Genomic DNA, 56760 nt, shown 5'->3' with positions numbered 1-56760 from the left:
GGCGGCTCCCGGTTCGGGGACGCGGGGGAGCAACGTGACATCGGCGACGGTGACGGCGGGCATGTGGGGCCTCCGGAAGTTGATTCTGCAACTACCGGTCCGAACGGTACCGGGGGTTGTTCTCTTCCCTGGTACGGGTGTCCGATTCGCGTGGCCCTACCGGGCCTGCTGCCCCTGCGTGGAGCGTGCCGCGGCTCAGGAAGCCGTCGGGTGCGGTTGCGTCACCCGCGGGAGCAACACCGGGCGGTCGCTGCCAGGCGCGGGCTCGATCTCGCCGCCGCGGTACTCCGCGACGGACCGCCGGACGTCCTCGGCGAGATCCTCGAGCCGCACGACGACGCGCTGCTGCTCAGGCGTGAGGCGATCGAGGTCTAGCTCGCTCACCAGCAGGTTCACCGCGTCGAGAATGCGGCTCAGCTGCAACCCGTAACTGCCGACGTTGCCGAGCACATGCTCTTCGAGCTCGGCGTCGTGGGAGTTGAGGTTGATCGTGAAGTTGTCGAACCAGCTGGTCACCGGCCGGTAGTCCCACGTGCGCAGGAAGTTCCCGAACGGGTTGACCAGCCAGCCGACGAGGCTGCGGGATGCGTCGACGGCCATGCGCCCCTCCCCGGTCGCGCGATCCGATCACCATCGACGCTACCCGCGGGTCGTGCCCCTTCCGGGTTACTGATGGCGAGCGTCACTGCCCGGGAGCGAGACCCACATCGTGGACGTTACGGCGCCGAGATGCTCGGGTCACTCGCCTCCCGCCGGGACCGCCGCGGTGCCCGCAACGCGGACGTCCGGCCCGGATCCGTCATCGGCCACCAGATGGCAGGCCACCTGGCCGACCGGGGTCTGCCGCAGCAGCGGTACCTCGGTGCGGCACCGGTCCTGCGCAACCGGGCATCGGGTGTGGAACCGGCAACCTGGGGGAGGAGCGGTCGGCGACGGGATGTCGCCGGTGAGCAGCACGCGTCGGCGCGCCCGCTGTTCGCGCGGGTTCGCCAGCGGTGCGGCCGAGAGCAGCGCCTGCGTGTAGGGGTGCGCGGGCGAGCCGAACACCGCGTCCCGCGACCCCTGCTCCACCAGCGTGCCCAGGTACATCACGGCCACCTCGTCGGCCAGGTACTCGACGGCCGAGAGGTCGTGCGTGATGAACAGGCAGGCGAACCCGAGGTCGCGCTGGAGGTCGGCGAGCAGGTTGAGCACCGACGCCTGCACCGAGACGTCGAGCGCGCTGGTGGGCTCGTCGGCCACCAGTAGCCGCGGCGAGGAGACCAGTGCCCGTGCGATGCTCACACGCTGCCGCTGGCCGCCGGACATCTCGTGGGGGTAGCGCTGCGCGACCTGGCGGCGCAGCCCCACCTGCTCCAGCACATCCCCGACGCGCTGTTCGCGGTCACGCCGGGACTGTGCCAGACCGAGCAGCCGCAGCGGCTCGCCCACGATCTCGCCGACCGGCAGCCGCGGATCCAGAGAGCTCGCGGGGTCCTGGAACACGATCGAGACCTCACGCCGGTGCGGCCGCAGCCGCCGCCTGCTGAGCGTCGTGACATCGGTGCCGGCGAGGCGCACCGTGCCGGACGTCGGCTGCAGCAGGCGCACCACACACCGGCCGACGGTCGACTTGCCCGATCCGCTCTCGCCGACGAGGGCGAGCACGCGGCCACGCTCGATCCGCAGGCTCACCCCGTCGACGGCCCGCACCGGGCCGAAATGCATCACGAGGTCGTCCAGCTCCAGGGCCGCCTGCGGGGCCGGGGAGGCGGACTCCTCCATGAGACCAGTGATCGTCCTACCGTCCCTTCACGAGGAGTGCTTCGGCCGGATGCCAGCAGGCGGCCCGGTGCAGGGACCGTTCGTCGTCGGGGTCGGCCGGGGAGTCGGGTTTCTGCACCACCAGCGCCGGGGCCGACGCGCGGCAGCGCTCGTCCGCGGCGGGGCAGCGCTCGGCGAACGTGCAGGAGTCGGGCTGTTCCTGCAGCACCGGCACCAGCCCGGGGATCTCCTGCAGCCGCCCGCCCGCCGCGCGCCTGCCCGCGGTCGGGACCGCGCCGAGCAGGCCCAGCGTGTAGTGGTGGCGGGGAGCGTCGAACAGCTCCTGCGTGGGAGCGGTCTCGACGACCCGGCCCGCGTACATGACGAGCACCCGGTCGGCGATGTCGGCCACCACGCCGAGGTCGTGCGTGATGAGCACGATCGCCGTGCCGAGCCGCTTGCCGAGGTCGCGCAGCAGGTCGAGCACAGCGGCCTGCACGGTGACGTCGAGAGCGGTGGTCGGCTCGTCGGCCACCAGCACCGCGGGGTCGCAGGCCAGCGCCATCGCGATCATGACGCGCTGGCGCATGCCGCCGGAGAACTGGTGTGGATAGGCCCCCACGCGGGCGGCAGGCGAGGGGATCCCGACCAGCCCGAGCAGCTCGACGGCCCGCGCGAGCGCCTGCTTGCGCGAGAGCCCCTGGTGGATGCGCAGCGTCTCGGCGATCTGGCTGCCCACGGTGAACACGGGATTCAGCGAGGTCATCGGCTCCTGGAAGATGTAGGCCACCTCCGCGCCGCGCACCGTGCGCAGCACGGGCTCGGGGGCCCCGACGAGCTCCCGGCCGCGGAGCTTGACCGAGCCGGTGACGGTCGCCGAGCCGGGCAGCAGCCCGGCGATGCTCATCGCGGTGACGCTCTTCCCGCACCCCGACTCACCGACCACCGCGAGCACCTCGCCCGGGCGGACGTCGAACGACACCCCGTCGACGGCGGACACCCGCCCGTCGTCGGTTCGGAACGTGACCCTCAGGTCGCGCACGTCGAGCACGGCGTCGCCGGCCTGGGCCGTCACCGGGAGCTCCTCGGGTCCAGGGCGTCGCGCAGCGCGTCGCCGAACAGGTTGAAGGCGAGCGCCACGAGCATGATCGCGAGGCCGGGGATCACCGCCGTCCACGGTGCTTTCGCGGCGTACTGCTGGGCCTCGGAGAGCATCGTGCCGAGGCTCGGGGAGGGCGGCTGGATGCCGAGCCCGAGGAACGACAGCACCGACTCGCCGATGATCACCTGCGGCATGGCCACCGTGGCCTGCACGATCACGGCGGAGAGCGCGTTGGGGAGCACGTGACGGCCGAGCACCCACGCGTCGCCCGCCCCGTCCACCAGCGACGCGGAGACGAAGTCGAGGTTCTTGAGCCGGAGTGTCTCCGACCGGACGACGCGGATCATGCTCGGGATCTGGGAGATGCCCAGCGCGAGTGCCGCGTTGCCGAGGCTCGGGCCGCGGATGGCGGCGAGCCCGACCGCCAGCAGCAGGAACGGGAAGGCGAGCATCAGGTCGGTGAAGCGGGAGATCACCGCGTCGAGCGCCCGGAAGTAGCCGGCCGCAAGACCCAGCGGCACCCCGACGGCCAGGATGAGCGCGACGGCGAGCACGCCCACCTCCAGCGAGGCCCGCAGCCCGTACAGGATCCGCGACAGGATGTCGCGGCCGAGGTCGTCGGTGCCGAGGGCGAACCCCACGGTGCCGGGGATCTGGAACGGGGCGTCGAAGTGGACCTGCGCGGGGGAGTAGGGCGCGAGCACGGGAGCCAGCACCGCGGCCACGACGGCCACAGCCAGTACGGCGAACCCCGCGATGCCCAGCGGACTCCGGCGGAGCCTGCGCAGGGCCGCGCGGCGCCGCGGCGGTTCGACGCCCGGCTCCGGTGCCGCAGGGGTGACGATCTCGGTGGCGGTCATGCCGGCTCTCCTGCCACGCGGATCCGCGGGTCGATCAGCGAGTACGCGAGGTCGACCAGGAAGTTGATAACGATGTAGGCCGTGGCCGTCACGAGCACCACCCCTTGCAGCACGGGATAGTCACGCTGGAACACCGCGTCGATCGTCATCTTCCCGAAGCCGGGCAGGCTGAAGATCCCCTCCGTGACGACGGCACCGGAGATGAGGATGCCCAACTGCAGCCCGACGATGGTGGTCACCACGACGAGGCTGTTGCGCAGCGCGTGCCGCCCGATCACCCCGCGCGGCGAGACCCCTTTGGCCCGCGCCGTGCGGATGTAGTCGGCCCCGAGCGAGTCGAGCATCGCCGAGCGGGTCTGACGCATCACGACCGCCGCGATGCCCGTGCCGAGTACGAGCGCGGGCAGCACGAGGTGGTGCAGGTTGTCGATCGGGTTCTGGGTGAGTGGCACGAAGCCGGAGGCGGGAAAGACTCCCAGGCCGACCGACAGGTAGAGGATCGCGATCAACCCGAGCCAGAAGTTCGGCACGGAGAGCCCGAGCAGCGCGAGCCCGTTGGCGAACCACTCCGCGGGACGGCCGCGCCGGACGGCCGCCACCACACCGGTGGAGACGCCCAGCACGACCGCCACCAGCATCGCCAGCAGCGACAGCTCGATCGTCACCGGCAGCGCGGTGGCGATCATCGTCGAGACCGGGATGCCGGTCCGCGTGGAGCTGCCGAAGTCACCCTGCAGTGCGCCGAGTACGAACTTCCCGTACTGCACGATGATCGAGTCGTCGAGCCCGAGCCGCTCGCGCAGTGCCGCGAGCGACGCAGGGTCGCGTTCTTCCCCGGCGAAAGCGAGCGCCGGGTCGCCCGGCAGGGCGCGGACGCCGAGGAACACCACGATCGTGGCGAGCACCAGCGTCAGCGCCGACTGCCAGAGCCGGTTCAACAGGTAGGACCGCATGCCTTCGGCGTCCCGTCAGACCCGGGTGAGTCCCGCGAAGGCGACCCGCACGATCCCGTCCGGGAAGACCTGCACGCCCGACACCGAGTCGGCGACGCCGGTCAGGTTGCGCTGGCGGTACAGGTAGACGATCGGGTCGGCCTCGTGGATCTTCGTGACGATCTCGCCGTAGAGCCGCACCCGCTCGGCCTGGTCCGTGCTGGTGCGGGCCTGGGTGAGCAATGCGTCGAGCGCCGGGTCGCTGTAACCGGCCACGTTCTGGCCGCCACCGGTGCTGAGGTAGTTGGCGATGTTGTTGTCCGGGTCGATCCGGCCCGACCAGCCCAGCTGCAGCATCTCGAAGTCACCGCGGTCCTGCTGGTCGAGCAGGGCCGAGTACTCCACCGGCTGGATCTCCAGGTCGAAACCGCCGGTGGCCACCGTGGCCTGCAGCGCCTGCGCCAGCCTCAGCGAGTCGGGGTTGTTCGACGTGATCATCGCGATCTTGTAGGGAATCGTGACGCCGGCCTCCTCCAGAAGCTTGCGAGCGGCGTCCGGATCGTGCGGCGTGCAGGCCTGCGCGGCCTCACTGGTGAAGGCGGTGTCCGGGCTGATCGGCGAGCACGCCGACGCGTAGAGCCCGCCGAACACAGCCTGTACGAGGCCCTGGCGGTCCACCGCGAGCTCGAACGCCCGGCGCACCCGGGGGTCGTTCGCCACCGGCGTGCCCTTGTCCCCGAGCGGGTTGTCGAGCCCGGCCACGTTGCCGATGTTGAAGGTGATGCCCTGGTAGCCCAGGGAGTTCGACTCCAGAACCTGGATGCCCGGCGTGGTGCGCAGGGCGGGGGTGTCCTGCGTCGAGAGTGTGTCGGCCACCTGGGCGTCACCGGAGCGCAGGTTCGCGGCCCGGATGCTGGCGTCGGAGATGATCCGGTAGGTGATCCGGTCGAGGTGCACCTTGCCGGCGTCGTAGTAGTTCGGGTCGCGCACCACGTCGATCGAGTTCTGTGCCACGCGCTTCTCGAACTTGAACGGCCCGACGCACACCGGCGCCGTCCCGAACTTGTCCCCGAGCTGCTGCAGAGCCGCGGGGCTCATGATCATTCCGGCTCGGTCGGCGAGCACCGACGTCAGCGGGGCAAACGGGGTCGACAGGTGGACGACCACGGTGCTCGCGTCGGTCGCCTCGACCGAGGTGACCGGTCCGAGCTCGCTCTTGCGCCCGGATCCCGCCATCGTGAGGTTGCGCTGGAACGTGGTGACCACCGACTGCGCGTCCATCGGGGTGCCGTCGGCGAACTTCACCCCCTGACGCAGCGGGATCGTGACGCTCAGGCCGTCAGCGGAGACCGTGGGGAGCGCGGTGGCCAGCTGCGGAACGATCTGCGTGTGCTCGTCGAGGTCGTAGAGCTTCTCGCACATCGTGTGGAACACGTAGCGCGAGTAGAGCGAGCGGGACTGCGTGGGGTCGAGCATGTCGGGCTCGGCCGACAGTGCCATGACGAGCGTGCCGCCCTGTTGCACCGCGGCGGGGTCGGCCGGGGTACCGAACGAGTCGGTGGCGGGTGCCGCGGCGGGCCCGTTGCTCTGCTGCACGGGTGCGCAGCCGACGGCGACCGCCGCTGCCAGTGCGATCGCGAGCGCTCCCGCGCCGCGCCCCCGGATCCGTCGTGATACCAGGCTGCGCTTCATCGTCTTGCGTTCTCCCTTGAGCCGTCATTCGGTCGGGTGAACGTAATGCGCTTCTAGAAGCCGAGGCCATGGTGTAAAGGCAGTCTTGATCTAGCTGAAACACGGGGTGCACATCGCGGGCCCGGCAGCACGGCCCGGCACACTGGGATGCATGACCCGCCGGCTCGGGGCGCCCTGAATGCCCGCGCTCGACGCGGCGCAACAGCGTGAGAGGTTCGCCGCCGCCAGGGTGGCCCGCCTCGCCACGCTGCGCGCCGACGGCACACCGCGCCTGGTGCCCATCACGTTCGCGCTCGTGGACGGGCTCGTGTGCTCCGCCGTCGACGAGGTCAAGCCCAAGCGGAGCACCCGCCTCGCGCGGCTCGACGACGTCCGGCGCGACCCGCGGGTGGGCGTGATCGTCGACCGCTACGACGACGACTGGTCCGCGCTGTGGTGGGTGCGCGTGGACGGCACCGCGGAGATCCACGAGGGCGGCTCGCTGCGGGAGCGGGCACTCGCCGACCTGCGGGTGAAGTACCCGCCCTACGCCGCCGAGCCGCCGTCGGGCGCGGTGCTCGTGATCACGCCGTCGCGCTGGAGCGGGTGGACCGCGACAGGCTAGTCGGTGAAGTAATGACCTTCTTCCAGGTCTGCGATGAGCGTGGTGTGCACCGGATGCCATCCGAGCTGCTTGCGGGTGAGTGTGCTCGAAGCCTGGACGTCCATCGACAAGAAGGCGCCCAGCCAGCCGAAATGGGCCTCGACCTTCTCCGGGGGAACGGCGGTCACCGGCAGCTTCAGGTGCCGGCCGATGACCTCGGCGATGTCACGAACCGGCACGCCCTCGTCGTCGACCCCGTGCAGCAGCGCGCCCGCGGGCGCTGTTTCCAGCGCCAGCCGGAACAGGTGCGCGGCGTCGAGCCGGTGCACGGCGGCCCAGTGGTGGGAACCATCGCCCGGGTAGGCCGAGACGCCGGTGGTCCGGGCGATGCTGATGAGGCGGGGGACGAACCCGTGATCGCCCTTGCCGTGAACCGACGGTGGGAGCCGCACCACCGAGGCACGCACGCCGCGCGCGGCCGTCGCGAGTGCTGCCAGTTCGGCGGGCATTCGGGGTGCGGCCGGCGACCCGGCATCAGGCATGTCCTCTTCGGTCACGACGCCGCCAGGCGTGAGCCCGGCGGTCCCGGAGGTGATGACGAAGGGGCGATCGGATCCCGTGAGCGCCTCGCCGAGGGTCTCGACGGCACGAAGATCCGTGCGCACGGCGCCCGGATGGTCGGAGAAGTCGTGGATGAACGCGGTGTGGATCACGCCGTCCGAGGCGGCCGCTCCTCTGCGCAGGCTGTCGAGGTCGTCGAGGGCGCCGCGGTGCACCTCGGCCCCGGCGGCCGCCAGTGACGTGGCGGCCTCATCCGAGCGGGCGAGCCCGAGGACCTCATGTCCGGCGCTCTGCAGTTCGCGGACGATGGCGCTACCGATGAATCCGGTCGCGCCGGTGACGAAAACGCGCATGGTGCATTCCTTCGACGAAGCAACGTGGTCGGTCCCGAGCGGCACCGGGCCGGTGCGGTGCTCGTGATTCGACCTTGCGGCCGGGGAGCGCTCCGGGTCCAAGGCCCGTTCCGTACCGGGCAATACACGTGAGGCATCACCGCAGGTCAGATGGGTTTGCGTCGACGGTATGCCCGGCGCGAGAGGTTACGATGCGGACATGCCAGAATCGGCGCCGGTGGACCTCGATCTGCGGCTGGTGCGGTACTTCACCGTCGTCGCCGACCACCGCCACTTCGGCCGCGCGGCCGCCGCGCTGCGCATCGCCCAGCCATCCCTGAGCCGGCAGATCCGCCGCCTCGAACAGGAGCTCGGCGCCCGTCTGCTCGACCGCACCCCCCAGGGCAGCAGGCTCACCGAGGCCGGGGAGGTCTTCCTCCCTCGTGCCAAGGCGCTGCTGCGCTCCGCCGCCCAGGCCGCGGCGCAGACCCGCGCTGCTGCCCAGCCCAGCCGCATCACCATCGGCTATACCACGAACCTGATCGTCACCCCAGCGGTGCGCGAGCTTCGGCGTCAACACCCCGATGCCGACGTGCGCAGCGTGCACCTGCCCTGGAACGAGCCGCGCGATGCCCTGCTCGACCACCGCGTGGACGTGGCGGTGACCAGGCTGCCGATCGGTACCGACCAGCTGCACGTCACGATCCTCTACGACGAGCCCCGGGTTCTGCTCGTACCTCTCGACCACCGCCTGGCCGGCAAGGAATCCGTCACCTTCGACGACATCGCCGGAGAACCCATGCCCCGGGTGTCGGACGACCTGACCTGGAACGCCTACTGGCGCATCGACCCCCGGCCCGACGGGAGCCGGGCGCCCGACGGTCCGGTCGTAGCGGACGTCGAGGACAAGTTCGAACTCATCGCCTCCGGGCAGGCCGTGGCCATCGTCCCCGCCGGGGAGCGTGTTCGCAGCATCCGTCCCGACCTCACCACGGTCGCCCTGGAGGGCGTCGAGCCGAGCCACGTCGTGCTGGCCACCCGCGCCGGCGACCGCAGTCGTCTCGTGGCGGCCTTTCGCAGATGCGCCGACGCCCTCCTTGCCGGTCCGAGGTCACCGATCGCCCCCAGCCGCTGACCCGGGGGTTCTCACCAGGCGCAAGACGGGGGCGATCCGTCGCGGACCGGGGGCGTACCTCCTGGAACGGCATGACCGGGGAACCGATCCTGAACCGGCCTGAACCAGTACACGTTTCCTGGCTATCGACAAGCACGAAGGAGCATCTCGATGTCCGCCGAACTCAGCTGGATCCTCGTCGTCGTCTTCATGCTCATCGGGGTCACCGCGATCCTGCGACGGCGACTCTCCGGGGGAACCGTGATGATGACCGCTGCCGTGCTGGTCATGGCAGGCCAACTGATCACGATGTCCGGCATCGTCACCTGAGCCGGCGGCGCCCGTCCGTCACGTGCTCACCTGGACGACGGCCTCGATCTCCACAGCGATGTCGAACGGCAGCTCGGCCATCCCCACCGCGGACCGGGCACCGCGCCCGGCGTCGCCCAGAACCTCGACCAGCAGGTCGGAGCAACCGTCGATCACCGCGGGCGTCCGGTTGAACCCGGGAGCGCAGTTGACCATGCCGAAGATCCGTGCCACCCGCCGGACCCGGCCGAGGTCGCCGATCTCGGCCCGCAGCGCCGCGAGGAGCTGCAGGCCGGTGAGCCGAGCGGCCTCCCGCGCGGCGTCGAGGTCCAGACCGCCGTCGCCGACCTTGCCGACGACCATGCTCCCGTCCGACCGCACCGGGCCCGACCCGGAGAGATACACCAGGTCACCCACCGTCGCAGCCGGCACGTAGTTCCCGGCCGGGCTCTTCGGGGTGGGGAGCTCGAGGCCCAGTTCTCGCAGTCGCGCGTCGACATCCACGCCCTGACCGTACGGTGCAGCGGCCCGTTGCGGATCTTCCCGTGCCGCGAGGACGAGGATCTCGATCGTCCGGGGGGCTGGTCCCTGCCCGGAAGCTCGGGCTCAATATCCACATGAGGTCAAGCGCGCCCGAGCCGGCGGCGACGATCGGTGACGTCGCCGTCCGCTTCGGACTGCCGCAGCACGTACTGAGGCACTGGGAGAGCGTCGGGCTCCTCACACCGGCCCGGGACTCCTCCGGGCACCGCCGGTACGGCCCGGCAGAGCTGGCGCGGATCGCGATGATCCTGATGGGCAAGGAGGCGGGGTTCGGTCTCGGCGAGCTGCAGGTGCTGCTCTCCGGGCCCGATCCGATGCGGCACGCCGACCGGCTCCGTCGCCACGTCGCGGTACTGGACCGGAGGATCGCCGAGGCCACGGCGGCGAAGGAGCTGATCGAGCACGCCCTCGCGTGTCCGCTGCCCTTCGCCGAGTGCCCGCACGCCCGCGAGCAGATCGACGCGCGCATTCCGGCCGAGCCCGCCTGACCGGCTACACCTGGTCCTGCGGGCCGAACACGGTGTCGAGCTGTGCGTCGAGCACGGCGAGGGCGTGCTCCGGGGAGTAGTGGCCGCCGAGCACGTGGACGCCGAGCCCGTCGACGAGTGCGAGCAGGGCCGTTGCTGCGACCTCCGGGTCACTCACCCGGCCGGCCGCTCGTATCTGGTCGGCGAAGAACGCCCTGAGGACCCCGGTGTTCTCGCGCAGCTCCGCGGCGACGTGCGGCCGGACGGCCGCGTGAGCGAAGAAGGCGAGGGCCACCCGGCCCTCCGCGGCACGCTCCTCGTCGAGCGGGAGCATCTGCACCAGTAGCGCCCGCACCAGCCCTCGTGGGCCCGGGACGTCATCCGGGGCGGCCGTGGCCAGGCGGGCCTGGACACTGCGGCCCACCATCTCCAGGGCGAAGACCATCATCTCGTCCTTGGTGTGGAAGTAGTGCTGCACCATGCCGGTCGAGACCCCGGCCTCGGCTGCCACATGGCGCAGGCTCACGGCCTCGAGACCCTGCTGGGCTGCCACCCGCATGAGGGCGTCGGCTATCCGGGCGCGCTGCGCCTGATGATCGACCCGCTTCGGCACCCGCACACCCTTTCACATTGCAGTCGTATTGACTCGTCTGCCGAGCGTCTTTACATTGCAGTCGTAATGCAAAATCACCCAGGGAGAGCCCGATGCCGACCACCACACGGACCCTGCCCTTCGAGCGCCCCGGCGTCCTCGAGCCGCCGCCGGCCTACGCCGAGCTGCGCCGTACCGAGCCCGTCGCCCGCGTGACCACGCCCGACGGCACGCAGGCGTGGCTCGTCACCTCCTACGACGCAGTCGCGACCGTGCTCGCGGACCCACGGTTCGGCGTGGCGCCACTCGGCGGCGGCGACCCGGGCAACCACACCCTGTTCCAGGACGGCGACGCCCACGCACGGCTCCGTCGCCTGGTGTCAACGGTCTTCACGCCGCGGCACGTGGAGTCGATGCGAGCCCGCATCGAGGAGCTGGCCGCCGATCACGTCGCCGCGATGGCTGCGGCGGGCCCGCCTGCCGACCTGGTCGACGCCCTCGCGGCCCCGTTGTCGATCACGACGATCGGTGAGCTGCTGGGCATCCCCGCCGACGACCGCGCTCAGCTGCGCCGCTGGGCCGACACCGTGCTCACGGTGGACATGTCGGTGCCCACCGGGGAGCTCGACGGAGCTGCGATGGAGCAGGCGTGGGAGTCACTGAGCGGTTATGCCGCCGAGCTGGTGGCGACCCGGCGGTCCGATCCCGGTGACGACCTCATGAGCGCACTGATCGGTGTGCACGACGCGCAGGACGGGCGGCTCAGCGGGGACGAGCTGACCGCGATGGTCACCACGCTCGTCAGCGCCGGCTACCTGAGCGCCTGCAACGTGATGTCCGTGGCGGTGATCCATCTCGTCGGCACCGGCCGGCTGGCACGCCTCGCCGGCGCCCCCGAGCAGCTGGACGCCACCGTCGAGGAGGTGTTGCGCCACCAGTCCGGTGTCACCGGCGAGGTACTGCCGCGGTGGGCCCACGAGGACGTCGAGCTGGGAGAGACGCGCATCGCGGCCGGCGACATGGTGCTCGCCCGGCTCGAGGCCGCCAACCGCGATCCCGACCGGTTCCCGGACCCCGACCGTTTCGTGCCCGAGCGGCCCAACCCGCACCTCGCGTTCGGCCGCGGCCCGCACCACTGCCTCGGCGCGGCCCTGGCCCGTACGGAGATCCGGGCGGCCCTGCACGCACTCGCGGTGCGGCTGCCCGGCCTGCGCCTGCGTGATCGGGTCGAGGACATTCCCTGGATCCACGGGTTCGTCGACTCCGGACCGGCCGCAGTGCACGTCACGTGGTGACGCGACCGGGACGCCTCACTACGGGAGCCGGTGCAGGAAGTCGGTGACCGCCCGGTGGGTGGCATCCGGTTGTTCCAGGTGGGGCGCGTGGCCGCAGTCGAGTACCAGCAGCTCGACCGGACCGGTAGCCGTGTCGCGCACCGCCTCGACGTGGGCCACGGTGCCGTAGGGGTCGGCCGTGCCCTGGATCGCGAGCACCGGACAGCTGATCGCGGACAGCTCGGGCCGGATGTCCCAGTCGCGGAACGCGTCATCGAGCCAGACGTCGTTCCAGTTCCAGAACGTGACGTCGGGGTCGCGGTGGTGGCGGGCCATGCGGGTGCGCAGGTCGCCCTCGGTGTAGTCGCGGCGGGCCTGCTCGATCCCGACGAGACCCACGTCCTCCACGAACGCATGGGGAGCCAGCACGACCACGCCGGTGGCGTCGCTCCCGGCCAGCAGCGCGATCGACGCACCGTCGCTGTGCCCGACCAGCACCGGGCGCTCCAGCCCGAGCGCGGAGCACAGCGCCGGGACGACGGTGGCGGCCTCGTCGTGCATGAACCGCGGCGTGCGTTTCTCCCGTGGCAGGTCAGAGTACCCGTGTCCGAAGCGGGAGTAGGCCAGCGCCCGGCGGCCGGTGGCGGCCGCGATGCGTTGGTGGAAACCGCGCCACAGCCCTACCGATCCGAGGCCCTCGTGGAGGAACAACAAGGGTGCGAGCTCGCCACCGGCGGTATCGGCCGGCACGTCGTCGTACTCGATCCGTCCACCGGGCAACTCGACGCTCGGGAGATCCGGCACCCGCTGACCCTAGTCGAGGAGCGCCGTGAGCTTCCGCGGGGCGATGACCCGGTAGGCGTCCAGGACGATCTCGCCGATCTCGTCCCAGTCCACGTCGTCGACGTCGAGGTAGACCCCCAGCCAGCCGCGGCCACCGACGTAGGGCGGCCGGAAGAACCGGGTGGGGGCCGTGGAGACGAGTTCCTCCTGCGCGCCCGCCGGCGCCGCGCACCAGAACGCGACCCGGTCGTCGTGGTGCCGGTCGGCATACATCACGAACGTCCTGCGGATGAACCAGGTGGGCTCGCCGTGCTGAGCGGAGCTTGCGGAGCGAACATCAGCGCTGACCTTCTCGGTCACCTCGGGCAGCGCCAGGCACAGGGCCCGCAGGGGCGGTGGAGCGGGTCGGTCATCCGCGCGCCGCCGGCTTGATCACGGGGCGGTAGCTGCCCATCGTCCAGACGTTGCCCTCCGGGTCGAGCACCGCGAACTCCCGGGAGCCGTAGGGCTGGTCGGTGAGCTGCAGCACCACCTCGGCCCCGGCGGCGACGGCCCGGTCGTGATGGGCGTCCACGGCGTCGGCGCCGTCGGCGACGAGGTAGATCACCGCGCGGCCGGTGTCGAACCGGTCGTCACCGCCCGCCCGCGTGCCGAGCATGACGACCCCGTCGCCGAAGCTCAGTTCCGCGTGCGCGACGGCGCCCTTGTCGTCGGTGTACACCTGCTGCTCGACGAGGCCGAGCGCGCGCGTCAGGAATGCGATCGCGGCACGCGGGTCGTCGTAACGAAGAGTGGGGTGAACGCTCATGAAGCGGACAGTAGGCCCGGTCCGCGGGGCGTGGCTTGAACGAATGGGAACTGTTTGCCCTGTTCGTGGCGGCGTGGAGCGGGGCAGGAGCGGGACCTACGCTGGAGAACCGTGCCGGACGACCTCCTCGCAGAGCTGGTCGGACTGCTCCCCGTCGGCGTCTTCGTTCTCGACGACGACGGCCGCGTGGCGCTGTGGAACCCGGCCGCGGAGCGCCTCACCGGCCGGCCCGCCGGCGAGATGGTGGGACGGTCCGTGATCTCCCACGGTCTCGCCGATCAGACCTCGATGATGTTCGACGCGTACACCGCCGCCCGGATCGTCGAGGAGATCCGATCCGGTGCCACCGTGAGCGGGAAGCTGACGGCCGGGGGCGGGAGTGGCGGCCGGCTCCACTTCCGTGTCGCGCCCGGTCCCGGATCCACCACGCTCGGCGTGCTGCACGACGTCGGCGACAAGGAGGCGTCGGACGAGGCGTTCGCGCTGCTCGACGCCCTCTGGGAGACCGCACCCGTCGGTCTCGCGTACTTCGACACCGAACTGCGGTACCGGCGCATGAACGGTGTGGTCTTCGAGACCGTCGGCGGCAGTGCCGAGGATCGGGTGGGCCGCACGCCGGCGGAGGTGCACGGGCCCGTCGGCGCCACGTTCGCGGAGGGGCTGCGGGCGGTGCTCGCCGACGGGCGGCCGCGGTCCGCCGTTCCCGTGGTGGGCCGGTTGTGGCACGGACGGGGGCCGTTCCAGGAGTGGCGGGTGCACTACTACCCGGTGCGGATAGCCGACGGAGCGGTCTGCGGGGTCGGTGTGGTGATGGAGGAGGTCACCGCAGCCGAACGCACCCGCCGCGCGTTGCAGGAGTCGGCCGCGGAGCGCGAGCATGCGCTCAACCGCTACCAGAGCCTCGTGGAGGCCACGAGCGCTGCGGTCTGGATCCGCGAGGCCGACGGCAGCGCCCGGCGTGACGCTCCCGGGCTGCGCACGATCACGGGCCAGACGGAGGCGGAGCACAGAGGGTGGGGGTTCCTCGACGCCGTCCACCGCAGGCACCGCCACGAGCTCGAAGCGGCGTGGCGGGCGGCCGCCGTGGCCGAACCCGCCATCGTCTTCATCCGCACCTATCGGCTGCGGACGGCCGGCGGTGGCTATCGCTGGTTCCGCATGCGCGCCGTCCCCGTGCACTCGGCGGGCCGGGTCGTCGAATGGGTGGGCACCGAGACCGATGTCGACGACCAGATGCGCATCCGCGAGCGGCTGTGCGTGCTGGCGGAGGCGACGCACGCGATGAACGCCGCACTCGATCCCGAGGGGGAGCTGGTGGCGCTGGCCGAAGCGACGGTCCCGCAGTTCGCCGATGTCTGCCGGGTGTTCCTGCTCGACCCCGACCCGTTGCCGCCCCAGGGGCAGGTCGCCGACGGGACGCCGGCCGAGGGGCCGCTCTCCGGGCGCAGGGCGGTCACCCGCATGGCCGCCGGGGTTCCCCCCATCCCGGCCAGCGCCGAACGCTTCACCTTCCCCCCGGAGCACCCGCTCGTCCGCTGCGTCCGTTCCGGTTCGCCCAGCTTGGCCACGGTGCCCGACACGTCGGGACAGTGGCGGGTCCCGCAGGAACAGCTCCAGTGGGGGAGCGACGTCGCGATCAACTCCCTGCTGATCGCGCCGGTGTTCTCCGGCGGCGCCGTCGTGGCGGCTCTGATGTTCCTCGCAGGGGGCGACCGGTCGCCCTACACAGCGGACGACCTTGCACTCGTCCGGGAGCTCGCGTCGCGCGCGTCGGCCGCCGTGGAGAACGCGATGGCGTTCCAGCAGAGCCGCGAGGTGTCGCTGGCGCTGCAGAAGGCGATGCTCACCGAGCCCCCGCGCTATCCCGGTGTCGAGATCGAGGCCCGCTACCGTCCCGCAGCGGCGCAGCTGCAGGTCGGTGGCGACTGGTACGACGCGTTCACGCTGCCGGGGGGCGACCTCGCGGTCGGTGTCGGCGACGTCGAGGGCCACGACCTGCCCGCCGCGGTCACGATGGGCCAGCTGCGCAGCATGCTCCGGGGACTCGCCCACGACAGCCATGCCGCGCCGTCCGTGGTGCTCGCCCGGCTCGACCGGGTGCTCTCCGGGCTGGAGGTCACCCGGTTCACCACGCTCGTCTACGGACGGCTCGGCATCTCCGGGGGGCGCGCCGTGTTCCGCTGGTCCAATGCGGGCCACCCCGCACCGATCCTCGTCGGCCCGGACGGGCAGGCGCGGCTGCTCACCAGCCGCGTCGACCTCGTGCTCGGGCTCTATCCCGGCACGCGCCGCCACGATGGCGTCGCCGAGATCCCGCCGGGGTCGACGCTGCTGCTCTACACCGACGGGCTGTTCGAGCGGCGTCGCGACCACGCCGACGCGGCGGGCAGCGCTCTGCTCGACCTCGTGCGCCGCGGCGTCCCCCTGCCGCTTCCGGAGTTCTGCGACCACCTCGTGCGGGGCACCATCGCCGACACCGGTGACGACATCGCGGTGCTCGCGCTGCGGGTGGCGGAGTCCGGATGATCCTCGACGACCTCGTCCGGCGGGCCGCCGCGCTCGCCGCCGGACCCCGGCGCGCGATCCTCGGCATCACCGGGAGCCCGGGTGCCGGCAAGTCCACCCTCGTGGCAGCGCTGCTGGCGCGATTGCCCGGTCACTCCGTGGACCACGTCCCGATGGACGGGTTCCACCTCGCCGACGTGGCGCTCGAGTCGATCGGGCGCCGCGACGCCAAAGGGGCACCCGACACCTTCGACGTCGGCGGCTACGTCGCGCTGCTGCGCAGGCTGCGCGCCCTGGACGAGACCGGCGCCCCCGCGGAGGACGTGATCTACGCGCCCGCGTTCGAGCGCGACCTCGAACAACCCCTCGCCGCCGCCATCGCCGTGCCCGGCACGGCACGGCTGGTGCTGACCGAGGGCAACTATCTGCTGCTCGATCAGGGGCAGTGGGCCCAGGTCCGTCCCGAGCTCGACGAGGTGTGGTTCTGCGACCCGCGCCCGGACGTCCGGCTCGCGCAGCTCACCGCCCGCCACGTCGCGTTCGGGAAGGAACCCGCCCGCGCCGCGGCGTGGGTGGCCGCCGTGGACGAGCCGAACGCCGTGCTCGTGGAGGCCACCAGGCACCGGGCCGACCTGATCGTGCCGGCCACGGTGCTGGAGTCGCTGCCCGCGGTCAGCTGAGCCGCTTGCCGGGGCCCGGCGCCTCCCTGTCGGCGGCCTCAGTGGTGGTGGGCCGATCGGTGCGCCGCGAGCACGTCGAGGCCGAAGTCGGACTCCGGGTCGCGCCACACCGAGTGGGCGTGGTTGACCTGGCGCTGCGTGTTGTCCCACTCCGTCAGCAGCCGCGGGCCCTGCAGCCGGTAGTAGTGCGGTTCGCCGTGATTCATGGAACCGGCCCAGGCGAGATGCACCTCGTCGAGCGCCGCGGCTTCGCGGTAGTTCGGGAGCGGGGAGATCTCGTCCGGTACGCGGCCGAGGTAGGTGCCGAGCAGCTGCAGCAGGAGCTCCCGCTGCCCGGCGTCGAGCTCGGAGGCGGGCACACCCTTCGGGGTGCTGGTCAGCGCCAGTGCCCGGTGGCCGTCGCGGTCGACGCCCGATTCGGTTTCGGACTGGGCGCTGCGTCGGCGCAGGTTCTCCTGCTGCTGCGGGTCGGGGAAGCGGCCCCGCCACACGTCGACGAGCGGCTTGGCCTCGTCGCCCTCGCCGATGCGGGACCGGTTGGCCCCGACGATGTCGGTGGGGGCGTGGGGGAGCAGCAGCGCGCGCTCGGCGAGCTCGGGCCGCAGTGAGCGCACGAGCTCGCGTGCGAGATCCTCCGGTGCCCCGAGAGGGCGCAGCGTCGCCCCGCCGAGCAGCGCCGATGTGGCAGGGTCGGCGCCCAGGAAGCACGGCGTGGTCGCCGCGACGCGCCCGTCGACGACCAGGTTGTTGAGCGACACGTGGTGGCCGCCGAACCGCCATCCCCACGGCGCCGCCCCGCCGGGCTCCCCGAACACCCGCAGGTAGTACATGCCCGGGTCGCGGCCACGCTCCCTGCCGAACGTCGCGGTGAAGCCCTCGACGTGGTCGAGCACGTTCTCCAGGCCCATCACCGTGGCCGCCGTGACGTAGCCGGCGGTGGACAGGCCCGTGGTGACCAGCCGCATCGCGAGCCGCTGCTGAGCGGGGCGTTGCTGGTGGAGCGTGAGACCGCCGTGGTCGGTCGGCGTGTAGAACCAGCGGAGCCGTTCGGCGTCGGACGGGTCGTCCGCGCCCGGCGTGGCGCCGCAACCCACCTCCCGCTGTTCCGCGTCGAGGGACTCCAGCCACTCGCCCGCCGCCTCGGCCATCCGGTCCGCGACGTCTCGGGTCGCGTCGGTCGCTGCCAGCACCATGCCGCGACAGTACGTCGTCAGGCGCCGTCGAACATCGTGATCGGGACGGGCAGTGGGCGGCTCAGCCGAACGACGCCGGGCCGCTGTACCCGCGGGGGCGCCCCGGTCGGATGTCGCACCGGATGGCGGACGGGTCGAGCCCGGTCAGGTCGGCGATGAGCGACCGGACGGCGACGTCGGCGTCGGGCATCGCGGGCACGGTCGTTGATGCCTCGATCTCAGGTACGTACAGCACCATGCCCCGCTCGGAGAGCCAGGTCAGCACCTCGAACGTGCGCTCGCCACCCCCCGCGGCCACAGCGTCAAGGTTAGGCCTAACGGCTGCTCTCGTCGCAGGCGGACGCCGAGCAGTCCTGGTCGGTACCGGACTCCGCGGGCGCCCGTTGCCACAACAAGCCCGCGCGCGGTGGCGGGCTCGTGGCGTCCGACGCGGCACGAGGATCGGGATCCGGCGCGGGGTCGGAACCGCCGAACAGACCCTCACCGGGAGAGTCGTCCTCCTCACCGGGCGGGACGGGGACGGTGCCCGACGGGGCGCCGGTGGGTGTCGGCGTCGCGCCGGCCTCCGGCGTCGGCTGCGTGGACGTCCCCGCGCCCGGTTCCGCGGTGGAGGGCGCCTCGCCGATGGGCCGGAACGGGGCGAACGGCTCCGCCGGTTCGTCGTCCAGCGCCTCCGCCATGAACTGGTGCCACACCTCGCCCGGCAGCGTCGCGCCCTCGATCGGCGTGCCCCGCGCGGTACGGATGGGGGAGTTCATGTCCGTGCCCATCCACACCGCCGCGGCGATCGACGGGGTGAAGCCCGCCATCCACGCATCGTTGTTCTGCCCCTCGAACCGGGACTGCACGGTGCCCGTCTTCGCCGCCACCGGTCGTCCGCCCGGGAGGGCCAGATCGTCGTGCGCTGCCACGTCCATCATCGACTCGGCGACGTTGCGGGCCACTCGCTCCGGGAACCGCCGCTCCCCGTCGGTGGCGGCCTGGTAGAGCACACGGTCATCGGCGGTGACGACCGACGTCACGAGGTGCGGCTGGCGCCAGACCCCGCCGGCCGCGACCGTCGCGTACGCCGAGGCCAGCTCGAGCGGGCTGACCTCCTTGTTGCCCAGCGCGATGCCCTCGGTCGGATCGTCGAGGGGCGCGGTGATGCCGGCAGAGCGGGCAGCGGCCGCAACCGCCTCGGGACCGACGCGCTTCGCCAGGGTCGTGAAGACGACGTTGTTCGACACCGTCATCGCCTGCTTGAGGTCGCACTGGTCGCAGTCGGCACCCTCGGCGTTGCGCAGCCCGGGCAGCTCCTTGCCGTCGAACTTCTCGCCCAGCCCGACCGGCGGGTCGCGCTGCAGGCCCGCGAGCACCACGAACGGTTTGAACGTCGACCCGGCGAGGCGACGGACCTTCGTGTAGTCCAGGCCGAGCCCGTTGTCGCCGCCGTAGTAGGCGAGCACCCCGCCGGTCTGCGGGTCGATCGCCACCATCGCGCTGCGCAGGTTGACGGGTTGGCCGCTGAGCACGTCGTGGGCGGCGGTGACGGCCTGCTCCTGGCGTCGTGCGTCGATCGTCGTCGTGATGCGCAGGCCCTCCTGGGCGAGGTCCTCGTCGGAGATCCCCAACGACTCGAGCTCCGCCTTCACCGCGGACACGATGTGCCCCCGGTTGTCGGACGGAACGCCGCCCGACGACGTCTTGCGGGGCACGGTGTGCGGGAACTGGGCGGCCTGCCGGTCGGGCGGTGCGAGCCAGCCCTCGGCGACCATGCCGTCGAGCACGAAGTTCCAGCGATCCACCGAGTGCTCGGGGTTGACCGCGGGATCCCAGCGCGACGGGGACTGGATCACCGCGGCGAGCAGCGCTCCCTCGCTGGGCGTCAGGTCCTGCACGTTCTTGCCGAAGTAGGACTGCGCCGCCGACTGGATGCCGTAGGCGCCGCGTCCGAAGTAGATCGTGTTGAGGTAGTCGGAGAGGATCTGGTCCTTGCTGCGCTCCTGGGAGATCTTGATCGCGAGGATCACCTCCTTGTACTTGCGCCAGAGCGTCTGCTCGTCTCCTACCAGCGCCTTCTTCACGAACTGCTGGGTGATGGTCGAGCCACCTCCGACGCCGCCGCGCAGCTGGTTCCACACCGCGCGCAGGATGCCGGTGACGTCGAAGCCCGGGTTGGAGTAGAAGGAGCGGTCCTCCGCGGAGAGCACCGCGTGTCGGACGTGCAGCGGTACCTGCTCGATCGGGACCTTCGTGCGGTTGCCCTCCTCCGGCACGAGGCGGGTGAGTTGCTCTCCGTCGACGAACGACACGGTGGCGACCTGGTTGTTCACCGCCTCGTCCGGGTTCGGCACCGAGAACACGATGAACCCGATCGCGAGCAGGAGCGCCGGGCCGAGCACCACGGCGGCGGCCGCGCCGATCAGCAGGTATCGCGGGCGGCGCCACCACGGCGTCGGCGTCCCTCCCCGCTCACCACGGGGTCTCCACGGGAGCGGCCACCGGATGCCGGGGCGTGCGCGGCCGGGAGCGCCGACGACGGGAATGACGTCCGTCGGCCCGGGGACGCGGTGGTCGGCGAATGCGTCGGGAAGTGGTGGCCTGCTGGGCGGGTGCTGCCGCGAGCCCACACCTGCGGGTTCTGTCGCTCGCCGGGACCGCTGCGGTGGCATCTCCGGCCGGCGCGCGGGGCGTCGCTCGGTGGGGCCTGTCGGACGGTGGGGTCGCGGGGTGCCTGCTCCGCCCAAACGTCCGACCGTCCTTCCGAGCCACCGCGCTCGTCTGCGGCGACCGAGCGGTCCAACGGAGGACGGCCGGGATGGATGTGCGGGGAGTACGGAGATCACCCGAACGAGTGACGCTCGAACCGGGCGACCAGCACGGCAATGCACACCGACCGTGACCGGATCACGGTCGCCGGGCCGCGACTCAGACCGTGGTCGGCATCACCGCCGCGGCGAGCAGCTCGTACGAGCGCAGCCGGTCGGCGCCGTCGTGTGTGCTGGTGACGACCATCAGCTCGTCCACACCGGTGCGCTCCACGAGTGCGTGCACGCCGTCGCGGACGGTGTCGGGGGAGCCGATGATCTGCCCGGCGAGCCGGTCCTCGACGAACGCCCGCTCCTGCTCGGAGTACGGGTAGGTGCTCGCCTCCTCCGGGGTCGGCACCGGCCCGGGCTGACCGAGCCGCAGCCGCAGGAACTGCAGCGCGCTCGGCAGGGCGAGCCGGCGGGCCTCCTCGTCCGTGCCCGCCGCCAGCACCGACGCGGCGATCATGGAGTAGGGCTGCGCGAGCATCGGTGACGGCCGGAACGTCTCGCGGTAGAGGGCCAGCGCGGGGAGCGTGTTCTCGGCACTGAAGTGGTGGGCGAACGCGAACGGCAGCCCCAGCAGCCCGGCCAGCTGGGCGCTGTAGCCGCTGGAGCCGAGCAGCCACATCGCGGGCTGCTGACCGTGCGCCGGCACGGCCACGACCGGTCCCTCGCCGCGGAAGTACGACGCCAGTTCCGTGAGCTCCTGGGGGAAGTCGTCGGCCCCCAGCGCTACCGCGCCCCGGCGCAGGGCGCGTGCGGTGCGCTGGTCGGTGCCGGGCGCGCGGCCGATGCCGAGGTCGATCCGGCCGGGGTGCAGGGCGTCGAGCGTGCCGAACTGCTCGGCGATGACCAGCGGCTGGTGGTTGGGCAGCATCACACCGCCGGAGCCGACGCGGATCCGCGAGGTGACACCGGCGAGGTGGGCGATCAGCACGGCGGGTGACGAGCTCGCGATCCCGGGCATCCCGTGGTGCTCGGCCACCCAGTACCGGTGAAAGCCCAGCTCCTCGACCCGACGGATCAGCGTGGTGCTGTGCGTCAGCGCCACGGTGGCCGTGGAGCCGGAGCCGATGGGCACGAGGTCGAGCACGGAGAGCAGCACGACACCGTGCAACCCCTCCGGACGATCTGTTCTTCCCCGTCGGTGGACACCGCCGAACGGCCCAGTCGGGGTGCCGCCAGGCGGGTGGAACGAAGCTGCTCCGGAGCGTCACGACAGGGTGAGGTATGCGTCCGCCCGCCGATCCGTACGACACGGGTCCGCTCGAGATCGACCCGCTTCGCGCCGTGCTCGCCGGTCTGCTCCGGACGCCGGGTGCCAGGGCGGCCCACGCGGTGGACAGCCGCCGAGGGATGATCGTCGCCGAGCTCGGGCTGACGGCGGAATCGGACGGCGCGGCCATCGTGCAGCTCGCGCGGGCCGCCGCTCCGGTCGCGTCCGGGGCGGACGGGCTCGACGACATGGTCGTCAGCACCCGCGGGTCGGTGCACCTGCTGCGGGAGTGCGACGAGCCGGGGACGTTCCTGCACGTCCGGCTGGACCGCGAGAAGGCGGACGTGGAAGCCGCCCGGCGAGCGCTGCGCGTGGCCGGTCTGCAGCAGGTGGTCCAGGCGGTCCGGATGCGCGTGGAGGCGGCGACGGCCGCACCGGTGGCGCCGCCCGCGCCGCCGGCGCTGCCCGCGCCGCCCGCACCGGCCGCGCCGCTCGCGCCGGTGGCGTCCCCCGCACCCCGGCCGTCGCCGTCTCCGCGCCCCGTGGGCAGCGGCAGGCCCGGGCCACCGCGGCCGGCGCCGGCTCCGATGCAGTTCCGCGTGCCCAACTACGTTCCCGCGCCTACTCCTGCTCCGGCCGCGCCGGCCGTGTCGACCGGCTCCGCGTGGCCACCCGCGCCGGCGCCGGTACACGCGCCCGGTGCGGTGCAGGCCTGGGCCCCCGTCACAGCTACTGCCGTGCAGTCCGGTGGGACGCCGCACCCGCTGACCGGCAGCGCACCGGTCCCGTTGGTCGTCGGCGCCCAGGCCCCGCTGCCTGGAGGTGCAAGTGGGCAGCCACTTGCCACGCAGGCCCCGACACCCGAGTGGTCGCCCGGTAGTCCGCCGGTGGCGCTGCCCGCTGGTGCATCGGCTCCGCAGCCCGGCCATGCGCCGGAGCCACCCCATCCACTGGCCCCTGCGCCCGGTCACGCGTCGGAGCAGCCGCCCAGTGCTGCGCGGGGATGGATGCCCGCCGGTGCGTCGGCTCTGCTGTCCAGCGCTGGGTTGGAGCCGGTGCCGCACGTGCAGGCGCCGGAACCGGGCGGTGTGCCGGAGCCGCAGCCCGCTGTCGCAGTGGTTGCGGGGCCATCGCCCGTGCCGCTGCCACGACGGGTGCCCGGACGCCCCCCGGCCGAGCAGCAGCCCGCGCTGGTGACGCTCACCGGCCTGCGGCCGGTCACCAGTACAGGGGCGCTCGCGGTGCTGGCGCTGCAGGAGGTCGAGCAGCGGGACGCCGAGGCACGAAACGCCGGGCCGCGCACGGAGCGACCACGCCGCGTCCCGTCGCCCCGTCCCCGCCCGCCGAACGTTGCTGCAGACGGTGTGTTGAAACAGGCATGGGCCGAGGACCTCGATGCGTTGAGGAGAGTGCTCGCCGGACTGCGCCGGCTCGCCTGACGAGCAGCCCGGCGACGCTGCCGAAAACCCCTGGCGGGCCACCTCTAGTGTCGCGGAAACGAGGTCCATTGCCCGGATCCGGTGGCCAGGCGGATGCATCGCAAGGCGGAGGAGGCGCCGATACCGCTGTTGTATCGGCGCCGACGACAACGCCGCGAGGCGCCGCCTGGGCGCCGGAGGCGGGTAAGAAGGCCTCGTTTCCTCGGCACTAGCATCGAATGCACACCAACCGACCGATGGAGGCCCCACGTGTCCGCGCCCGTATCCCCTGCCGCGTCCGCTCCCGTCCGGGTGCAGGCGGGGACGACGGCGGGTGCCGCCGTGCGTGAGGCGGGCCTGCCCACGAGCGGGCCGAGCACCGTGGTCGTCGTCCGCGATCCGGAGGGGCGCCTGCGCGACCTCGCCTGGGTGCCCGACGGTGACGTGGAGGTCGAGCCCGTCGGCGCCGACACCGAGGACGGCCGCAGCGTGATCCGGCACTCCGCCGCGCACGTGCTGGCCCAGGCGGTGCAGCAGCTGTACCCGGAGGCGAAGCTCGGGATCGGCCCGCCGATCACCGACGGCTTCTACTACGACTTCGACGTCGAGAAGCCCTTCACCCCCGACGACCTGACCAAGCTCGAGTCGGCGATGAAGAAGATCATCAAGGCCGGGCAGCGGTTCTCCCGGCGCCGCTTCGACTCGCTCGAGGACGCCCGCAAGGAGCTCGCCGACGAGCCGTACAAGCTGGAGCTGATCGAGCTCAAGGGCGGCCCGGAGTCCGAGGCGGCCGAGGACGGCGAGGTCATGGAGGTCGACGCCTCCGGCGAGCTCACCATCTACGACAACGTGCACGCCCACACCGGCGAGACGCTCTGGTCCGACCTGTGCCGTGGACCGCACATCCCGACCACGCGCTTCATCCCCGCCTTCAAACTCACCCGCACCGCGGCGGCGTACTGGCGGGGCAGCGAGAAGAACCCGCAGCTGCAGCGCATCTACGGCACCGCGTGGGAGAGCCAGGAGGCACTCGACGCCCACCTGGAACGGCTGGCCGAGGCCGAGCGCCGCGACCACCGCCGCCTCGGCGCGGAGCTCGACCTCTTCTCGTTTCCCGACGAGCTGGGCTCCGGGCTGCCGGTGTTCCACCCGAAGGGCGGGATCATCCGGCGCGAGATGGAGGACTACTCCCGCAGGCGGCACGAGGAGGCGGGCTACGAGTTCGTCTACACCCCGCACATCACCAAGGGCCGGCTCTACGAGATCTCCGGCCACCTCGACTGGTACGCCGACGGGATGTTCCCGGCGATGCACCTCGACGAGGAGCGCGGCTCGGACGGCGAGGTGCGCAAGCCGGGGCAGGACTACTACCTCAAGCCGATGAACTGCCCCATGCACATCCTGATCTTCGACTCGCGCGGCCGGTCGTACCGGGAGCTGCCGCTGCGCGAGTTCGAGTTCGGCTCCGTGTACCGCTACGAGAAGTCCGGCGTGATCCACGGGCTCACCCGCGTGCGGGGCATGACCCAGGACGACGCCCACATCTTCTGCACCCCCGAGCAGGTGCAGGACGAGCTCAAGTCGCTGCTGAAGTTCGTGCTCGACCTGCTGCGCGACTACGGCCTCGACGACTTCTACCTCGAGCTGTCCACGCGCAACCCCGACAAGTCGGTGGGCACCGACGAGATGTGGGAGCGGTCCACCGAGGCGCTGCGCGAGGCTGCGGAGCACTCCGGCCTCGATCTCGTGGACGACCCGGGCGGCGCGGCGTTCTACGGGCCGAAGATCTCGGTGCAGGCGCGCGACGCGATCGGTCGCACCTGGCAGATGTCGACCATCCAGCTCGACCTCAACCTGCCCGAGCGGTTCGGGCTGGAGTACACGGCGGCCGATGGTTCCCGCCAGCGGCCGGTGATGATCCACCGTGCCCTGTTCGGCTCCATCGAGCGGTTCTTCGGCGTGCTCACCGAGCACTACGCCGGCGCGTTCCCGGCGTGGCTCTCGCCGGTGCAGGTCGTGGCCATCCCGGTCACCGACGAGCAGGTCCCCTACACCGAGGACGTCGCGGCGCAGCTGCGCAAGCACGGCGTGCGCGTCGAGGTGGACGCGGGCGACGACCGGATGCAGAAGAAGATCCGCACTCACACGATGCAGAAGGTGCCGTTCATGCTGCTCGTGGGCGCCCGCGACGCCGAGGCGGGAGCGGTGAGCTTCCGGTTCCGCGACGGCTCCCAGCTCAACGGGATCCCGGTGGCCGACGCCGTCGCAACGGTGGTCGACTGGATCTCGATCCGGAACAACACGTCCCCGACGGCCGACGCCGTCGCACCCTCTTAGGGGTGGTGCGGGTCCCGCTCGGCGCCGTCGTCGCCGGTGCCGTCCGCGCGCCTAGGATCGCGACATGAGCGACGCGGCCCTGCCGGGGGCGACGGACGGCCCGGTCGAGCCGGTGGCCGAACTGCAGGACGGGGTGGGCACGCCCGACGGCTTCCGCAGGCTCTGGACGCCGCACCGGCTGGCCTACATCAAGGACGCCGGGGGCAACGGCTGCCCGTTCTGCCGCATCCCCGGTCTCTCCGACGAGGAGGGTCTCGTCGTCGCCCGCGGGCGCACGGTCTACGCAGTGCTCAACCTGCATCCGTACAACCCGGGACACCTCATGGTGCTGCCCTACCGGCACGTCGCCGAGCTCGAGGACCTCACGCCCGACGAGGCGGTCGAGCTCATGACCTTCACACAGGCGGCGGTCCAGGCGCTGAAGCAGGTGGCCGCGCCGCACGCGTTCAACGTCGGGATCAACCTCGGCACCGTGGCGGGTGGATCGCTCGCCGAGCACCTGCACCAGCACGTCGTGCCGCGGTGGGGCGGCGACGCCAACTTCATCGCGGTCGTCGGGCAGACCAAGGTGATCCCGCAACTGCTGTCGGAGACCAGGGCGTTACTCGCTGCGGCCTGGCCGTCGACCGGACAACCGCCGGGAGGCGCCGCGGGCGACCGGCGCTAGGCTGCCTCTGGTCCAGGCGGCGGCCGGCGCGCTGTGGCCGGTCACCATGGGCCCCGGCCGACCAAGCAGGAGTCCATGCTCAACGTCCTCGCCCGTGTGCGCGTCAACCGCGTGACCGATCCCATCGGTCGATGGCTCGTCGGGCACGGAGTCGCACCCGACGTCGTCACAGTGGTCGGCACCGTCGGCTCGGTCGCCGCGGCGCTCTGGTTCCTGCCCCGTGGCCAGCTCTTCGTCGGCACGCTCGTGATCACGCTGTTCGTGCTGTTCGACCTCATCGACGGCGCCATGGCACGGGCGAGGGGCAACGGCACACCGTTCGGCGCGGTGCTCGACTCCACGTGTGACCGGGTGGCGGACGGGGCGCTGTTCGCCGGGCTCACCTGGTGGTGCCTCGGGGTGGGGGATCAGCGGCTCCTGGGTGTCGCGGCACTGGTCTGCCTGGTCGCGGGCCAGCTCATCTCCTACATCAAGGCCCGGGCCGAAGGTGCCGGACTCTCCGCCGACGGCGGGCTCGTCGAGCGAGCCGAGCGGTTGATCGTCGCGCTGGTCGGCACGGGCCTGCACGGGCTGGGGGTGCCCTACGCGCTCCCGGTCGCGCTCTGGCTCCTGGCTGCGGCGTCGGTGTGGACCGTCGGGCAGCGCATCCTGCTCGTCCACCGCAGCGCGCAAGCGAGTGGTCCCGTGTCCACCACCGGCCCTTCCGGACCCACCGACTCGGCGCCGAGCCCGTGACCGCCCGGCTCGACCCGCCGCACGCGCCGGACAGATCCCGCGCCCAACCGGCAGGCGGCGCCCGGAGCGGACGGACGTCGCGCGCCGCGCGGCTCGCCGAGCTCGTCGCCGACGCCGAGTACGCGGCGGCCTGGCGGCTGGTGCGCGGGCTCCCGCCCGGCGCGGCCTTCGGGGCGTTCCGGATCGGCGCCGACCTCGCAACACGCCAGGACGGGGCGGGTGTGCGCCGGCTTCGGGCGAACCTGGCGCGGGTGGTGCCGTCGGCGTCCGCGGCGCAGCTCGACGTGCTCGTCCGCGACGGGATGCGCAGCTACGCCCGCTACTGGTGCGAGACGTTCCGGCTGCCGACGATGGACCTCGCCGAGGTCCACGCCAGGGTCGATCCGTTCCTCACCGGGCGCGACCCGTTCCTCGAGGCGCTGGAGGCCGGTCGCGGCGTGGTCTTCGCGGTGCCGCACAGCGGCAACTGGGACGTCGCAGGCGTGTGGCTGGTGGAGACGCTGCGCAGGCTCGGCAGGCCGCCCGCGTTCACCACGGTGGCGCAGCGGTTGCGCCCGGAGTCGCTCTACCGGCGGTTCGTGGCCTACCGCGAATCGCTCGGGTTCGAGGTCGTTGCCGCGGAGGACGGGTCGGCCGCGCACAGGGCGCTGATCCGGCGGCTGCGCGCGGGTGGGATCGTCTGCCTCGTGGCCGACCGGGACATTACTGGCACCGGCGTCGAGGTGCAGTTCCTCGGGGAGCAGGCGCGCTTCCCCGCCGGCCCGGCGCGGCTGGCCGCCCTGACGGGTGCGTTGCTGATGCCGGCCTACCCGCACTTCAGTCCCGACGGCTGGCAGGTGCCGATCGCGGAGCCGGTGACGGTCGGTGACGGTTCGCGGCTGCGCACGGGCGAGTCGCGTGCAGCCGTGGCCGAGGCGACGCAGGCGATCGCCGACGAGTTCGGCCGGTTGATCGCGCGCGCCCCGGCCGACTGGCACGCGTTGCAGCCGATCTGGACCGCGGACCACGTCCGCGGGGAAGTGGTGCGATGACCGACCCCGACGGTGCATCACCCGCCCGGAAACGGTTGCGGGTGGGCATCGTCTGCCCGTACTCGCTCGACGTCCCGGGCGGCGTGCAGGCACATGTCGTCGGCCTCGCCGGGGCGCTCGAAGATCTCGGGCACACCGTCAGCGTCCTGGCCCCGGCCGCCGAGCACACCCCCGTGCCCACGTTCGTCACGCCGGCCGGGCGCGCGTTGGGTGTGCCGTACAACGGCTCGGTGGCGCGTGTGACGTTCGGTCCGGTGACCTACGCCCGGGCCCGTCGCTGGCTCGCCGAGAACTCCTTCGACGTGCTGCATCTGCACGAGCCCACGACGTTCAGCCTGTCGGTGCTGGCCCTGCTCGCGGCGGAGGGCCCGATCGTCGCGACGTTCCACACCTCGACCGAGCGCTCCCGCGCGCTGAGCGCGTTCGGTGGCGTCCTGCGCCCGCTGATGGAGAAGGTCACGGCTCGGATCGCGGTGTCGCCGCTCGCCCGTCGCGTGCAGGTCGAGCATCTCGGCGGTGACGCCGTCGAGATCCCCAATGGGGTCGACATCCCCGCCTTCGCCGACGGGCCACTGCTGCCCGGCTATCCCCAGCCGGGAACCGTCGGCTTCCTGGGGCGGTTCGACGAGCCCCGCAAAGGCATGCCCGTGCTGCTCGACGCCCTGCGCGCACTGGCGCCGTCGCGGCCCGACCTGCGTCTGCTGGTGGTCGGGCGGGGCGATGTGGGCGCGCTGCGGCGTGCCGCCGGACCGGTGGCCGCCCGCCTCGATGTCCTCGGCCCCGTCGACGACGCCACGAAGGCCGCCGCGCTGCGGTCGGTCGACGTGTTCTGCGCGCCCAACCTCGGCGGCGAGAGCTTCGGCATCGTCCTGACGGAGGCGATGGCGGCGGGCGCGCCCGTGCTGGCGAGCGACCTCGACGCGTTCCGCGCCGTCGTGGGCGGCTCCGGGGCGGGTGTCCTGTTCCCGACGGGCGACGGAGGCGCGCTCGCCGGCGCGCTCGCCCCCCTGCTGGACGACCCGTCCGCGCGAGCCGCCATGTCCGCAGCGGGCCGGATGCGGGCGGCCGACTTCGGCTGGCCCGCCGTCGCGGCCTCCGTGGTGCGGGTCTACCGGGCCGCGGTGGCGGCCGACCCCCGTCGTGTTGTCGGTGCGTCGTGACCCCTGAGCTGTGGATGCTGGTCGTCGCCGTCGGCCTCGTGCTGGTCTGGGCCACCGTGCTGTGCTTCGCGCGGGTGCGCAGACTGGACCGCCTGCACGTCCGCACCGACGCCGCGCGCGCGGGGCTCGAGGCCGCGCTCGATCGGCGCGCCGCTGCGGCGCTGTCCGCGGCTGAGGTCGCGGAGGGTGACGGTGCGGACGGGTTGCGAGCCGCCGTCGCGGCCGCGCACTCCGCCCGCGCCTGCGCAGGCGACAGGGAGGCGGCCGAGAACGTGCTCGGGCGTGCGCTCGGGACGCTCGACCGGTCGGTGCTACCGCCGGCGTTGCTCGCGGAGCTCATCGACGCCGAGCAGCTGCTCATCCTGGCCCGCCGCGTGCACAACGACGCCGTGCGTGACACCCTCGGTCTACGGTCCCGAAGGCTGGTGCGCTGGCTGCATCTCGCGGGCACCGCACCGCTGCCGGCCTACTTCGAGATCGCCGACCCCGAGACCGGCGTGACGACCACCGCGCCGCCTGCCGGGCCCGGCTTACCGATCGTTGCACTGACGTACGATCGGGTGTCCGCAGATCGTAGAACTGAGGGGTAGACGCCGTGTCGTCCGAAACGTCCGAGACCACCACCGGCCCAGCGCTGGGCACCGCACGCGTCAAGCGCGGGATGGCGGAGATGCTCAAGGGCGGCGTGATCATGGACGTGGTCGACGCCGACCAGGCCAAGATCGCCGAGGACGCGGGAGCCGTCGCCGTCATGGCGCTCGAGCGCGTGCCGGCCGACATCCGCGCCCAGGGTGGCGTGGCCCGCATGAGCGACCCCGACATGATCCAGGGCATCATCGACGCCGTCTCCATCCCGGTGATGGCCAAGGCCCGCATCGGCCACTTCGTCGAGGCCCAGGTGCTGCAGTCGCTCGGGGTCGACTACGTCGACGAGTCCGAGGTGCTCACCCCGGCCGACGAGGCCCACCACATCGACAAGTGGGCGTTCACCGTGCCTTTCGTCTGCGGCGCCACCAACCTCGGTGAGGCGCTCCGGCGCATCTCCGAGGGCGCCGCGATGATCCGCTCGAAGGGCGAGGCGGGCACGGGCAACGTCGTCGAGGCCACCCGGCACATGCGCTCGATCCGAGGCGAGATCCGCCGGCTCGCAGGCCTCGACGAGGCCGAGCTCTACGACGCCGCCAAGGAGCTGCGGGCCCCGATCGAACTGGTCACCGAGGTGGCCCGCGCGGGCAAGCTCCCGGTGGTGCTCTTCACCGCGGGCGGCATCGCCACTCCTGCCGACGCCGCGATGATGCGTCAGCTCGGCGCCGAGGGCGTGTTCGTGGGCTCGGGCATCTTCAAGTCCGGCGACCCCGCGCAGCGGGCCACGGCCATCGTCAAGGCCACCACGTTCTTCGACGACCCCGACGTGATCGCGAAGGTCTCGCGGGGTCTCGGTGAGGCCATGGTCGGCATCAACGTAGCCGAACTGCCCGCAGAACAGCGGTACGCCTCGCGGGGCTGGTAGCCCCGTCACACCTCGGGGGTGGCACTGCCACCCAGAAGTGCACACTGCTCCGTTTGTCGCCGCCGTGTCACCGGTCACCGTAACCGGGACACGGCGGCGACGACGTTCTGTGCCGAAAACGGCGCCCCGAAGTGGTGGGAACACCCACACGGTCTGGTGAACCAGCGTTCCCGAGTAATCGTCCGCGCCTAGTGTGCCTCATGTCCGATCTGTGACTTGAGGGACACGAGGGGCAGGCGAGGTAGATGAGGCGATATGCGACCGTTGTGGGCATCGTCGTCACCACGATGCTCACCGGATCGCTGGCGGCGATTGCGCAGCCGACGCCGCCGCCGACCTGTGTGCCGACGACGCCACCGACCACCACTCCGACGCTTCCGCCGACCCAGCCCCCGGGCAAGGGCACGCCTGAGTCCCCGGGCAAGGGGCTGTCGGATCCGTCGGGCAAGGGCCTGGTGGACACGTCGGGGAAGGGACTGACCGACACGTCCGGCAAGGGACTCGTCGATACGTCCGGCAAGGGACTGACCGACACGTCGGGCAAGGGACTGACCGACACGTCGGGCAAGGGGCTGGTCGACGCCTCAGGCAAGGGGCTTGCGGACTCCTCCGGCAAGACGCTCGCGGATGCGTCGGGCAAGGGCCTGGTGGACGCGCCCGGCAAGGGACTGGCCGACACCTCCGGCAAGGGGCAGGTGGGCGCGATCAAGGAGGGCGCGCCCGAGCCGCCGAAGCCCGGCGTGCCCGGCTCCGAGGCGGGGAAGCCGGCGCCTCCCGTAGTCGGGCTGGCGAAGCCCGACGCTCCGGGCGTCGGTGCGGCGAAGCCCGAGGCGCCGCCGGTGCCGTTGCCCAAGCCGCTGGATCAGCCGGTCCCGCTGCCCAAGCCGCAGGCTCCCGTCGCCCAGCCGAAGCCGCAGATCCCGGTCGCCCAGCCGACCGTCCTGCCGACGCCGCCCACTCTGCCGCCGGTGCTGCCGACTCCGCCGACGCTTCCCCCGGTGTTCCCGACACCGCCGACGCTTCCGCCGGTGTTCCCGACGTTTCCGCCGCCGACCGTCGTGCCGCCCCCGACCTCGCCCGGTGGGGCGGTGGTGGTGCCCGTGCCGTACCCCGTGCCGTTCCCGATGCCGTTCCCGGTGCCGATCCCGTTCCCGGTGCCGATCGTGCTGACACCGCTGTTCCCCCCGGTCGTCCCGCCGACGACGCCGCCCACGCTTCCGCCGACGACTCCGCCGACGCTTCCCCCCACGACCCCGCCGACAACCCCGCCGACGCTTCCCCCCACGACCCCGCCGACAACCCCGCCGACGCTTCCGCCCACGACCCCACCGACGACGCCGCCCACGACCCCGCCGACGACCCCGCCCAACTGCCCCCCTGGAGGTAACGGCACCACCGCGGCCGACCGCTTCGGGTGGGGCACGCCCAACCGGGTGGACGAGTTCACCTCAGGCCTCGGCCCCGACTGGGATCTCTACGACGGACCGGGTCACGGTGGCAACGGCCGGCGCACGCCCGATGCGGTGAGCGTCCAGAACGGGGTGATGACCATCACCGGTGACTCTCAGGGCAACACCGAGGGCATGGCGTGGAACCCGGGCCAGATGTACGGCCGCTGGGAGGGCAGGGTGCGGGCGCCCGCGTCCGACGAGACGTACAACGCGCTGATGCTGCTCTGGCCCGACGCCGAGAACTTCCCGGTGGGCGGGGAGATCGACTTCATGGAGATGATGGACGAGACCCGCCAGACCACCGACTTCTTCCTGCACTACGGGCCGAACAACAACCAGGTGCACGGCCAGGTGCGGATCGACGCGACGCAGTGGCACAACTGGGCGGTCGAGTGGACGCCCACACACGTCGCCGCCTTCGTCGACGGCAGGGAGTGGTACCGCACCACGGACGTGAGCATCCTGCCTCCGGGTCCCATGCATCTGTGCGTCCAGCTCGACTGGTTCCCGAACAGCGGTTCCGGACCCGTGCAGGAGTCCTACATGCACGTCGACTGGGTCAAGCAGTACTCGCTGCCCCTCGGTGAGCTGGTGAGTGGCCTCGTCACCGACCTCAGGCACACGCTCGGGCAGCGGAACCTGGATCAGGTCAGGCCCGTGACTCCGCCTCCCGGAGGCCTGGTGGCCCGAGTGACCAGTTCGACGCGGGCTCAGTCCGATATTCGTCTGCGGGAGGCCTGGCCGCTCGGGCGGCGGCTCGCCGAGGGTGGCCCGGACGCGAACCCGCCCGGAAGTGCCCCGGCCGCAGTTCCCGGGGGCTGATCACGACCCTGGACCCGGACCCGGTCGCGGTGCTGGTGGGGGGCTACACGTACTCCATCACCAGCACCGCGACCGAGCCGGGTTCGACGGCTTCGTAGGTGTGTGGCCGGTCGCCGGGGAAGCGAAGGTAGTCGCCGGGGCCGAGATCGACCTCGTCGTCGGCCGGGCCCGCACGCCACCGTCCCGATGTGACGATCATGTGCTCGACCGTGCCGGGGATGTGGGCGTGCGCGGCGCGAGTCGGGCCGGGTTCGGCGGCGATGACGTGCAGGTCGCGGCGGGCCCCTGGCGGGCAGGCCGCGAGCAGCGTGCCGGTGAACCGGGCGTGCTCCGACGGGATCGCCACGCCTTCGCCCGCCCGCACCACCTGCACGGGGGAGACCGGCGGCTCCACCAGGCGGGAGAACGGCACCTCGAGCACCACGGCGAGTGCCCACAGGGTCTCGACGCTCGGGTTGCCCGCACCGGACTCGAGCTGGGAGAGCGTCGACTTGGCCACGCCGGCGCGCCGGGCGAGCTCGGTGAGGGAGATGCCGTGGCGCTCGCGCTCCCTGCGGAGCGCGGCGGCGATGGTCGCCAACGGCGCCGTTCGATCCATCGGACTCCTTGTTCGGCTTGACGAACAGATTACCTGGCGTTCACTCTATGGGACATGCGTTCACTCAGCCGAACAGTAGACCGGGAGGACCTGCGGGACGCGGTGGCGCTCGCCGCGGCGAGCGCACTGGTCGGCGCCTCGTTCGGTGCCCTGGCCGCAACCGCGCAGGTGCCGATGGCGCTCACGGTGGCGCTCTCGTTGCTGGTGTTCGCAGGCGGCGCGCAGTTCCTCGCGGTCGCCGTGGTCGCGGCGGGGGGCGGTGCGATGGCGGCGGTGGCTGCCGGTCTGCTGCTCAACGCACGGCATGTGCCGTTCGGGCTGGCCGTGGGCGGCAACATCGCCGAGCGCTGGCCCGCTCGGCTGCTCGGCACGCACTTGATGGTCGACGAGAGCGTGGCGTTCTCGCAGGCCCGGGGCGGCGGCGCGCGGTCGCGCACCGCGTACTGGCTCTGCGGGGCCCTGCTGTTCGTCGCGTGGAACCTGGGGACGGTGGCGGGGATGCTGGCGGGCTCGGCCGTGCCGGATCCCGACGCGTTCGGGGTGGACGCGGCGTTCCCGGCCGCTCTGCTGGCGCTCCTGCTGCCCTCGCTGCGTCGGGCCGACGCCCGCAGGGTCGGGCTCCTGGCAGCGGCAGCGGCACTCATGGCCACGCCCTGGTTGCCCGCCGGACTGCCGGTGCTGGTGGGCCTGGCCGGTCTCCTCGCCGCGCGGGTCCCGGCGAGGAGCGACGCGTGAACTGGCCCGCCGTGCTGACCCTCGCGGGCGGCACCTACCTGCTGCGGCTGACCGGTGTCGTCCTGCGTGACCGCGTGCGCCTGCCCGGTCGGGTGGAACGCTACGTCGACCTCGGTGCCACCGCCCTGCTGGTCGCGCTCGTGGCCACCGCGGCACTCACCGACGGTTCCGGGTTCGCCGGTTGGGCCCGGCCGGCGGGTGTGGCCGTCGGCGCGCTCGCCGCCTGGCGGAAGGTGCCGTTCGTGCTGGTCGTCGTGCTGGCGGCGGCCACGACCGCCGGGCTGCGCTACCTCGGCGTGCCCTGACGGGCGTCCGCGTGCAGGCGGTGCGTCCGGCCCGTCAGGTCGGTGCCACGTCGTAGCGGGCGAACTCGCGCGAGAACGTCGCCGCGCCGCTGGTCATCGCGCGCAGGTCCACGGCATAGCGACGCAGTTCGGTGCACGGCACCTCGGCGCGCACCAGCGAGCGCCCCGGTCCGGCGACGTCGGTGCCGAGTACCCGCCCGCGCCGGCCGGACAGGTCCCCGAGCACGGACCCGAGGTGCTCGTCGGGAACGCGCACCGTGACCTCGTCGTACGGCTCGAGGATCTGCACGCCGCACGCCTCGGCCGCCTCCCGCAGGGCGAGCGCGCCTGCCGTCTGGAATGCGGCGTCCGAGGAGTCGACGCTGTGCGCCTTGCCGTCCACGAGCGTGGCACGGAAGTCGACCACCGGATGATGGTCGTCGGTCAGCCCGCGCGCGGCCTGGGCGCGCACCCCCTTCTCCACGCTCGGGATGAACTGGGTGGGTACCGATCCACCGAAGATCTTGACGACGAAGTCGATGCCCGACCCGCGTGGCAGCGGCTCGAACTCGATGTGGCACACGGCGTACTGGCCGTGCCCGCCGGACTGCTTGACGTGGCGTCCGGTGACCCGCGCCGGCCTGGCGAGGGCAGCGCGCAGCGGGATGCGCACCGGTTCCGTGTCGACCTCGGCGCCGCCGGCGCGCAGCCGCGACAGCACGACGTCGGCGTGGGCCTCACCCATGCACCACAGCACTGTCTGGTGCGTCTCCTGGTTGCGTTCCAGCCGCAGCGTCGGGTCGGCCGCGACGATCTTCCCCAGGGTCTTGACCAGCGCGTCCTCGTCTCCCCGCGTGCGGGTGGCCACCGCGACGGGCAGCAACGGCCGGGGGAGGTCCCAGCAGGAGAGCAGCAGCGGGTGCTCGCTGGCCGAGACGGTGTCGCCGGTCTCGGCGGTGCCGAGCTTCGTGAGGGCACAGATGTCACCGGCGACGCAGGCGTCGATCTCGCGCAGTGTGGCGCCGAGCGGGGCGTAGATGTGGGCGAGACGCTCGTCGGCGTCGTGGCCGTCGTGCTCGGAGCCGTCCGGCTCGCCGTTGCGCTGGGCAGGGATGACCACGTGGTGCCCGCTGATGTGCACGGTCGACTCGGGACGCAGCGTCCCGGAGAACACCCGCACCACGGACACGCGCCCGACGTAGGCATCGGCCGACGTGCGCACGACCTCGGCGGCGAGCGGGCCCTCCGGGTCGGCCGTGAGCGGCGGATGGGGGGTCCCGTCGACGCCGGTGACGGGCGGGAGCGCGCGCTCCAGCGGTGAGGGGAACCCACCGACGAGCACCTCCAGCAGCGCGTCGAGCCCGATCCCGCTGCTCGCGCAGACGGGGATCACGGGGTGGAAGGCCCCCTGGGCGACGGCCGTCTCGAGGTCGTCGATGAGCGTGGAGACGTCCAGGTCCTCGCCGCCGAGGTAACGCTCCATGAGCGTCTCGTCCTCGGACTGCTCGATGATGCCCTCGACCAGTTCGCTGCGGGCGTCGTCCGCGCCGGGTGGTGCCTGCCCGGCAGGCGACTGGGTGAGCAGGCCGTAGAGGCCCGCGAGCCGGTCGCCCTCGCGGATGGGGAGATAGAGCGGCGCAACACCGCTGCCGAACGCGTCCTGGCAGGCGGCGATCGTGGCCTCGAGGTCGGCGCGCGCGTGGTCACAGCGCGCCACCACAACGGCGCGTGGCATGCCGACCGCGGCACACTCCTCCCACTGCGCGATGGTGGCGGGATCGATCTGACCCTCGCGCCCCTCGTTCGCCGGCACGACGAACAGCGCGGCGTCCGCGGCGCGTAGACCGGCGCGGAGCTCACCGACGAAGTCCCCGTAGCCGGGGGTGTCGATGAGATTGATCTTCGTGTTCTCGTGGAGCAGGGGGGCGACGGACAGCGCGACCGACCGTTGCTGCCGGACGGCAGCCGGGTCGTGGTCGCAGACGGTGGTGCCCTCGACCACCGCCCCGGCCCGGGGAATCGCTGCTGTATGCGCGAGCAGCGCCTCCACCAGCGTCGTCTTCCCCGAGCCCGACGGCCCCACGAGGACCACGTTGCGCACTCGGGACGGGTCGCCGGCGGTCGGAACCTGAGATCGGTTCCCCGTCCGCTGCCCGGCTTCTGCTCTGACGGCCATGGGAGACCACCTCCGCAGCACTGCGTCGATGTCGAAGAGGACGTGTGCGCCATCCCACACCCGGGATCCGGCGGTCACAACCCTTGGCGAGCATTCGGGTTCATCGAATGTTCATCGGAGCGGAAGTGAGCAGGGCCGCAGGACCCGGGCCGGCAGGTCGTGCGATCGCCGACGGTAATGTCTTGGTGTGCCAGTTCCGGGTCCCGGTTATGCCATCACCGCGCGGGTCGAGGTGCCCGCCTCCGCCAGCGCCGCGGGTGACCTCACGATGGCCATCGGCCGCGTCGGGGGCGTCGTCACCGCATTCGACGTGGTGGAGGCCGCCCACAACGAGATCCTCGTCATCGACATCAGCTGCAACGCGCTCAACGAGGCCCACGCGGAGGAGATCACCGCCGCGCTCGAGGCGCTACCCGGCGTGCGCGTGCGCAAGGTCTCCGACCGCACGTTCCTGCTCCACCTCGGGGGCAAGCTGAGTGTCGAGTCCAAGGTCAGCCTGCGCAACCGCGACGACCTCTCGCGGGCCTACACCCCCGGCGTCGCCCGGGTCTGCCAGGCCATCGCGGCCAATCCGGCCGACGCGCGGCGCCTGACGATCAAGCGCAACACCGTGGCCGTGGTCACCGACGGGTCTGCCGTGCTCGGCCTCGGCAACCTCGGTGCCGCCGCCGCGATGCCGGTGATGGAGGGCAAGGCGGCGCTGTTCAAGCGCTTCGCCGGGGTGGACGCCTGGCCGGTGTGCCTGGACACCCAGGACACCGAGGAGATCATCCGCACCGTCCAGATCCTCGCCCCCGCCTACGGCGGCATCAACCTCGAGGACATCGCGGCCCCGCGCTGCTTCGAGATCGAGGCACGGCTGCGTGAACTGCTCGACATCCCGGTCTTCCACGACGACCAGCACGGCACGGCGGTGGTCGTCCTCGGCGCGCTGCGCAACGCGCTGCGGGTGGTCGGCAAGAAGCTCTCCGACTGCAAGGTCGTGGTGTGCGGGGTCGGTGCCGCCGGCTCCGCGGTCATCCGGCTGCTGCGCTCCAGCGCGCCCGGCGACGTGCTGGCCGTCGACATCAACGGGATCGTCCACCCGGGTCGTCCCGGCCTCGACGACAACCTGAGCTGGATCGCGGAGCACACCAACGTGGCGCAGGTGTCCGGCACGCTCGCCGACGCGCTGGTCGACGCCGACGTGTTCATCGGCGTGTCGGCGCCCAACCTGTTCGGGGCCGAGGAGCTCGCCACGATGGCGCCCGACGCCATCGTGTTCGCCCTGGCCAACCCCGACCCGGAGATCGACCCGGCGATCGCGATGGCCAAGGCCGCCGTGGTGGCCACCGGCCGCTCGGACTACCCCAACCAGATCAACAACGTGCTCGCGTTCCCCGGGGTGTTCCGCGGCCTGCTGGACGCCCAGGCGCGCGACATCACCGACGCGATGCTGCTCGCCGCCTCTGCCGCCATCGCCGACGTCGTCACCGAGCCGAACCCGTCGTTCATCGTGCCGAGCGTCTTCGACTCCGCGGTCGCCCCGGCCGTGGCCGAGGCGGTCCGCAATGCCACGGGCCGCAGCGACGTCGCCCCGATCTGACGTCCGGCGCCCGCCGAAGAGGTCGTCAACGGGCCGTCCTGGTGCCGGCCGCCATCGTGGTGGTGTGCGGCTCGGCGCCGGGCTCCGACATGCGGCGCGCGGCGAGCAGCGCCACCACGGGCAGCAACGCGAGGGCGAGCAGGGCGTACTGCAGTGAGAATGCGGTGGCCAGGGCTGCGACGCCCGGGGCCGCGAGGCCGCCGACGCTGACCGCGAGCCCGAGCGTGACACCGCTGGCCGTGCCGTGCCTGTTCGGCAGGTAGTCCTGTCCGAGCGTGACATGGAGCGAGAACGGCACGTAGGTGGCGACGGCGGTCAACGCCACCAGCAGGTACACGGCCGGTCCTGGAACGAGTGCGAGGCCGATCAGCGCCGGCACGGCGACCGCGTACGACACGCGGATCGTCCGGATGCGGCCCCATCGTGACGCCAGCACCCCGCCGAGCAGCGTTCCGGCCGCGCCGACCCCGAACAGGACCACGAGGGCGACCTCACCGGCCACCGGCCCCCCGCCCACCCGCCCCGCGACCCAGATCGCGAGGAACGTGCTGAGCCCGAACGTCACGATCGAACGGCTGATGACCACGATCGTCAACCGGCCGAACTGCCGCCAGTCGTCCGTGCCACTCCTGATCGTGCCCGTTCTCGGTGCTCGTGTGCGGATGCCGGAACGACCCAGGGCGGCGACCGTGAGGGCGCAGCCGACCGCGGCCGGGATGACGAGCAGCGGGCTGGCGCTCAGCCCGCCCAGTTGCAGCACCGGGGTGACGACCACAGGCCCGAGCGCGAACCCGATGTTCCCGCCGACGGAGAACCAGCTCATCCCGACGTGACTGCCGCCGCTGACCGAGCGGGCGAGGCGTGCGGACTCCGGGTGGTAGGCGGCGACCCCGAGGCCGGAGAGGGCGATCGCCGCCCAGGTCATGAGATAGGAGTCGCTCACGCCCGAGAGCCCGATGCCCGCGCCGGCGAGCGTCATTCCCACCGGGACCAGCCACGGCATCTGACGGCGGTCGGTGAGCACGCCGAACAACGGTTGGACGACTGACGACAGCAGGGTCGCGGCCAACGTGATGCCCGATGCCGCGAGATATCCGTACGACCGCTCGGCGACCAGAAACGGGACGATCGCGGGAACGGCTCCCTGGTAGAGGTCATCGACCGCATGCCCGATGACGAGCACGATCATCGGCCGGGACAGTGAGCGTTTCCCCGTCGTCATGCAGCGATCATCGGTTCGCGGCGGGCTGCGCGATTCCGATAACGAGCCTGGTTGTGTCGAGTACTCGCCACCCGCACTCGCGGCGGCCACGACCCACCGCTCCGAATGGCTGCGCGCCTACCGCGGCACCTGGGTTTCCTCTGCCGCGTCCTGCGCGCGACAGCCGGCTGACCACGGCCGGTCCGTAGCCATACGGCATCGATCATCGGTTCGGGCCGGGGTGCGTGATTCCGATAATCTGGCTGACTGTGTCGAGCACTCGCCACCTCCCGCACGCGCCGACCGACAGCCGCGACCTCGCGGCGACCGCAGGGGTGGACGCGCACTGGCACGACGAGAACCAGGTGGCGTACGCGAGCCAGGGGGTGCTGGCCGTGCACACCGAGGCCTCGCGCTGGATCGTGCCCGCGCATCGCGCGATCTGGGTGCCGGCGGGCACGGTCCACTCCCACCGGGCATACGGCGAGACACGCCTCCATCTGCTCGGGCTGCCCGCCGGGCGCAACCCTCTCGGTCTCGTCGAGCCGACGGTCCTCGCGGTGTCCCCGCTCCTGCGTGAGCTGCTCATCGCCTACACCGCGTCGGACGAGTCGCAGGACGTCCGAGCGCGTCGGCGGATGCTCGGCGTGTTGCTCGACCAGCTGGCCGCGGCACGTGAGCGGCCCGTCAGGATCCCCGCCGCCCGCGACGCCCGGCTCGCGGCCGTCACCGCGATCCTCGAGGCCGACCCGTCGGACTCCCGCGGCCTCGAAGCCCTCGGGCACGAGGTCGGTGCGAGCGGTCGGACGCTGACCAGGCTGTTCCGCCAGGACGTGGGGATGACCTTCCCGCAGTGGCGTACCCAGCTGCGGCTCTACCAGGCGCTGAGGCTGCTCGCGGAGGGCCGGTCCGTCACGGCGGTGGGGCGCTGCTGCGGTTTCGCGACCACCAGCGCCTTCATCGACGTCTTCCGCCGCTCCCTGGGACACACCCCGGGCGCCTACGTCCGCAGCGGATCGGCGAGCCCGGGCGTCAGCGGCTGACGCCTCCGGCCGCCGCGCACCGCAGGCCGCGCGGTGCGCGCTGTGCCGCGGGGTACGGACTACCCTGGACATGTGCTTCCCGTGATCGGTGTGCTCGCTCTGCAAGGTGATGTCCGCGAGCATCTTGCGGCCGTGTCGGCCTGTGGAGACGTCCGCGGTGTGCCGGTGCGCCGCCCCTCCGAGCTCGATGCGGTGGACGCGTTGGTGATCCCCGGTGGGGAGTCCACCACGATGAGCCGGTTGCTCGAGGTCTTCGAACTGCTCGACCCGCTGCGCGCGCGGATCGCTGCCGGGATGCCGGCCTACGGGTCCTGTGCCGGGATGATCCTGCTCGCCCGTGAGGTGCTCGACGGTCGCCCCGACCAGAAGCAGATCGGCGGTCTCGACGTCGTGGTCCGGCGCAACGCGTTCGGCCGCCAGGTCGACTCGTTCGAGACCGACCTGCGCTTCCGCGGGATGCTCGGTGGTCCCGTGCGCGCGGTGTTCATCCGCGCGCCGTGGGTCGAGTCGGCAGGCCCCGGAGTGGAGGTGCTCGCCACCGTTCCGCAGTCGACGATCACCGGCGCCGACGCGGGCGCCGCGGCCGGTCGAGCGGTCGCCGTGCGCCAGGGCGCGGTGATCGCCACGGCCTTCCATCCCGAGCTCACAGGCGATCTCCGCGTGCACGGGCTCTTCTGCGACCTCGTGAAGGAAGCCGCCCGCGCCGCCTGAGCAATGGGCGTGAGGCCGCACGGCCGGTGGCCCCCTTCCCGGCCGCTCGTCCTCCGAACGGGTCGGTAGAATCGACAGTTCAAGCAGACGTCGGTGCTATCCGGTCCGCGCGGCAGGAGGCCGGTGGCGGACGTCCGGATCCCGGCGGGTGGGCAAGAGCTGGGAAAGGACGGCGACACCGATGAGCGGCCACTCCAAGTGGGCGACGACGAAGCACAAGAAGGCCGTCATCGACGCCCGGCGCGGCAAGATGTTCGCCAAGCTGATCAAGAACATCGAGGTGGCCGCGCGCACGGGCGGCGGTGACCCGGATGGCAACCCCACGCTGTACGACGCCATCCAGAAGGCCAAGAAGAGCTCGGTCCCCAATGACAACATCGACCGTGCCGTCAAGCGCGGGTCCGGTGCCGACGCGGGGGGTGCCGACTACCAGACGATCACGTACGAGGGCTACGGGCCCAACGGCGTCGCGGTGCTCATCGAGTGCCTCACCGACAACCGCAACCGGGCCGCCACCGAGGTCCGCACGGCGATGACCCGCAACGGCGGCGCGATGGCCGACCCCGGCTCCGTGGCGTACCTCTTCACGCGCAAGGGCGTGGTGATCGTTCCGAAGGCGGGCGACCTCACCGAGGACGACCTGCTGCTCGCCGTGCTCGACGCGGGTGCCGAGGAGGTCAACGACCTCGGCGAGAGCTTCGAGGTCGTCTCCGAGGCCGGCGACCTCATCCCGGTGCGCACGGCATTGCAGGAAGCCGGCATCGACTACGACTCGGCCGACCCCACCTTCCTGCCGTCGATGAGCGTGCCGCTCGACGCGGAGGCGGCGAAGAAGGTGTTCCGCCTGATCGACGCGCTCGAGGACAGCGACGAGGTGCAGAACGTCTACGCCAACTTCGACGTCTCCGACGAGGTGCTCGAAGAGGTCAACGCGTAGCCGTCGGCGATTCGGCGAGCTGAAGGCGGAGGTCGGCTGATCTCCGCTCACACGGATCCCGTCGATCCGGGCATTCAGGGCGTATCGGACGAAGATCCACTGGGCTACGGTTGCCCGGCGCGTGGTCGCCGGCTGCCGTGGCCGGTGGTCCCCGAGATCCTCGCCGGCCACTCACACGTGGCCGTGCTCCCTCCCCGGCGATGACGAATGGAGTACGTGTGTCGATCAGCCTGACCAAAGGTCAGAAGGTCTCTCTCGCGAAGCGCGACGGCGCAAGTCTGAGCGTGGTCCGGATGGGGCTCGGCTGGGACGCAGTGAAGAAGCGTGGTCTCTTCGGCTCGAAGTCGCAGCAGGTCGATCTGGATGCGTCCGCGCTGCTGTTCGACGTGAGCGACAACCTGATCGACGCCGTGTGGTTCCGGCAGCTGCGCAGCCAGGACGGCTCCGTGCAGCACACCGGCGACAACCTCACGGGAGCGGGTGAGGGCGACGACGAGACGATCCTCGTGGACCTCACGCGGCTCTCGCCCGCGATCGGCCAGATCGTCTTCGTCGTCAACTCGTTCACCGGGCAGGACTTCTCCCAGGTCGAGAACGCCTTCTGCCGGCTCATCGACCAGACCACGGGCGACGAGATCGCCCGCTACGTCCTGTCGGGCTCGGGACGCCACAACGCGCAGATCATGGCCAAGGTCGCCCGCGGGGAGGGCGGAGGCTGGACCATGACGGCCATCGGCGCGGTCGCGTCCGGCCGCACGTTCCAGGAGCTGCTGCCGGTGACCGCCGGTCACCTCTGACGCGCCTGGCGCAGGGCCTGATCGCCGGGGCGGGCAGCCTCCGCGGCGTGCTCGTACAGCCACGCGAGCAGCTCGGCGCCCGCCGCCACTCCGGTGGCGACGGTGACGGCCAGGTGCGGGCGGGCGAAACCGGTGGCCGCGAGCTCGCCGTGGGCCGGGCGGATGGCGAGGCGGGCCGCGTCCAGGAGGTCGGCGTCGAGCAGCGAGTCGCCGGCGGCGAGGAACATCGTGCCGCCACAGCGGTCGAGCACCTCGGCCGCTGCCGCCGACTTCGTGAGGCCTTCGGGCACGGCGTAGACCTTGCGGCCCTGCAGCGACACCGTCCAGCCGCGGGGAGCGCACCAGGCGCTGAGCTCCTCGATCCAGCCGGCGGGCAGCGCCGCTCGCTCCACCACCGCGTAGCAGAAGAGCCCGGCGGCCGTGCGCAGCCGCAGGACGAACGCCCCGCTGCGGGCTCGCATGTGCGTCTCGACCTCGGCGGGTGGTGCGCAGCCCGCGAGCCGGGTACGCACCGCGGCGCTCCACCCGGCGTCGATCTCCCCGTCGACGAGCAGATGCCCGCCGTTGCTGGCGATCGCGTATCGCGCGGGCGGCCCGGGCAGGTGCACGCGGGCGAGCTGCGCGGGCGTGCGGGTGGTGGTCGGGACGACGACGGCCGTGTCCTGCAACGCGCGGAAGGCATCGGCCGCGGCCTCGGTCATGAACGACCGCGGCGCCCCGTCGTGGATCTCCACGCAGAGCAGCCGAGGCGCGTCGCTGTCGGGGCAGCGCAGGTCGAGCGCGGCAGGCGAGTAGATCGTGGTGCGGTCGAGGTCGAGGCAGACCACGGGACGCCCGCCGCCGGTCACCAGGGCGGATCCGGGCGCGGTCTGCGCCGTCACGGTGCCGCCGCCGTGGCCTCGGCACCGGCCGGGGTCCGGGTGTAGCCGGGATGGATCAGCCCGACACACGTATAGGGCAGGTCTGCCACCTCCTCGATGGGCACGTCGCGCTGCTGCGCGAGTAGCCGGATATGGGCGAGGTCGGCGGCGGGCGCACCTGCGCGCACCAACACCCGCCACGGCACCCGGCGCAGTAGCACCCTGGTTGTCTCGCCGACCCCGGGCTTGACGAGGTTGACGTCGCCGATCCCGTAGGCCTCGACGATGCTGTCGACGGCCCGGCGGCCGGCGTGGTCGGCGAAGCGGTCTGCGGGCGCCGTCGTGTCGCCGACGTGCGGGAACTGCGCGCTGACGGCGTCGAGGAAGCCGGCCGAGACGTCGGAGCAGGCGAGCTCCGCGTAGAACTTGGCCCCGTGGTAGCGCTGGGGTCCCACCAGGCGCGGGTGCAACACGGTGCGGGAGACGAGCCCGGACACCGTCGAGTTCAGGCAGGCCGAGGCGATCAGCCAGTCCTCACGGGTGCCGAAGGTGGTGGCGCAGCGCCCGGGGTCGGCCAGCACCGCGAGCCGCGGGTCGAACCGCACGCCGGTGTCGTACTCGTGCTCGGCCACGGACGCCGCGAGCTCACGGGCGATCGCGCCCTTGCCCGTCCAGCCGTCCACGAAGACCACCCGGGACGGGTCGTGGTGTTCGGCGAGATGGTGCAGCGCGAGCCGGTCGATGCCGCGGCCACGCACGATCGACACGGCGTAGTGAGGCAGGTCGAGCCCGTGTGCCCATGCGGCCCAGCGCCGGATCAGCACACCGATCGGGGTGCCGGCGCGGGCGAGCGACGCGAGCACGACGTCGGGGCCACGCTCGCGGAGCACCAGTTCGGTGACCGTACCGACGGCCTGTGCCAGCCGGGGCGCGGTGGCGGCGAGCACCGACCGGTACAGCGCGAGATAACCCGCATCCGGGCGGTATTCGTGCGGGAGCGACTCGGCGTAGTGCGCACCGCTCTGAACGGCCTCCTCACGCTCCTCCGTGGGTGCCTCGAGCGGCACGCCGGAGAGATCGGTGAGCAGCCAGCCCACCTCGTCCGGTGCGTAGCTGCCGAACTGCGGGCCGCGCAGCGGGGCGGGGGTCACGGCGTGACCACCACGCTCGTGCGCCGGGCGTGCGGGGTGAGTGCCGGCAGCAGCCCGGTTCGCAGAGCGGGGGTGTCCCCGGGCGGGTCGACGACGACGAGGACGTGGTCCCACGGGGGATCGTGCGCGCCGCCGACGTTGTAGGCGAAGCGGGGGCCCGGCCCGTCGGCGGGGTCGTCGTGGGCGGGGAAGGCAATTCCGCTGGTGAGCGCGTACCCCGGCGAATCGACCACCACCGCGGGCGAGCGGGTGGTGCTGGAGAACGCGACGTCGTGGCCCGCGTCGGCGAGGGTCTGGGCCAGCCGCAGCGGCAGATGCATCAGCTCCTCGGTGCCGAGTACGAGGATGCGCTGGCCGGCATCGAGCCGGGCAGCACGCGCGAGGCCTGCGGCGACGTATGGGAGTGCGGCTGCGAGGCGCCGGTGGTGATCGGGTCCGACCCCGTGTCGGGCCCCTACCGGCAGTCCGACCGGCCACCCGAGCTCACTGAGCGCCACCCGGGAGGCGGGTCCGTTCGGGGCGGTGCGGGGAGTGGTACCGTCGCCGAGTTCGGCGCGAAGCGCGGCAGCGCGTTCGGCGAGGTCTGCGGGCAGCTCGATCGCGGCCTGCGCCAGCGCGACGACGTCGAGCCGCGCACCCAGCGCCGCGACGGCGTCGACGAGGTCGCTGCCGGGCGGACGCACGTCCACGAGAGCCGCCACGACGTAGCGCTCCCGTGGCGCGGTGCGGTGCAGCGCCGTGATGGTGTTCAGCGCGGTGCGCCCGGTGCTGAGCTCGTCGTCCACCAGCACGAGCGGCCGCCCGGCACGGAGCAGCGCGGAGTCGGCGGGAAGCAGCAGGTGGTCGGTGGCGTGCGAATGCTCCTCCGTGAAGCCGCCCGCCACGGCGAACCCGGGCACCCGCCGCCGGGTGGAGTGCAGGTACGTGGCCCCGCCCAGCCCTTCAGCCACACAGTGCCCCAGCGCGGTGGCCGTCTCGGCGAAGCCGATCACCAGGGTGTTCGACGCCGCGGCGATCGCCCGCTCGGCGTCGGTGTGCAGCGCGGCGGCCGCAGAGCGGTCACCACGGACGGCCGCGTGCAGCGTCTGCGCCGGTAGTGGTCTCGCCGGGCGTCCGGCCAGCGCGTCGGCCACCAGACCGCCCAGCAGCAGCCCCGCGGCGCGGACCAGACGAGGGTCGGCAGGCACGTGCTTGCCGAGCACCCGGGACACGAGCAGCTGAGCACGGCGCGGGTTGCGACGCAGCGCCAGGCCCAGCAGCACGGTGGGGTCGACACCCGGGCCGACGGGCCGCAACCGGATGCCGAGCCGGTCGACGGGAGCGCTTGCGATGCCGGTCATCGGGACAGGCTCGCGGCGAGCAGATCGACGAAGGAGACGTCGTCAGCGGCCACGCCGAACGCCTGCGCGCGCAGCATCGTGAGCCTGGCCCACGCAGTGTGCGGGCCGGTCTCGTTCATCTTGTTGCCATGGCCGGACGCCAGCACGCCGCCGGCCCGACCGGCCCGCAGGACGTCGGACGCGTCGCGGTGCTCCTCCGCGGAGACCACCGACAGTGCGTTGACGACGGCGACGTGGCTCGGGTGGATGGCCGTCTTGCCGATCAGCCCGTTGGCCCGGTCGAGCAAGACCTCGCGGATCAGCCCGTCGATCGCCCGGTCGAGGAGCCGCCCGCGCAGCTCCGGTTCGTTGTGCTCGGTGAACGGCGACGACCGCAACAGCGGCTTGAAGATCCGTTCGACGCCTGCGTAGTACTCCCACACAGGCCCGGTGACGGTGAACCCGCTGCCGTCGGCCCGGCCCAGGACGTTCACGACGTCGGCGATCAGGCTGCTCACCACCTTGACGTCGTAGATCGACAGATCCGGTGAGCGGCGCAAGCCGTAGAGAGCGCAGAGGTCGGTGGCCCCGAGCCGCACAGCGAGGATCCGGCGCCGATCGCGGTGCAGGAGCGCGCGCAGCCGGGTCAGTTCGTCGACGCGCGTCTCGGCATAGAGCACGGCGCCCGACTCGATCACGGGCATGGCGAGCAGCGCTGTGCCGGCCATGGCGTCGGCCTCGTCGAGGGCGTGCAGGTACTCGGTGCCGCTCGTGGCCGTGAACTTCGGCATGACGAACCCGTCGAGCACCGCTGCGGCCGGTCCGAGGCGGGCCACCAGCTGCGGGATCTGCGCCGCGTGCCGGACCCGGACGAACAGGATCGGTGGCTCGGCCTCGGGCTCGTCGTGCAGGTCCGTCAGCGCTGCCACCAGGTTGGCCTCACCCTCGGCCACCTGATCGTCCGCGATCGCGTCCTCCAGGCAGACGACCACCGACGTGACGCCGGCGGTCGCCTGCTTGACGATGTCGGCGGCCAGAGCCGGCCGGGTGGCCGGCATGTAGAGCGTGGCGCCGAGAGCCACCGAGAGCAGCTCCCGGCCGCTGCGGCGGTGGAAGGGCTCCGGTGGTGAGGCGAACAGTGCGCCCGTCTCGGACGCGCTCAGGTACCCGAAGTGCCGCACGCGACCGACCCTTTCCGAGCTCGCCCGGTTGAGGCACGTACTCCCGGGAGGCGGTGATCGACGGTGCCCCGGTCCGGGCGCGGGTGGAGCTGGTTGCTGCGTGTCAGACGTTGACGCCGTAGTCGCGGGCGATGCCCGAGAGCCCGGAGGCGTATCCCTGGCCGACGGCGCGGAACTTCCACTCCGCACCGTTGCGGTAGAGCTCCCCGAAGACCATCGCCGTCTCGGTGGAGGCGTCCTCGCTGAGGTCGTAGCGGGCGATCTCGGCTCCGCCGTCCTGGTTGACGACCCGGATGTAGGCGTTGCGGACCTGGCCGAAGCTCTGGGAGCGGGCGTCGGCGTCGTAGATGCTGACGGCGAAGACGACCTTGTCGGCCTGCGGGGCCATCGCGGCCAGGTTGACCTTCACCTGCTCGTCGTCGCCCGCGCCCTCGCCGGTGACGTTGTCGCCGGTGTGCTCGACCGTGCCATCAGGGGTGGTGAGGTTGTTGAAGAACACGAAGTGCTTGTCGGAGAGCACCTTGTCGCCTGCGCCGGCCACGATCGCCGAGGTGTCGAGATCGAAGTCGGTGCCGGTGGTGCTGCGCACGTCCCACCCGAGGCCGACGATCACGGCCGTGAGGTCGGGGGCCTGCTTGGTGAGACTGACGTTTCCACCCTTGGTGAGGCTGACGCTCACGTCACTGCTCCACATCTGGTTGTCGAGAGGCCGGATGATCTCGGTGCGACCCTATCGGGACGAACGGGACGTACGGCACGTCCAACATCAGCAACGGTGAAATCGGGGGCCGGGTTCCCTGCTGCCCGCGACCTGCTGTGTCGCAGGCCCGTCGGGTGCGGAACTGTCGGGCGACGGTCCTACACTCGCCGTCGATGAGCCCCGCCACACGCACCCCACAGAAGCCGGCCGCGCCGGCGCCGGCCTCGCCGTCGTCCACCGGGCGACGGCTCCTGCTGCTCGATGGCCACTCGCTGGCCTACCGCGCGTTCTTCGCGCTGCCTGCGGAGAACTTCCGCACCGGCACGGGGCAGACCACCAACGCGGTCTACGGCTTCACGTCGATGCTCATCAACCTGCTGCGCGACGAACAGCCCACCCACCTCGCGGTGTGCTTCGACGTCTCCCGCGCCACGTTCCGGTCCGAGCGCTACACCGAGTACAAGGCCAACCGCACCACCACTCCCGACGACTTCCGGGGCCAGGTCGACCTCATCAAGGAGGTGCTGCGGGCGCTGGGCATCCCCGATTTCGGTGTGGAGGGCTTCGAGGCCGACGACCTGATCGCCACGCTGGCCACCCAGGCGGAGGCCGACGGCTTCCAGGTGCTCATCACCACGGGCGACCGCGATGCGTTCCAGCTGGTCAGCGACGACGTCACGGTGCTCTACCCGAAGCGCGGGGTGTCCGATCTCGGCCGCATCGACCCTGGCGAGGTGATGAACCGCTACGGCCTCACCCCTGCCCAGTACCCGGATTTCGCGGCGCTGCGGGGCGACCCCAGCGACAACCTGCCGAGCATCCCGGGCGTGGGGGAGAAGACGGCCGCGAAGTGGATCCGCGAGTTCGGTTCGCTCGCCGAGCTCACCGACCGCGTCGACGAGGTCAAGGGCAAGGCGGGCGACGCCCTGCGGGCCCACCTGGCCGGTGTGCTGCTCAACCGGCAGCTCACCGAACTGATCCGCGACGTGCCGCTCGACGCGGCGCCTGCCGATCTCGAGCTGCGGCCGTGGGATCGCGACGCCGTGCACCGGCTGTTCGACGAGCTGGAGTTCCGCGTGCTGCGTGAACGGCTGTTCGCCACGCTGCAGAGCGCGGAGCCGGAGGCCGAGGGCGGCATCGAGGTGCAGGGCGGGGCCATCGAGCCGGGTGGCGTCCGGGCCTGGCTCCACAGCCATGCCCGCGACGGGCGCCGTGTCGGTCTCGCGTTCCACGGCATCACCGGCGGGGCCACCGCGGGCGACCTCGCCGGCATCGGACTCGCGGCGGGCGAGCCCACCGTGGAGGCGCGCGCGGAAGGTGCGCTCGCCGGCGTGCCGCAGGCCGCCTACCTCGACGTCGTCAAGCTCACGCCCGACGACGAGGCCGCGCTGGGGGAGTGGCTCGCCGACCCGTCGGTGCCCAAGGCGGCCCACGACGCCAAGTCGGCGCTCCACGCGCTGCGCGGACGCGGCTGGAGCCTCGCCGGGCTCACCAGCGACACGGCGCTCGCCGCGTATCTCGCCCGGCCGGGGCAGCGCAGCTTCGACCTCGCCGATCTGGCGCTGCGCTACCTGCGTCGCGAGCTTCGTGCCGACGGTGAGGCCGAGGACGGCCAGCTGTCGCTGCTCGGCGGCGAGGAGGAGGCCGACGCGGCCCGCGCGCAGACGCAGATGATCGCGGCCTCGGCCGTCGCGGAACTGGCCGATGCCCTCGACGCCGAGCTGGCCGAGCGCGGCGGCACCGAACTGCTGGCGGAGCTCGAACTGCCGCTGGAGTTCGTGCTCGCCGATCTGGAGAAGGCCGGCATCGCCGTCGACGGCGAGGCCCTCGCGGCCCTGGAGGCCGAGTTCGCCGCTCAGGTGAAGCAGGCCGCACAGGACAGCTACTCCGTGATCGGCAAGGAGATCAACCTCGGCTCGCCGAAACAGCTGCAAGCGGTGCTGTTCGACGAGCTCAACATGCCGAAGACCAAGCGCACCAAGACCGGCTACACCACCGATGCCGACGCGCTGCAGACGCTCTACGAGCAGACGGGCCACGAGTTCCTCTCCCACCTGCTGCTGCACCGCGACGCCACCCGGCTCAAGGTCACCGTCGACGGCCTGCTCAAGTCCGTCGCCGACGACGGGCGGATCCACACCACCTACAGCCAGACGATCGCGGCCACCGGTCGCCTGAGCTCCACCGAGCCCAACCTGCAGAACGTCCCGATCCGCACCGCGGCGGGCCGGCGGATCCGCGAGACGTTCGTGGTCGGCCCCGGATACGCGGAGCTGATGACGGCCGACTACAGCCAGATCGAGATGCGGATCATGGCCCATCTGTCGGAGGACGCCGCGCTGATCGAGGCCTTCCGCTCGCGCCATGACTTCCACGCGCAGACGGCCGGGCGGGTCTTCGACTGCGAACCCACCGAGGTCTCGGGGGAGCAGCGCGCCAAGATCAAGGCGATGAACTACGGGCTGGCCTACGGGCTCTCCTCGTTCGGCCTGGCCGGGCAGTTGCGGATCTCCACAGAGGAGGCCCGTGGGCTCATGGACGAGTACTTCAACGTCTTCGGTGGAGTGCGCGACTACCTGCGCAGCATCGTCGACATCGCCCGCAAGGACGGCTTCACCGCCACCATCCTCGGCCGCCGCCGTTACCTGCCCGACCTCACCAGCGACAACCGTCAGCGCCGGGAGATGGCCGAGCGGATGGCGCTGAACGCTCCCATCCAGGGCAGCGCCGCCGACATCATCAAGGTCGCCATGCTCGGTGTGCACAGGGCCCTCACGAGCGAGGGGCTGCGCAGCCGGATGCTGCTGCAGGTGCACGACGAACTCGTGCTCGAGGTGGCCGATGGCGAACGCGAGGCCGTGGAGAGCTTGGTGCGGCGCGAGATGGGTGCGGCCGCGCAGCTGAGCGTGCCGCTCGAGGTGTCGGTCGGCTACGGCCGCAGCTGGGACGACGCGGCCCACTGACCGGGCGTGCAGCGAGGTCTCCACCCGCAGCAACGCCTGCCCGCGGCGCAGCACGCCGTCATCGAGCGGTTCGCAGCGCACTCCGCCCCGCCCGCGCATCCCGCGGAACGCGCCCGGGGCGAGCACCACGTCCATCCAGCGGCAGGGGTTGGCGGGGCGGTGCGCGCGGAACCGCACCGGCCCGTCACCCGAATCGAGGCTGAAGACCGCCCCCTCGGTGCCGCGCCCAGCCGCGAGCCGGTCCACCGGGAAGCCGCGCACTACCACGTTCCGGCGCGTCAGACCCGCATCGGGCACGGCCGCCAGACCCAGCTCGCGGGCGACCTCGTCGAGTGACTCCGCCGCGAAGAACGTGACCGCCGCCCTGCGGTGGGCCGCGTGCCCGAAGTAGCGGTCCCCGACGAGTCCGAGACCCGCCCTGACCTCGACGTACTCGGGGTGCGTCCCGGCCGGGTCGGGCCGGGGTCCGTCCTGCGGCCGCCCCTCGAAGGCGTGCACGGGGGAGACGAGCAGGTCGACGATCTCCACGGGCACTTCGAGCCCCTGCTCCCCGATCGTCACGACACCGACGCTACCTCCGACCGACCCCCGGCAGCTCGGCCCGCTGCCCCGGCTCCCGGGGGCGCGCTCCCCGGGTGCCGGGCCCCGAGCCTCTCGCCTCGAACGATGATCACCATTTGGGGACGCGGAGCTGGGTAGAGCGTGGTTGCCGACCCGCGTTTGGTGATCAGGGCCGGGTATCCGCGGCGGCGCGCTGGTGGGCGTGGTCGCCACGGGTGGTGATCGCTGTTTCGGGACGTGGAGCGGTGTGCCTGGCGGGTCCCGGTCCCCGTTTGGTGATCACGAGTGGGCGTCGGTCGCGGGGACTGGTTGGCGTGGTCGCCGCGGGCGTTGATCACCGTTTGGGGACGCGGAGCTGGGTAGAGCACGGTTCTCGACCCCCGTTTGGTGATCATGGCCGGGTATCTGGCGCGGAGTACGGGTTGGTGTGGCCGCCTCGGGTGATGATCGCCATTTGGGGACGCGGAGCTGGGTAGAGCGCGGTTGCCGACCCCCGTTTGGTGATCATGGCTGGGTATCCGCGGCGGCGCGCTGGTTGGCGTCGGCTGCCACGGGTGATGATCCCCGTTTGGGGACGCGGAGGCGTGTAGAGCGCGGTTGCCGACCCCGGTTTGGTGATCATGGCTGTATCCGCCGCGGAGCGCTGGTGAGTGTGCCCGCCACTGGTGGTGATCGCTGTTTGGGGACGTGGCGGTGTGTGTGGCGCGGTTGCCGGTCCCCGGGTGGTGATCTTGGCTTGCACCGGCCTGGTGCCCCTGGGGGCTGGTGCAGGTGCGGCCGACCCCGGTGTTGGGCGCCATGTGGGACGCGGCGATGAACTGCTGGTCGACCGGTGGCCGGCTGATCCGAGGCGCCGCGCGCCCCGGGCCGTTGGATGTGACCCACCGTCCGTACCGCGGGCAGAAACTGCGCTTGAAGGAGGCGGCGTGGCCGAGGTCCGGCTGGCGGTCGCGACCGAGGAACGGGGCCGGCAGCCCAGGGACTGTGCCGGACGGCCGCCGGTGATGATCGCCGTTCCAGGACCTGGAGCTGTGTGTAGGGCGGTTGCCGGTCCCGGAATGGCGATCTTGATGTGGCACGGGCTGGTGCCGCAGGAACCGTTGCAGGTGCGGCCCGGCCCCGGCCTTCATCACCGCTGGAGACCCGGCGATGAATCTGCTGGTCGACAGGCCGGCCCATCCCACGGCGCCGGGCCCCGGTCCGGGCGCCACCGTCCGGCCCGCCCGCCAACACCGCGCTCGGCGGAGCCGTCTGGAGCGCGGTCGCCGACCTCCGCTGGTGTGCCTGTGCCTACACGGCGGGCCTCCGGCATCGATCGTCACCCCTGGAGCGGTGTGGAGCGCGGTCGCCGACCTCCGGCTGGTGTGCCTGTGTCTGCACGGCGGGCCTCCGGCGTTGATCGTCATTTCGGGCCTTGGCGCCGTGTGTGGCGCGGTTCCCGACCCCCGTTCGGTGATCATGACCTGGCGTACGCCGCCGAGCACCGGTGGTGTGGCTCCTCCGGGTGTTGATCACCATTTCGGGACGCGGAGCAGGGTGTGGCACGGTTGCCGGTCCCCGGCTGGCTTCCCCGGCCGCGTGCCAGGGGCCGGCCGGGGAAGCGTGTCCGGCGGGGCCGCCTCGACCCGTGCCGGGAGCGCCGGTGCCGCGCGTGTCGAGTTGGCTCGGCCGCCGATCGCGCGCGCCGGGTGCCCGGGGCGTGACGGCGTGCTTCTACGCCGTCCTCAGGTTCTCGGGCGCCGTCCGGCGAGGACGCGGGCCGGGGGGAGGTTGCGCCAGACCGGCGGGCTGACCGTGAGTTCGGCGAAGGCCGCCCGGAGGTCGCGCTCCTGGCGGCGGGCCGGGGGCAGCAGATGGGTCACCAGCAGCGAGACCTGGGTGAAGGTGCCGGTCGGGGCGAGGGCCGCGGCGGAGATGGCGGGGATCGGTGCGGATGCGTAGGCGGCCCAGGGCAGGAGGCTGCAGATCGAGTCGGCCTTCGCGACCCCGTGGGTCCGCAACACGTCGGGGAGCTCGGCGGCGTCGGCGCACACGACGGTGACAGCGGGGTGTCGGGCGGCGAGCCTGCGCGCCAGCGTCGGGTTGATCTCGATGGCGATGTGGCGGCCGCGCCCGGCCAGCCTGCGCTGCAGGGTGTCGGTGACGTGACCCGTCCCGGCCCCGAGCTCGACGACCACGGATCCATCGCCGATCACGTGTGGTGCGAGCATCGTGGCGACGAGCGCCTCCGAGCTCGCCGTCACGGTGGCGACCTGGGTGGGGGCGCGCAGGAACTCACGCAGCAGGATCCGGCCGTCGCGCATCGTCGGAGCGTACGGCGGCGGCGCGCGGGTGAACCCGGATCAGCGGCTGGGCACCCGGCATGCCACCAGTGGGTTTCCGTTCGGTGTCGCACAGGGGACGGCGACGAAAGTACGGGAGGATGCGCAGGTGAATGGTCCTGTTGTGCCGGCGGTGTTCCACCTGCGGCGAGCGCGCGACCTGATCGACCGCTATTACGCCGAGCCGCTCGATCTCGACGACATGGCCCGCGCCGCGGGCTTCTCCCGCTACCACTTCGCCCGCGGGTTCCGCGCGGCCTACGGTGAGACGCCCGGCCAGTACCTCACACGCAGGCGGGTGGAGCGGGCGCAGGACCTCCTGCGTTCGGCCGACCTCACCGTCACCGAGATCTGCCACCTCGTCGGGTTCACGAGCCTCGGCTCGTTCAGCGCCCGCTTCTCCGAGCTCGTGGGTGCGTCCCCCACGGCGTACCGCAAGGTGCACGCCGAGAGGGCGGCTCCGCGGGTGCCGGACTACTTCGTCATGGCATGGGGGCGGCCCGGCGCCACCACCGCAATCGCGGAGAAGCCCGCACCGGTGGAGCGGCCCTAGCGTCTGCGGCACACACCGTGATCGACCGGAGGGCCAGATGATCAGCAGGATGTCGCACACCACCGTGTACGTGCTCGACCAGGACTCGGCCAAGGAGTTCTACACCGAGAAGCTCGGCTTCGAGGTGCGCAACGACGTCACGATGGGCGCGGAGTTCGAAGGTGCGGGCGAGGGCTTCCGCTGGCTGACCGTCGGCCCGCCCGACCAGCCCGGCCTGGAGATCATCCTCGCCGCCGTCGGAATGGGCCACGATCCGGACACCGCTGACCAGATCCGCGCCCTCGTCGCGAAGGGCGCGCTGGGCGCGGGCGTGATGAACACCGACGACTGCCAGAAGACCTACGAGGAGCTCTCCGCTCGCGGTGTCGTGTTCACGCAGGAGCCCGCGCGGCGCCCGTACGGGATCGAGGCCCTGTTCCGCGACGACTCCGGCAACTGGTTCAGCCTGTCCCAGACCACGGCCTGACCCAGCGGTGGCGGAAGGGGCGTCCGGTCAGTCGTCGGAGGTGAAAGCGGCACGGGCGGCGCCGAGCCGGGCGATCTCCAGCCGGCGCCGCTGGTCCCGGGCCCGTTCCGCCAAAGCCGGCAGGTCGACGGTGGTGAGCTGCGGGTGGGCGGGGACCACCTCCATCAGCGCCAGCCAGAGCGCGAGTTTGCCCTCCACGCCGAGTCCGAGGCTCTCGGCCTGCAGCAGCAGCGACAGGTCCCGGCTGCCGGCCATCCGCTCGTGGACACCGATCCGATGCGCCTTCTCCACGACCCAGCCGACGGCCTGTTTCACGGGGTTCTGGCCGACCCCCACCTCGTCGACGAGGCCACGCAGCGTCTCGAGGTCCTCCTCGATGTCCGTGGCGATCGGCCCGAGGGCGGCCGCGTACGGAGTGCCCCGGACGGCCTCCTCGAGCTGGCGCGCCATCTCGACCCCCGCGTTGGCGCCGCCGAGGTGGTCGTTGAGGTACGTGCCGAGATGATCGACTGCTGACATGCTCGCTCCCTGCGTCGAGAAGTGTCGTCCCACACGGGTGTGCGGTGGCGACGGTCGCACGGACCGCTGAGGAAGTACCCGGCCCGCGGACGGCGCGCCCCCGCGAGCGCCCGATCGCACGCCGGTAGCCTGCCCCCTCGAACGGCTGTTCGCGCGTGAGGAGATGGTGTGCGGGTGCTCGGCGTCGACCCGGGGCTCACCCGGTGCGGGCTCGGCGTCGTCGACGGTGCCGGTGGGCGCACCGTGCGCTGCGTGGCTGTCGACGTCGTGCGGACGCCTGCGGACGCCCCGATCGCGGAGCGGCTGCTGGCGGTCGGTGCGGTGGTCGAGGACTGGATCGAGCGGTACCGGCCCGACGTGGTGGCGATCGAGCGCGTGTTCAGCCAGCACAACGTCCGCACGGTGATGGGCACGGCGCAGGCCAGCGGGGTCGTCGCGCTGCTCGCGGCCCGGGCCGGACTGCCGGTCGCGTTCCACACGCCCAGTGAGGTGAAGGCTGCCGTCACGGGCGAGGGCCGGGCGGGCAAGGAGCAGGTCACCACGATGGTCACCCGCCTGCTCAAGCTCGCCGAGGCACCGCGGCCCGCCGACGCGGCCGACGCGCTGGCCCTCGCGATCTGCCATTGCTGGCGAGCGCCCATGCTGGACCGGATGGCCCAGGCGCAGGCCCGGTCGGCCGAGTTGGCGCGGGCCCACAAGGCACGGGTGGCCGCGGCAGCGGCGAAGGCGGCAGCGGCGAAGGCCGCAGGGGAGGCATCGTGATCAGTTCGGTGCGCGGTGAGGTGCTGGAGATCGGCCTGGACCACGCCGTCGTCGAGGTGGGGGGCGTCGGCCTGGCCGTGCACGCCACCCCCAGCACTCTGGCCGGGCTGCGACGGGGGCAGCCC

At 72.2% G+C, this 56760-nt stretch carries 55 protein-coding genes and 1 pseudogene (2 of these 56 running past the window's edge); 28 read left to right on the top strand and 28 right to left on the bottom strand.

Annotation, left to right across the window (positions count from 1 at the left end; all coding sequences use genetic code 11):
- From MMF94_RS22240 to MMF94_RS22210, 7 genes are all read right to left on the bottom strand, one after another.
- Positions 1-63, bottom strand: partial view of a pirin family protein gene (locus MMF94_RS22240; RefSeq protein ID WP_241039060.1) — the start only. 921 nt of this gene lie to the left of the window's left edge; the window shows 63 of its 984 coding nt (coding positions 1-63); its start codon is at positions 61-63; its stop codon lies off the left edge, out of view.
- Positions 64-195: 132 nt separating this feature from the next.
- On the bottom strand, positions 196-600 hold the full coding sequence (locus tag MMF94_RS22235) for a hypothetical protein (RefSeq protein ID WP_241039059.1): 405 nt from the start codon (positions 598-600) through the stop codon (positions 196-198).
- Positions 601-738: 138 nt separating this feature from the next.
- Positions 739-1764 carry an ABC transporter ATP-binding protein gene (locus tag MMF94_RS22230; RefSeq protein WP_241039058.1) on the bottom strand — a complete coding sequence of 342 codons (1026 nt, stop codon included), beginning with the start codon at positions 1762-1764 and terminating at the stop codon, positions 739-741.
- Positions 1765-1780: 16 nt separating this feature from the next.
- On the bottom strand, positions 1781-2818 hold the full coding sequence (locus MMF94_RS22225; protein WP_241039057.1) for an ABC transporter ATP-binding protein: 1038 nt from the start codon (positions 2816-2818) through the stop codon (positions 1781-1783).
- Entirely contained in the window at positions 2815-3705 is an 891-nt protein-coding gene (locus MMF94_RS22220; protein ID WP_241039056.1) for an ABC transporter permease, read from the bottom strand. The genes MMF94_RS22225 and MMF94_RS22220 overlap by 4 nt, the downstream gene beginning before the upstream one ends.
- Positions 3702-4658: an ABC transporter permease gene (locus tag MMF94_RS22215; protein ID WP_241039055.1), complete on the bottom strand. Its 957-nt coding sequence runs from the start codon at positions 4656-4658 to the stop codon at positions 3702-3704. The genes MMF94_RS22220 and MMF94_RS22215 overlap by 4 nt, the downstream gene beginning before the upstream one ends.
- A gap of 15 nt (positions 4659-4673) precedes the next feature.
- Entirely contained in the window at positions 4674-6329 is a 1656-nt protein-coding gene (locus tag MMF94_RS22210; RefSeq protein ID WP_241039054.1) for an ABC transporter substrate-binding protein, read from the bottom strand.
- Between the two features lie 178 nt (positions 6330-6507).
- Between MMF94_RS22210 and MMF94_RS22205 the strand changes: the two genes are divergently transcribed.
- Entirely contained in the window at positions 6508-6933 is a 426-nt protein-coding gene (locus MMF94_RS22205) for a TIGR03668 family PPOX class F420-dependent oxidoreductase (RefSeq protein ID WP_241039053.1), read from the top strand.
- Here the strand turns inward: MMF94_RS22205 and MMF94_RS22200 are convergent.
- Entirely contained in the window at positions 6930-7826 is an 897-nt protein-coding gene (locus tag MMF94_RS22200) for an SDR family oxidoreductase (protein WP_241039052.1), read from the bottom strand. The genes MMF94_RS22205 and MMF94_RS22200 overlap by 4 nt on opposite strands.
- Before the next feature lie 199 nt (positions 7827-8025).
- Between MMF94_RS22200 and MMF94_RS22195 the strand changes: the two genes are divergently transcribed.
- Positions 8026-8940 carry a LysR family transcriptional regulator gene (locus MMF94_RS22195; protein ID WP_241039051.1) on the top strand — a complete coding sequence of 305 codons (915 nt, stop codon included), beginning with the start codon at positions 8026-8028 and terminating at the stop codon, positions 8938-8940.
- A gap of 150 nt (positions 8941-9090) precedes the next feature.
- Positions 9091-9249 (top strand): hypothetical protein, encoded by a 159-nt coding sequence (locus tag MMF94_RS22190; protein WP_241039050.1) that lies wholly within the window; start codon positions 9091-9093, stop codon positions 9247-9249.
- Positions 9250-9267: 18 nt separating this feature from the next.
- On the opposite strand, the gene MMF94_RS22185 is transcribed toward MMF94_RS22190, so the two are convergent.
- Positions 9268-9732 (bottom strand): RidA family protein, encoded by a 465-nt coding sequence (locus MMF94_RS22185; protein ID WP_241039049.1) that lies wholly within the window; start codon positions 9730-9732, stop codon positions 9268-9270.
- A 113-nt stretch (positions 9733-9845) separates the two neighbouring features.
- Here MMF94_RS22185 and MMF94_RS22180 point away from each other — a divergent pair, with 113 nt between their 5' ends.
- Positions 9846-10259 (top strand): MerR family transcriptional regulator, encoded by a 414-nt coding sequence (locus MMF94_RS22180; RefSeq protein ID WP_241039048.1) that lies wholly within the window; start codon positions 9846-9848, stop codon positions 10257-10259.
- A gap of 4 nt (positions 10260-10263) precedes the next feature.
- On the opposite strand, the gene MMF94_RS22175 is transcribed toward MMF94_RS22180, so the two are convergent.
- Positions 10264-10851: a TetR/AcrR family transcriptional regulator gene (locus tag MMF94_RS22175; RefSeq protein WP_241039047.1), complete on the bottom strand. Its 588-nt coding sequence runs from the start codon at positions 10849-10851 to the stop codon at positions 10264-10266.
- Between the two features lie 92 nt (positions 10852-10943).
- Here MMF94_RS22175 and MMF94_RS22170 point away from each other — a divergent pair, with 92 nt between their 5' ends.
- The gene (locus tag MMF94_RS22170; RefSeq protein WP_241039046.1) at positions 10944-12125 is read left to right on the top strand and encodes a cytochrome P450; all 1182 of its coding nucleotides are present in this window, start codon (positions 10944-10946) and stop codon (positions 12123-12125) included.
- Positions 12126-12143: 18 nt separating this feature from the next.
- On the opposite strand, the gene MMF94_RS22165 is transcribed toward MMF94_RS22170, so the two are convergent.
- The 3 genes from MMF94_RS22165 to MMF94_RS22155 are packed head-to-tail and all read right to left on the bottom strand — an operon-like array spanning position 12144 to position 13695.
- Complete coding sequence (locus MMF94_RS22165; RefSeq protein ID WP_241039045.1) at positions 12144-12908, bottom strand: alpha/beta fold hydrolase; 765 nt, start codon at positions 12906-12908, stop codon at positions 12144-12146.
- A gap of 9 nt (positions 12909-12917) precedes the next feature.
- On the bottom strand, positions 12918-13247 hold the full coding sequence (locus MMF94_RS22160; RefSeq protein ID WP_241039044.1) for an MmcQ/YjbR family DNA-binding protein: 330 nt from the start codon (positions 13245-13247) through the stop codon (positions 12918-12920).
- Between the two features lie 49 nt (positions 13248-13296).
- A complete protein-coding gene (locus tag MMF94_RS22155; protein WP_241039043.1) occupies positions 13297-13695 on the bottom strand; it encodes a VOC family protein in 399 nt (132 codons plus the stop codon).
- A 111-nt stretch (positions 13696-13806) separates the two neighbouring features.
- On the opposite strand from MMF94_RS22155, the gene MMF94_RS22150 reads away from it, so the two are divergent.
- Entirely contained in the window at positions 13807-16221 is a 2415-nt protein-coding gene (locus MMF94_RS22150) for a SpoIIE family protein phosphatase (protein ID WP_241039042.1), read from the top strand.
- Positions 16218-16880 carry a nucleoside/nucleotide kinase family protein gene (locus tag MMF94_RS22145; RefSeq protein WP_241039041.1) on the top strand — a complete coding sequence of 221 codons (663 nt, stop codon included), beginning with the start codon at positions 16218-16220 and terminating at the stop codon, positions 16878-16880. The genes MMF94_RS22150 and MMF94_RS22145 overlap by 4 nt, the downstream gene beginning before the upstream one ends.
- A 38-nt stretch (positions 16881-16918) precedes the next feature.
- Here the strand turns inward: MMF94_RS22145 and MMF94_RS22140 are convergent, their stop codons facing one another.
- The 4 genes from MMF94_RS22140 to MMF94_RS22125 form a co-directional block, all read right to left on the bottom strand.
- Positions 16919-18073 (bottom strand): DUF3500 domain-containing protein, encoded by a 1155-nt coding sequence (locus MMF94_RS22140; protein ID WP_241039040.1) that lies wholly within the window; start codon positions 18071-18073, stop codon positions 16919-16921.
- A 61-nt stretch (positions 18074-18134) separates the two neighbouring features.
- Positions 18135-18371, bottom strand: coding sequence for a hypothetical protein (locus MMF94_RS22135; protein WP_241039039.1), 237 nt, complete (start codon positions 18369-18371; stop codon positions 18135-18137).
- A 16-nt stretch (positions 18372-18387) separates the two neighbouring features.
- Positions 18388-20685 (bottom strand): transglycosylase domain-containing protein, encoded by a 2298-nt coding sequence (locus MMF94_RS22130; protein ID WP_241039038.1) that lies wholly within the window; start codon positions 20683-20685, stop codon positions 18388-18390.
- 298 nt (positions 20686-20983) lie between these two features.
- The gene (locus tag MMF94_RS22125; protein WP_241039037.1) at positions 20984-21970 is read right to left on the bottom strand and encodes an LLM class flavin-dependent oxidoreductase; all 987 of its coding nucleotides are present in this window, start codon (positions 21968-21970) and stop codon (positions 20984-20986) included.
- Between the two features lie 125 nt (positions 21971-22095).
- Between MMF94_RS22125 and MMF94_RS22120 the strand changes: the two genes are divergently transcribed.
- The 9 genes from MMF94_RS22120 to MMF94_RS22080 all read left to right on the top strand — a co-directional run bounded on the left by MMF94_RS22120 (position 22096) and on the right by MMF94_RS22080 (position 33212).
- Positions 22096-23520, top strand: coding sequence for a hypothetical protein (locus tag MMF94_RS22120; protein ID WP_241039036.1), 1425 nt, complete (start codon positions 22096-22098; stop codon positions 23518-23520).
- Positions 23521-23769: 249 nt separating this feature from the next.
- Positions 23770-25836 (top strand): threonine--tRNA ligase, encoded by a 2067-nt coding sequence (gene thrS, locus MMF94_RS22115; protein WP_241039035.1) that lies wholly within the window; start codon positions 23770-23772, stop codon positions 25834-25836.
- Between the two features lie 64 nt (positions 25837-25900).
- Complete coding sequence (locus MMF94_RS22110; RefSeq protein WP_241039034.1) at positions 25901-26503, top strand: HIT family protein; 603 nt, start codon at positions 25901-25903, stop codon at positions 26501-26503.
- Between the two features lie 75 nt (positions 26504-26578).
- Positions 26579-27238, top strand: a complete 660-nt coding sequence (pgsA, locus tag MMF94_RS22105) for a phosphatidylinositol phosphate synthase (RefSeq protein WP_241039033.1) — start codon at positions 26579-26581, stop codon at positions 27236-27238.
- Complete coding sequence (locus tag MMF94_RS22100; protein WP_379660581.1) at positions 27235-28269, top strand: phosphatidylinositol mannoside acyltransferase; 1035 nt, start codon at positions 27235-27237, stop codon at positions 28267-28269. The genes pgsA and MMF94_RS22100 overlap by 4 nt, the downstream gene beginning before the upstream one ends.
- Positions 28270-28304: 35 nt before the next feature.
- Entirely contained in the window at positions 28305-29429 is a 1125-nt protein-coding gene (locus MMF94_RS22095) for a glycosyltransferase family 4 protein (RefSeq protein ID WP_241039146.1), read from the top strand.
- Positions 29426-30019: an NUDIX hydrolase gene (locus tag MMF94_RS22090; RefSeq protein ID WP_241039032.1), complete on the top strand. Its 594-nt coding sequence runs from the start codon at positions 29426-29428 to the stop codon at positions 30017-30019. The genes MMF94_RS22095 and MMF94_RS22090 overlap by 4 nt, the downstream gene beginning before the upstream one ends.
- A 5-nt stretch (positions 30020-30024) precedes the next feature.
- On the top strand, positions 30025-30939 hold the full coding sequence (gene pdxS / locus MMF94_RS22085) for a pyridoxal 5'-phosphate synthase lyase subunit PdxS (RefSeq protein ID WP_277398793.1): 915 nt from the start codon (positions 30025-30027) through the stop codon (positions 30937-30939).
- A 245-nt stretch (positions 30940-31184) separates the two neighbouring features.
- Positions 31185-33212 carry a glycoside hydrolase family 16 protein gene (locus MMF94_RS22080; protein ID WP_241039031.1) on the top strand — a complete coding sequence of 676 codons (2028 nt, stop codon included), beginning with the start codon at positions 31185-31187 and terminating at the stop codon, positions 33210-33212.
- Positions 33213-33255: 43 nt separating this feature from the next.
- Here the strand turns inward: MMF94_RS22080 and MMF94_RS22075 are convergent, their stop codons facing one another.
- A complete protein-coding gene (locus tag MMF94_RS22075) occupies positions 33256-33810 on the bottom strand; it encodes a helix-turn-helix domain-containing protein (RefSeq protein ID WP_241039030.1) in 555 nt (184 codons plus the stop codon).
- A 54-nt stretch (positions 33811-33864) separates the two neighbouring features.
- Here MMF94_RS22075 and MMF94_RS22070 point away from each other — a divergent pair, with 54 nt between their 5' ends.
- Together MMF94_RS22070 and MMF94_RS22065 are read left to right on the top strand one after the other, a co-directional pair.
- Positions 33865-34545 (top strand): AzlC family ABC transporter permease, encoded by a 681-nt coding sequence (locus tag MMF94_RS22070; RefSeq protein ID WP_241039029.1) that lies wholly within the window; start codon positions 33865-33867, stop codon positions 34543-34545.
- Positions 34542-34850 carry an AzlD domain-containing protein gene (locus MMF94_RS22065; RefSeq protein WP_241039028.1) on the top strand — a complete coding sequence of 103 codons (309 nt, stop codon included), beginning with the start codon at positions 34542-34544 and terminating at the stop codon, positions 34848-34850. Before MMF94_RS22070 ends, MMF94_RS22065 begins: the two co-directional genes overlap by 4 nt.
- A 34-nt stretch (positions 34851-34884) precedes the next feature.
- On the opposite strand, the gene MMF94_RS22060 is transcribed toward MMF94_RS22065, so the two are convergent.
- Positions 34885-37005, bottom strand: coding sequence for an elongation factor G-like protein EF-G2 (locus tag MMF94_RS22060; RefSeq protein WP_241039027.1), 2121 nt, complete (start codon positions 37003-37005; stop codon positions 34885-34887).
- 187 nt (positions 37006-37192) lie between these two features.
- On the opposite strand from MMF94_RS22060, the gene MMF94_RS22055 reads away from it, so the two are divergent.
- Positions 37193-38590 carry an NAD-dependent malic enzyme gene (locus MMF94_RS22055; RefSeq protein ID WP_241039026.1) on the top strand — a complete coding sequence of 466 codons (1398 nt, stop codon included), beginning with the start codon at positions 37193-37195 and terminating at the stop codon, positions 38588-38590.
- Between the two features lie 25 nt (positions 38591-38615).
- Here the strand turns inward: MMF94_RS22055 and MMF94_RS22050 are convergent, their stop codons facing one another.
- Positions 38616-39812, bottom strand: a complete 1197-nt coding sequence (locus tag MMF94_RS22050; RefSeq protein ID WP_241039025.1) for an MFS transporter — start codon at positions 39810-39812, stop codon at positions 38616-38618.
- A 248-nt stretch (positions 39813-40060) separates the two neighbouring features.
- Here MMF94_RS22050 and MMF94_RS22045 point away from each other — a divergent pair, with 248 nt between their 5' ends.
- From MMF94_RS22045 to MMF94_RS22030, 4 genes are all read left to right on the top strand, one after another.
- On the top strand, positions 40061-40834 hold the full coding sequence (locus tag MMF94_RS22045) for an AraC family transcriptional regulator (RefSeq protein WP_241039024.1): 774 nt from the start codon (positions 40061-40063) through the stop codon (positions 40832-40834).
- Positions 40835-40906: 72 nt separating this feature from the next.
- Positions 40907-41545, top strand: coding sequence for a pyridoxal 5'-phosphate synthase glutaminase subunit PdxT (gene pdxT, locus MMF94_RS22040; RefSeq protein WP_241039023.1), 639 nt, complete (start codon positions 40907-40909; stop codon positions 41543-41545).
- A 181-nt stretch (positions 41546-41726) separates the two neighbouring features.
- Positions 41727-42482, top strand: a complete 756-nt coding sequence (locus MMF94_RS22035) for a YebC/PmpR family DNA-binding transcriptional regulator (protein WP_241039022.1) — start codon at positions 41727-41729, stop codon at positions 42480-42482.
- A 218-nt stretch (positions 42483-42700) separates the two neighbouring features.
- Positions 42701-43279 carry a TerD family protein gene (locus tag MMF94_RS22030; protein ID WP_241039021.1) on the top strand — a complete coding sequence of 193 codons (579 nt, stop codon included), beginning with the start codon at positions 42701-42703 and terminating at the stop codon, positions 43277-43279.
- On the opposite strand, the gene MMF94_RS22025 is transcribed toward MMF94_RS22030, so the two are convergent.
- From MMF94_RS22025 to MMF94_RS22005, 5 genes are all read right to left on the bottom strand, one after another.
- On the bottom strand, positions 43270-44160 hold the full coding sequence (locus MMF94_RS22025) for an HAD family hydrolase (RefSeq protein ID WP_241039020.1): 891 nt from the start codon (positions 44158-44160) through the stop codon (positions 43270-43272). The genes MMF94_RS22030 and MMF94_RS22025 overlap by 10 nt on opposite strands.
- On the bottom strand, positions 44157-45290 hold the full coding sequence (locus MMF94_RS22020; protein ID WP_241039019.1) for a cysteine protease StiP family protein: 1134 nt from the start codon (positions 45288-45290) through the stop codon (positions 44157-44159). The genes MMF94_RS22025 and MMF94_RS22020 overlap by 4 nt, the downstream gene beginning before the upstream one ends.
- The gene (locus MMF94_RS22015) at positions 45287-46630 is read right to left on the bottom strand and encodes a phosphoribosyltransferase family protein (RefSeq protein WP_241039018.1); all 1344 of its coding nucleotides are present in this window, start codon (positions 46628-46630) and stop codon (positions 45287-45289) included. The genes MMF94_RS22020 and MMF94_RS22015 overlap by 4 nt, the downstream gene beginning before the upstream one ends.
- On the bottom strand, positions 46627-47790 hold the full coding sequence (locus tag MMF94_RS22010; RefSeq protein WP_241039017.1) for an HpcH/HpaI aldolase/citrate lyase family protein: 1164 nt from the start codon (positions 47788-47790) through the stop codon (positions 46627-46629). Before MMF94_RS22010 ends, MMF94_RS22015 begins: the two co-directional genes overlap by 4 nt.
- Before the next feature lie 103 nt (positions 47791-47893).
- The gene (locus MMF94_RS22005) at positions 47894-48469 is read right to left on the bottom strand and encodes a TerD family protein (RefSeq protein WP_241039016.1); all 576 of its coding nucleotides are present in this window, start codon (positions 48467-48469) and stop codon (positions 47894-47896) included.
- A gap of 194 nt (positions 48470-48663) precedes the next feature.
- On the opposite strand from MMF94_RS22005, the gene polA reads away from it, so the two are divergent.
- Positions 48664-51453 carry a DNA polymerase I gene (polA, locus tag MMF94_RS22000; RefSeq protein WP_241039015.1) on the top strand — a complete coding sequence of 930 codons (2790 nt, stop codon included), beginning with the start codon at positions 48664-48666 and terminating at the stop codon, positions 51451-51453.
- 96 nt (positions 51454-51549) lie between these two features.
- On the opposite strand, the pseudogene MMF94_RS43575 reads toward polA, so the two are convergent.
- Together MMF94_RS43575 and MMF94_RS21990 are read right to left on the bottom strand one after the other, a co-directional pair.
- Positions 51550-51951 (bottom strand): annotated as a pseudogene (locus MMF94_RS43575) (MOSC domain-containing protein); the annotation flags it as partial.
- A gap of 1787 nt (positions 51952-53738) precedes the next feature.
- Complete coding sequence (locus tag MMF94_RS21990; protein ID WP_241039013.1) at positions 53739-54317, bottom strand: class I SAM-dependent methyltransferase; 579 nt, start codon at positions 54315-54317, stop codon at positions 53739-53741.
- 127 nt (positions 54318-54444) lie between these two features.
- On the opposite strand from MMF94_RS21990, the gene MMF94_RS21985 reads away from it, so the two are divergent.
- Together MMF94_RS21985 and MMF94_RS21980 are read left to right on the top strand one after the other, a co-directional pair.
- On the top strand, positions 54445-54888 hold the full coding sequence (locus tag MMF94_RS21985; protein WP_241039012.1) for a helix-turn-helix domain-containing protein: 444 nt from the start codon (positions 54445-54447) through the stop codon (positions 54886-54888).
- Between the two features lie 49 nt (positions 54889-54937).
- Complete coding sequence (locus tag MMF94_RS21980; protein ID WP_338104305.1) at positions 54938-55354, top strand: VOC family protein; 417 nt, start codon at positions 54938-54940, stop codon at positions 55352-55354.
- Between the two features lie 27 nt (positions 55355-55381).
- On the opposite strand, the gene MMF94_RS21975 is transcribed toward MMF94_RS21980, so the two are convergent.
- The gene (locus tag MMF94_RS21975; RefSeq protein ID WP_241039010.1) at positions 55382-55873 is read right to left on the bottom strand and encodes a hypothetical protein; all 492 of its coding nucleotides are present in this window, start codon (positions 55871-55873) and stop codon (positions 55382-55384) included.
- A 168-nt stretch (positions 55874-56041) separates the two neighbouring features.
- Between MMF94_RS21975 and ruvC the strand changes: the two genes are divergently transcribed.
- Positions 56042-56635, top strand: coding sequence for a crossover junction endodeoxyribonuclease RuvC (ruvC, locus tag MMF94_RS21970; protein WP_241039009.1), 594 nt, complete (start codon positions 56042-56044; stop codon positions 56633-56635).
- A protein-coding gene (ruvA, locus tag MMF94_RS21965) for a Holliday junction branch migration protein RuvA (RefSeq protein ID WP_241039008.1) crosses the window boundary here: on the top strand, positions 56632-56760 show its beginning. The gene runs 477 nt beyond the window's last position; 129 of the gene's 606 nt are visible here — the first part of the coding sequence; its start codon is at positions 56632-56634; its stop codon lies off the right edge, out of view. The genes ruvC and ruvA overlap by 4 nt, the downstream gene beginning before the upstream one ends.

This window comes from Pseudonocardia alaniniphila (genome assembly GCF_022524485.1).
Classification (GTDB): domain Bacteria; phylum Actinomycetota; class Actinomycetes; order Mycobacteriales; family Pseudonocardiaceae; genus Pseudonocardia; species Pseudonocardia alaniniphila.
Note: the sequence above shows the minus strand (reverse complement) of the source record. Positions and strands in the feature narration are given on the sequence as shown.

What these genes read in the sequence shown, in the direction of transcription:
- MMF94_RS22205 (WP_241039053.1), top strand. Translation starts at nt 6,508, where the DNA reads ATGCCCGCGCTCGACGCGGCGCAACAGCGTGAGAGGTTCGCCGCCGCC.
- MMF94_RS22200 (WP_241039052.1), bottom strand. Translation starts at nt 7,826, where the DNA reads ATGCGCGTTTTCGTCACCGGCGCGACCGGATTCATCGGTAGCGCCATC.
- MMF94_RS22140 (WP_241039040.1), bottom strand. Translation starts at nt 18,073, where the DNA reads ATGGTGCTGGCAGCGACCGACGCGACCCGAGACGTCGCGGACCGGATG.
- pgsA (WP_241039033.1), top strand. Translation starts at nt 26,579, where the DNA reads ATGCTCAACGTCCTCGCCCGTGTGCGCGTCAACCGCGTGACCGATCCC.
- MMF94_RS22220 (WP_241039056.1), bottom strand. Translation starts at nt 3,705, where the DNA reads ATGACCGCCACCGAGATCGTCACCCCTGCGGCACCGGAGCCGGGCGTC.
- MMF94_RS22190 (WP_241039050.1), top strand. Translation starts at nt 9,091, where the DNA reads ATGTCCGCCGAACTCAGCTGGATCCTCGTCGTCGTCTTCATGCTCATC.
- MMF94_RS21975 (WP_241039010.1), bottom strand. Translation starts at nt 55,873, where the DNA reads ATGTCAGCAGTCGATCATCTCGGCACGTACCTCAACGACCACCTCGGC.
- MMF94_RS22060 (WP_241039027.1), bottom strand. Translation starts at nt 37,005, where the DNA reads ATGGCCGTCAGAGCAGAAGCCGGGCAGCGGACGGGGAACCGATCTCAG.
- MMF94_RS22210 (WP_241039054.1), bottom strand. Translation starts at nt 6,329, where the DNA reads ATGAAGCGCAGCCTGGTATCACGACGGATCCGGGGGCGCGGCGCGGGA.
- MMF94_RS22075 (WP_241039030.1), bottom strand. Translation starts at nt 33,810, where the DNA reads ATGGATCGAACGGCGCCGTTGGCGACCATCGCCGCCGCGCTCCGCAGG.
- MMF94_RS22155 (WP_241039043.1), bottom strand. Translation starts at nt 13,695, where the DNA reads ATGAGCGTTCACCCCACTCTTCGTTACGACGACCCGCGTGCCGCGATC.
- MMF94_RS22170 (WP_241039046.1), top strand. Translation starts at nt 10,944, where the DNA reads ATGCCGACCACCACACGGACCCTGCCCTTCGAGCGCCCCGGCGTCCTC.
- MMF94_RS22015 (WP_241039018.1), bottom strand. Translation starts at nt 46,630, where the DNA reads ATGACCGGCATCGCAAGCGCTCCCGTCGACCGGCTCGGCATCCGGTTG.
- MMF94_RS22180 (WP_241039048.1), top strand. Translation starts at nt 9,846, where the DNA reads ATGAGGTCAAGCGCGCCCGAGCCGGCGGCGACGATCGGTGACGTCGCC.
- MMF94_RS22070 (WP_241039029.1), top strand. Translation starts at nt 33,865, where the DNA reads ATGCGTTCACTCAGCCGAACAGTAGACCGGGAGGACCTGCGGGACGCG.
- MMF94_RS22110 (WP_241039034.1), top strand. Translation starts at nt 25,901, where the DNA reads ATGAGCGACGCGGCCCTGCCGGGGGCGACGGACGGCCCGGTCGAGCCG.
- MMF94_RS22035 (WP_241039022.1), top strand. Translation starts at nt 41,727, where the DNA reads ATGAGCGGCCACTCCAAGTGGGCGACGACGAAGCACAAGAAGGCCGTC.
- MMF94_RS22145 (WP_241039041.1), top strand. Translation starts at nt 16,218, where the DNA reads ATGATCCTCGACGACCTCGTCCGGCGGGCCGCCGCGCTCGCCGCCGGA.
- MMF94_RS22230 (WP_241039058.1), bottom strand. Translation starts at nt 1,764, where the DNA reads ATGGAGGAGTCCGCCTCCCCGGCCCCGCAGGCGGCCCTGGAGCTGGAC.
- MMF94_RS22050 (WP_241039025.1), bottom strand. Translation starts at nt 39,812, where the DNA reads ATGACGACGGGGAAACGCTCACTGTCCCGGCCGATGATCGTGCTCGTC.
- MMF94_RS22080 (WP_241039031.1), top strand. Translation starts at nt 31,185, where the DNA reads ATGAGGCGATATGCGACCGTTGTGGGCATCGTCGTCACCACGATGCTC.
- MMF94_RS22195 (WP_241039051.1), top strand. Translation starts at nt 8,026, where the DNA reads ATGCCAGAATCGGCGCCGGTGGACCTCGATCTGCGGCTGGTGCGGTAC.
- MMF94_RS22235 (WP_241039059.1), bottom strand. Translation starts at nt 600, where the DNA reads ATGGCCGTCGACGCATCCCGCAGCCTCGTCGGCTGGCTGGTCAACCCG.
- MMF94_RS21990 (WP_241039013.1), bottom strand. Translation starts at nt 54,317, where the DNA reads ATGCGCGACGGCCGGATCCTGCTGCGTGAGTTCCTGCGCGCCCCCACC.
- MMF94_RS22215 (WP_241039055.1), bottom strand. Translation starts at nt 4,658, where the DNA reads ATGCGGTCCTACCTGTTGAACCGGCTCTGGCAGTCGGCGCTGACGCTG.
- MMF94_RS21980 (WP_338104305.1), top strand. Translation starts at nt 54,938, where the DNA reads ATGTCGCACACCACCGTGTACGTGCTCGACCAGGACTCGGCCAAGGAG.
- polA (WP_241039015.1), top strand. Translation starts at nt 48,664, where the DNA reads ATGAGCCCCGCCACACGCACCCCACAGAAGCCGGCCGCGCCGGCGCCG.
- MMF94_RS22120 (WP_241039036.1), top strand. Translation starts at nt 22,096, where the DNA reads ATGCGTCCGCCCGCCGATCCGTACGACACGGGTCCGCTCGAGATCGAC.